The organism is Stenotrophomonas sp. Nf1 (assembly GCF_003028475.1).
Taxonomy (GTDB): Bacteria; Pseudomonadota; Gammaproteobacteria; order Xanthomonadales; family Xanthomonadaceae; genus Stenotrophomonas.
In genome coordinates this window covers 286,995-344,097 of the sequence record NZ_PYTV01000005.1, presented here as the reverse complement: position 1 = coordinate 344,097, position 57,103 = coordinate 286,995, and the positions used below count along the sequence as shown (strand labels likewise).

Below are 57,103 nucleotides of genomic sequence, written 5' to 3'. Positions count from 1 at the left end.
ATGCACGAGTACAGCGCCTTGCCCGGCACCTTCAGCTTGTCGATCGAGTTGGCCAGCAGGCGGCGCAGGAACGGCTTGACCTGCTCGCCGCGCAGGTCGACCACGGTCATGTGGCTGACGTCGAACACGCCGGCTTCGCGACGCACCAGATGATGCTCATCAAGCTGCGAACCGTAGTGGATGGGCATGTCCCACCCCCCGAAATCGACCATCTTGGCGCCGAGGGCGCGGTGGGTATCGTTGAGCAGCGTCTTCTGGGTCATGACCGGGTCCGGCAGCAGAGGAAACAAGAATCCCCATTATCCCAGATCGGTCGGCGGCAGGTGTGCCGCAGCGCAGCGGCGGAGCTGTAGCGCCGAGCCCACGCTCGGCTCCCACACGAAGAGCAGCCGAGCATGGGCTCGGCGCTACACGGGGCGGTCTGCCGCCTCGACCACCAGCGTACTGCCCTGCACCGCCACCACCCGCACCAGGCTGCCGGCCTGCAGTTCCGGGCCGCTGACCTGCCAGTACGCGTCATCGATGCTGACCTTGCCCTGCCCGCCGGCAATGCCCTGCTGCAACGGCACCACGCGCCCGACCAGCTGCTCGGCGCGGCGGTTGAGCAGGGGCTGGTCGCTGGGCCGCGCCCGTGATCTGCCCCAGCGCCGGTAACACTGGATCGACACCACGCTCAGCACCACGAAGGCCACCACCTGCCACAACAACGGAATGCCGCTGAACACGGCCACCAGAACGAACACGGCGGCCGCGCCGATGCCGATCCACAGCATGAACGCGCCCGGCGCCAGCGCCTCGGCGGCGAACAGCAGCAAGGCCAATGCGCCCCAGCCCACAACGTCCCAGCGCATGTCAGCCTCCGATCGGCGGCGGTCGCTTGCCCGCGGCCTTGTTGTTCTGGTCGCCCAGTGCCTGCTTGGCCAGTTCGGCCACGCCGGCGATCGAGCCGATCACACCGCTGGCTTCCATCGGCATCAGCACCAGCTTCTGGTTCGGCGAGCTGGCCAGCTCCTTGAACGCTTCCACGTACTTCTGCGCGATGAAGTAATTGATCGCCTGCACGTCGCCCTCGGCAATCGCCGCCGAGACCACCTGGGTGGCCTTGGCTTCTGCTTCGGCCAGCCGCTCGCGCGCCTCGGCGTCGCGGAATGCAGCCTCGCGGCGGCCTTCGGCTTCCAGCACGGTGGCCTGCTTCTCGCCATCGGCGCGCAGGATTTCCGACTGTCGCGAACCCTCGGCTTCCAGGATCTGTGCGCGCTTCTCGCGCTCGGCCTTCATCTGCCGCGCCATCGCGTCGAGCAGATCGCGCGGCGGCTGGATGTCGCGGATCTCGATGCGGTTGACCTTCACGCCCCACGGATTGGTGGCATGGTCGACCACGCTCAGCAGCTGGGCATTGATCACCTCGCGCTGGCTGAGCGATTCATCCAGGTCCATCGAACCGATCACGGTACGGATGTTGGTCTGCACCAGGGCGATCATCGCCACTTCCAGGTTGGCCACCTCGTAGGCCGCCTTGGCCGCGTCCAGCACCTGGAAGAACACCACCCCGTCCACGCGCACGGCGGCGTTGTCCTTGGTGATCACTTCCTGGCTCGGCACGTCCAGCACCTGTTCCATCATGTTCACCTTGCGGCCGACGCCGTAGACGATCGGGATCAGGAAGTGCAGGCCGGGGGTCATGGTGTGGGTGTAACGGCCGAACCGCTCGACGGTCCATTCGTAGCCCTGCGGCACCATCCGCACCGCCTTGAACAGGATCACCACGGCCACGAAGGCCAGTACCACGGTAAAGAACATGGTCGGGAACATCGCGCTTTCCTTATCTATGACGTCCAGGCCCCAGCATAGCGCGTGAATGCGGTGTGCACACAGCGCTACCAGCGCACCCGGCCGCGCAGGATGTCGGCGAACATCACCCAGTCACCGATGAATGAGTACAGCGGGTGCCGGAAGGTGGCCGGGCGGTTCTTCTCGAAGAAGAAATGGCCGACCCAGGCAAAGCCGTAGCCGCACAGCAGGGCGAGCAGCAGCAGCATCGGCTGACCGCGCAGGAGGGCGGCGGCGACCAGCAGCAGCACCATGCAGCTGCCGATGAAATGCAACCGGCGCGAGACCGGATGGCGGTGCTCACTGAGGTAGAACGGATAGAACTCGCGGAAGCTGGCGAAGCGCGACATCGGCATGCTCCGGGGCCATGGTCAGGCCCATCATGCGCCTTTCGCGGGCCCTGCGCTGCCGGTGTACATGGAACCGTCGAGCAAGCTCGACGCTACCGGGGGACTGGTCAACCTGCTCTTGTAGAGCCGAGCTTGCTCGGCTGCGGCAGGAACCGTCGAGCAAGCTCGACGCTACGGTGCGGCGGCGCGCGGGCCGAACATGATCACCGCCATGCCGGCCAGGCACAGCGCGGCGCCGACCAGATCCCAGCGGCTGGGGCGAATGCCATCGACCAGCCACAACCAGAACAGCGCGGTGCCGATGTACACGCCACCGTAGGCGGCATACACGCGGCCACTGGCGGTCGGGTGCAGGGTCAGCAGCCAGGCGAACAGGGCCAGGCTGGCCGCCGCCGGCAGCAGCAGCCAGGCGCTGCCGCCCTTGCGCAGCCACAGCCACGGCAGATAGCAGCCGACGATCTCGGCCAGCGCGGTCAGCAGGAACAGGCCGAGCGTCTTCACGCCTTTTCCGCTGCCTTGGCGTGCTGCCACAGCGCTTCCTGCGCATCCAGATCCAGTGCGGCCAACGTTCCGCCCTGCACTGCCGCCTGCGCTTCCATCGCGCGGAAGCGGCGCTCGAACTTGTGGTTGGCCCCGCGCAACGCGGCGCCCAGATCGAGGTCGGCATGCCGGGCCAGGTTGGCACAGACGAACAGCAGGTCACCCAGCTCTTCCTGCAACCGTGCCTTGTTGCCGGCAATGTCGCCGCGTTCGAATTCCTCGCGCAGTTCCTGCAGCTCCTCGGCGGCCTTGTCCAGCACCGGCAGCGGGCCCGGCCAGTCGAAGCCGACCTTGGCCGCGCGCGACTGCAGCTTCACCGCCCGCTGCCATTCCGGCAGGCCGCGCGAGATGCCGGCCAGCGCGGAGCGGTCCTGCTCGCCCTTGGCCGCACGCTCGGCACGCTTGATCGCCTCCCAGTTGCGCATCACCCCGTCGGCGTCGTCGACGCTGACATCGGCGAACACGTGCGGGTGGCGGCGCTGCATCTTGTCGCTGATCGCGCGCGCGACCTCGGCAAAGGCGAAGGCGCCCTGCTCTTCGGCCATGCGCGCATGGAACACCACCTGCAGCAGCAGGTCGCCCAGTTCGTCGCAGAGATCGTCAAGGTCGCCACGGTCGATCGCATCGGCCACCTCGTAGGCTTCCTCGATGGTGTACGGGGCGATGGTCGCGAAGGTCTGTTCCAGGTCCCACGGGCAGCCGCCCTGTGGGTCACGCAGGCGCGCCATGATCGCCAGCAGGCGTTCCAGTTCCTGGGCAGCGCTGCCGGGGGTGGGGGTGTCGTGCGCGCTCATGCGGCCTCCAGGGTCAGTCGGACAACCAGTCGCGCCAGGGCAGGCTGGTGTCACCAAGGGCAATGAAATCGCCGTTCAACAGGGTTTCGCGGCGGTTGTAGCGGAATGGCTTGCCGGTTGCCGCCGACAGTACCGCGCCACCGGCGGCATGCAGCACGCACTGGCCGGCGGCGGTATCCCATTCGGAGGTCGGGCCCAGCCGCGGATAGACGTCCAGGCCGCCTTCGGCGATCCGGCAGAACTTCAGCGACGAGCCCTGGGCGATGGTTTCGATGCGCCCCATGCGCGCCAGCAGCGCCTCGGTCTGCGGCGAGCGGTGCGAGCGGCTGGCGGCAACCCGCAGCGGAGCGGTGGCCGGTGTGCGGGTGCGCAGCACGGTGTCGTGCAGGCCCTGGCGGCGATAGGCCAGCTCGCCGCGCAGGGCGTGCCAGACGATGCCGGTGACCGGCGCCAGCACCACGCCGAACGCCGGTGCGCCCTGGTAGATCAGTGCGATGTTGACGCTGAATTCGCCGTTGCGCTTGACGAACTCGCGGGTGCCGTCGAGCGGGTCGACCAGCCAGTACGCGCCCCAGTGGCGGCGCTGCTCCCAGCCCACCTGCAGCGACTCCTCGGACAGGATCGGCAGGTCCGGGGTCAACTGGCGCAGGCCCTGCTCGATGACCTGGTTGGCGGCCAGGTCGGCGGCGGTGACCGGGCTGTCGTCGGCCTTGACCTGTACCTCGAAACCCTCGGCATACACCTGCATGATGGCCTGCCCGGCCTGCTGGGCGATGGCGATGGCGGTCTCGCGCAGGTCCGTGGTCAGCTTGATCATCGGCTTCCCTGCAGCCACTGCCGGGCGATGAACAGCGCCGCCAGCGAGCGTCCCTCGGAGAAGTCCTCGCGCAGCATCAGCTGGTCCAGCTCGGCCAGCTTCCACGGCACCACTTCCAGTTCCTCCGGCTCGTCGCCGGCCAGCTTCTCCGGATACAGATCGCGGGCCACCACCAGCCACGACTGGTGGCTCATGTAGGTCGGGGCCAGGGTCATCGCGCGCAGCACGTCGACCCGGCGCGCACCGTAACCGGCCTCTTCCTTCAGTTCGCGATCGGCGGCCTGCTCGGGGCTCTCGCCGGCGTCGATCCGGCCCTTGACCAGGCCCAGCTCGTAGCGGTGCATGCCCGCTGCGTATTCACGCACCAGCAGCACGGTCTGGTCGTCGAGCATCGGCACCACCACCACCGCGCCATGGCCGCGGCTGACCAGGCGCTCGAAGCGCCGGCGTTCGCCATTGGAGAACTCCAGGTCCAGGTGCTGGCGCTGGAAGGGGCCGTTCTCCTCGTCGGTGATCCGATGGATGATCGGCAAGCGACGGCCGCCACGGTCATCGTTCATGCGGAATCTCCGCGGCGGCCGGCGCACGCGCCGGGGCCGATAGAATGTGCAGGCAGCAACATGTTCATGAGCCCGAAATGCTAGCAGACCCAACCCCCTCCCCGCTGGCCCAGCACTGGCGGCAACGCGACCTGCAGGTGCTGTGGCACCCGTGCACGCAGATGCGCGAGCACCCGCACACCCTGCCGCTGGTGCCGATCGCCCGTGGCGAAGGCGCATGGCTGATCGATCACGATGGCAACCGCTACCTGGACGCGGTCAGCAGCTGGTGGACCAACCTGTTCGGCCATGCGGAACCGCGCATCGGCGGCGCCATCGCCGCCCAGGCCGGGCAGCTGGAACAGGTGATGCTGGCCGGCTTCGGCCACGAGCCGGCGATCACCCTGGCCGAGCGCCTGCTGGCGCTTGCGCCGCGCCAGCCCGGCCGCGCGCCGCTGGCCAAGGTGTTCTACGCCGACAACGGTTCGGCCGGCGTGGAAGTGGCATTGAAGATGGCCTTCCAGTATTTCCAGAACCGTGGCGAGTCACGGCGCACCCGCTTCGTCGCGCTGGAGAACGGCTACCACGGCGAGACCCTCGGCGCACTGGCGATGGCCGACATCCCGCTGTACCGGCGCGTGTATGCCCCGCTGCTGGCCGAAGGCCTGTTCGCCCCCTCACCCGACGCTTACCTGGCCGAGCCGGGCCAGAGTGCCGCCGACCGTGCGCGGCAGGCCGCCGATGGCCTGGCCACGCTGTTCGACCAGCATCCGGGTGAGATCTGCGCGGTGATCCTGGAGCCGCGCCTGCAATGTGCCGGTGGCATGCGCATGCACGACCCGGTGTACCTGCAGCGGGTGCGCGAGCTGTGCGATGCCCATGGCGCGTTCATGATCGCCGATGAGATCGCCACCGGTTTCGGCCGCACCGGCACCCTGTTCGCCTGCGAGCAGGCCGGGGTGATGCCGGACCTGATGTGCCTGTCCAAGGGCCTGACCGGCGGCTTCCTGCCGCTGGCCGCGGTGCTGGCCACGCAGGCGCTGTACGACGCCTTCCTTGACGATTCACGCGAGCGCGCCTTCCTGCATTCGCACAGCTACACCGGCAACCCGCTGGCCTGCGCCGCTGCGCTGGCGACGCTGGACATCTTCCGCGACGACGATGTGATTACCCGCAACCGTGGCATCGCTTCGGTGATGGGCACGCTGGCCGCGCCGTTCAATGACCACCCGCACGTGGCCGACGTGCGCCAGGCCGGGATGGTGGTGGCCTTCGAACTGTCGCGCGACGGCAACAGGCGCACGCCGTTCGACCCGGCGCTGCGGCTGGGCCTGCACGCCTACAAGGCGGCGTTGAAGCGCGGCGTGGTGCTGCGCCCGCTGGGCGACGTGCTGTACTGGATGCCACCTTACTGTGTGGATGATCAACAACTGGAGCTGCTGGCACATACCACGCTGGCCGCCATTGACGAGGCCATTGCATGCGCGTGACCCGCTGCCCCATCGACCTGCCGCTGCACAGCGGCCAGACCGTGACCCTGCCCGAAGAAGCCGCCAACCACCTGGTCCGCGTGATGCGCCTGCGCGAAGGTGACAGCTGCGTGCTGTTCAACGGCGACGGCCACGACTACAGCGCGACGCTGACCGTGGCCGGCAAGCGCGAGGTGCAGGTGCGCATCGACGCGGTGCAGGCGGTGGACAACGAATCGCCGCTGGCGATCACCCTGCTGCAGGGCATTGCCCGTGGCGAGAAGATGGACCTGATCCTGCAGAAGGCGACCGAACTGGGTGTGGCCGCGATCATTCCGGTCAATGCCGAACGCACCGAGGTGAAGCTCGACGCCGCCCGCGCAGAGAAGCGGGTTGCGCACTGGAACAACGTGGTGACCTCGGCCTGTGGCCAGTCCGGGCGCGCACGCATCCCGCAGGTCGGTTCGCCGCTGTCGCTGGCGCAGGCGGCTGCAGCGCTGCCGGCCCAGACCCTGCGGCTGACCCTGGACCCGCAGGGCGCGCATCGCCTGTCGACGCTGGATGCGGCGCCGGCCGGTGGCATCGTGATTGCGATTGGCCCGGAGGGCGGCTGGTCACCGCGCGACCGTGACCAGTTGGCGGCGGCGGGATTCCAGGGGCTGCAGCTGGGCCCGCGCATCCTGCGCACGGAAACCGCAGGCTTGGCCGCGATCGCAGCGCTGCAGGCGCGGCTGGGGGATCTGGGGTAAGGCTGATTCGTGGTGGTGCCGGCCGCTGGCCGGCATCCACGGGAATACGGGGTTGCCGGCCAGCGGCCGGCACTACCGGGAATCCGCAACGCCTGCGGTAGCGCCGGGCCATGCCCGGCGGAATTGCGATTGGCCCGGAGGGCGGCTGGTCACCGCGCGACCGTGACCAGTTGGCGGCGGCCGGGTTCCAGGGGCTGCAGCTGGGCCCGCGCATCCTGCGCACGGAAACGGCAGGCTTGGCCGCGATCGCGGCGCTGCAGGCGCGTCTGGGGGATCTGGGGTAACGCGGATTCGTGGTAGTGCCGGCCGCTGGCCGGCATCCGCGGGATCATGAGGTTGCCGGCCAGCGGCCGGCACTACCGTCTGTTGATCAGGCGGCCAGCGAATCCAGCGCCGCTTCCAGTGCGTCCAGGTTCGGCAGCAGCGCACTCTGCTCGCCCAGCAGCACGCGCATATGCACGATCTGCGGCAGGGTCTCCTCGGAGGCGTCGGCCAGCAGGCCGTCGCGCGGCACCGAGATCAGCTGCGGAAAATTCTGTGTCAGCAGTGCGTAGTACGGGCGCTGGGCGTTGCCGCTCAGGGCCTTGAGCACCACCACCTTGTTATGACCGACCACCGCCTCCTCGCCCAGCCCGGACAGGCGCGCGAACGACACCAGTGGCACCTGCCAGCCATGCCAGCCGATCTCGCCAACCAGCCAGCGCGGCGCATCGGCCACTGGCTGCACCGGCACGCGCGACATCATTTCCGCCACCGTGGCATTGGGCAGCAACACGCGTTCGTTGCCGGCCTGGATCAGGACGCCGCGGATTTCATCATTGCTGGCATAGCTCACGGTGCTTCTCCGTTGTCGTCTTCCCCGCCCCAGCGCGCAGCAATCGCCTGCGCCAGCGCCTGTGGCTCGCCGGCCACGCTGCCGGCGGCAACCACGGCCGTGGCTGCAGCCGGGTCATAGCAGCCTTCACCCACCTGCCCAGCCACCCACGCACCGGCAGCGGCCAGATCCAGCGCCGGGCCGACATGGCCCAGGTCGGCACCGCTGAGCAGCACCAGCGCGGTGTGCTCGGCCGGCAGCGCCGCGATCGCGATGCCTTCGGCATCGGTCCGGAAATGCAGGCCATCGCTGGCCACGTGTACGCCGATGTCATCGGCCAGAACGTGCACCTCGCCGGGCACGGCGCGCTGGCCGGCTTCTGCCAGCTGCACCGGCAGCGGCGACACCCGCGCCATCTGCTTGACCAGGTTGCCGTAACGGCCCCCATCAAGGCGCATATGCACCAGCACCGGCACGCTGAGCGTGGCCGGCAGCGCGCCGAGCAGGCGACGCAGCGCATCGGGGCCACCGATGCCGGCCAGCACCAGCAGCGATGCAGCGCGGGCGCCCACCGGCCCCGCCGCGTCCAGATCGACCAGGCTCAGGTGATCGGTATCGAATGCGGGCGATGCTTGTTCATCCGCCGTGTTGCGCGAGCCGTCGGCAGATGCGTGGTCGCCGGAGCTGTCCTCGACCAGCGACCACGCGGTGTGGTCGAAGGAAATCGGCGGCGCCACCGGGAGCGCGGGCGTGACCTCCGGCGGCACCGGCAGCGGCGGTGCTTCAGGCAGTTCGGGCAGCACCGGCTGCAGTGCGGACAACGCCTGCTCCAGCGCGATCGGCTCGCGCAGCTGTGCCGGTGGCGAGTACAGGCTGTCCGCGGGCACCTCGTCGGCCCAGCTTACGGCCTGGTCCAGGTGCGGCTGCAGGGCTTCTTCGCGCGGAGCCGGTGCTGGCGCCGGGTGACCCGGTTCCAGCTGCAGGCTCGGTTCTTCCTCTGCACCGGGCGGCAGCACCTGCTGGTGGCCGTGCAACTTGGCGGCCAGATGACGACCCCAGCGCTGCGCTTCCCAGCCGTCCCGGCGCGCGGCCAGTTCGGCTTCATCGAACACCAGCGTGAGGTCCGGCGCCGACAGCACCGGCTCCAGGCGCTCCAGCGCATCCTCGATGGCGGCCTCCAGGGCGATCACCACGAACTGCGGATGCGCGGCCTGCAGTGCCTGCGGTTCCAGGCCGTTCGGATCGTCTTCCAGCACCAGCTGCACATCGGCGTGCGCCAGCGCCTCACGCAGGCGCTCGCGCGCCGCGCCAGGGCGGGCCAGCAGGGCAACGGCCGGAGCCGGATGGGCTTCACTCACGGACACGGGCGATCCCCAGCAGGTCGTACACGTTACGCATCAGGTCCAACTCCTGGTACGGCTTGCCCAGGTAGCGCTGGACACCAATCTCGAAGGCGCGCTGGCGGTGCTTGTCGCCGCTGCGCGAGGTGATCATCACGATCGGCACGTCCTTGTAGCGCGGATCGGCGCGCATGGCAGTGGCCAGCTCGTAGCCGTCCATGCGCGGCATTTCGATGTCCAGCAGCATCAGGTCCGGCACGCGTTCTTCCAGCCGTTCCAGTGCTTCCACGCCATCGCGGGCGACGCTGACCTCGAAGTTGTGGCGTTCGAGGATGCGCCCGGTGACCTTGCGCATGGTCAGCGAGTCGTCCACCACCATCACCAGCGGCACCTGGCGCTCCTGGCGCGGCGCGTTGGCCAGCACCGGCAGCGTCGGGTTGGCCAGGAAACGGCGCACCAGCGGCGCCACGTCCAGGATCACCACCACACGGCCATCGCCGGTGATGGTGGCGCCGTAGATGCCCGGTACCGAGGCGATCTGCAGGCCGACCGGCTTGACCACGATTTCGCGGTTGCCGAGCACCTGGTCGATCGCCACCGCAGCGCGCAGGTCGCCGGCGCGGACCAGCAGCAGCGGCACCTGGTCCTGGCCATCGGCACGCGCCGGGGCCTGCCCGACCAGGCTGCCGAGGTCGTACAGCGGGTAGTCTTCGCCGCTGTAGCGGTAGCTGCTGTCGGCGGCTTCGAAACGCTCGCGCGACAGGCGGCCGATACCACTGACCGAGGCCACCGGCACGGCGAAGGTGGTTTCACCGATCTGCACGAACACCGCCTGGGTGACCGCCAGCGTCTGCGGCAGGCGCAGGGTGAAGCGCACGCCCTGGCCACGCACCGATTGGATGTCGACCGAGCCGCCGAGCTGGCGCACTTCGTTGCGCACCACGTCCATGCCCACGCCGCGGCCGGCCAGCTGGCTGACCTGGTCGGCGGTGCTGAAGCCGGAGGCGAAGATCAGGTTGTCCAGTTCCTGTTCGTTGGGCTGCGCGTCGGCGCCCAGCAGGCCACGGTCGATGGCACGGCGGCGGATCGCTTCGCGGTCCAGGCCGGCGCCGTCATCGGCCACTTCCAGCACGATTTCCGAGCCTTCGCGATGCAGGCGGATGGCGATCTCGCCTTCCTCCGGCTTGCCGGCGGCACGACGCTGTTCCGGCGCTTCCAGACCGTGCGCCACCGAGTTGCGCAGCATGTGTTCCAGCGGCGCGACCATGCGGTCGAGCACATTGCGGTCCAGTTCGCCGTGGGTGCCTTCCAGGGTCAGGTGCACCTGCTTGCCGGTATCCATGCCCGACTGGCGGACCACGCGGCGCAGGCGCGGCACCAGGCCATCGAACGGCACCATGCGCGCACGCATCAGGCCGTCCTGCAGTTCCGAGCTGACCCGCGACTGCTGTTGCAGCAGCGAATCGTACTGCCGCGACAGATCGTCCAGCACACCCTGCAGGCCGCCAAGGTCGGCCGCCGATTCGTTCAGCGCGCGGCTGAGCTGCTGCAGGGTGGAGAAGCGGTCCAGCTCCAGCGGATCGAACTTCTGGTCGGCCTGGTCCTGCTCGCGCTGGTAGCGGGCGACGATCTGCGCCTCGGTTTCCAGGTCGAGGCGGCGCAGCTGGTCGCGCAGTCGCGCATTGGTGCGTTCCAGCTCGCCCATCGCGCCACGGAAGGCACCCAGCTGCTGTTCCAGGCGCGAGCGGTAGATCGCCACTTCACCGGCATGGTTGACCAGGCGATCAAGCAGGTCGGCGCGCACGCGGACCTGTTCCTGCTGCGGACGCGCGAGCGGATCTTCATCGACCGTGCCCTCGACCGGCAGCGGTGCCGACAACGGCGCATCCAGCAGTGCCGGCACCGAACCTGCGACCGGTGCCGATGCGGTTTCCTCGACGCCGGTCACGATGGCTGCGCTGGCAGCCGCCACGGCTGCGGCGATATCGGTAGTGGTGCGGACCTCAAACGCCTCCACCAGGTCCTGCGCCGGCTCCACCACGCGATGGGCGCCGGTACGGGTCAACATCTGGTGCAGACGGTCGAAACCACGCTCGAGCAGCTGCACGTCGCGGCGCTCGATCTCGGTACGGCCGGCGGCCACTGCTTCCAGCAGCGATTCGATGCTGTGGCCCAGATCGCCGATGGCGTTGATGCCGGCCATGCGCGCGCCACCCTTCAGGGTGTGCAGGTCGCGCTGCAGCCCTGCCAGCGCCTCCCGGTCCTGCGGTGCGTCGCGCAGCTCGCTGATCAGGCCATCGCAGTGGTCAAGCAGATCCTTGCCTTCCTCGACGAAGATGTCGACCAGTTCGCGGTCGTACACGCTGAAGTCGAGTGCATCGGCGCTGTCGTCCAGCGCCGGGGCGGCCGTGGCGGCGATGGCCGCTGCGTCGATCTCGGCGGCGTCAGCAGACGGCAGGACCGGCACCACGGCCTCAGCGGCGGGTGCATCAGCCGTCGGATGCGGCTGGCCTGGCGCCTCTTCCAGTTCGAAGAAGCGCACCGGCGCGAGGGTGTCCTGCGGTGCGTCTGCGGCGCTGTCTTCATCCACCGTCGCCGGGGACGGCTGGTCGGCGCTCTCTCCTTCACCGACCGCCGCCTCCCCGCCGACGTCCGCATCCTCGGCAAAGGCATCTGCCTCGCCCGGCGCGAGTTCGCTGGCCTGCAGGCCGAGCACGGGCCATTGCCCGTCGTCGGCCAGGGGCTGTTCTTCGTCGATCACGTGCAGGCCGGCCTCGAGCGCGGCTTCCAGCGAGACCGGTTCGGCAAACCCCGGCGCAGCCATTTCATCCTGCAGGCTCGACAGCTCGCTGTCGAGTGGCAGTGCAGCAGCGTCGTCGTGGGCTTCGTCGTCGGCAACCTCAAGGTCGCCGGGCGAACGCCTATTCAGGCCAATTGCGTCAACTTCGTCGACCGCGACAGGCTCCTCCACATCGCGGTCATCCACCGGCAGCGCGCTGGCATCGAGATACGGCGAGAGGTCATCGATCACGGTCAGGTCGGCCGCGTCGACCAGCGGCGCCGCGGGCGCTGCTTCCAGCACGTCTTCGGCGATGCCGGCATCGCTGCCCTGCACCTGCAGTGAATCGATCTCAATCGATTCATCGACGGCCGCCGAAGGCTCACCCTCGGCAGGCACCGACGGCCATCCAGCGTCGAAGTAGCGCGAGAGATCATCGCTGCCGGTCAGTTCGACCACCTGCAGATCGCTCTCCTCGACCGGCGCGGTGGTCTGCTCCGACGAAGCATCGGCTGCAACCGGCTCCAGTTCCGGCGCGGCCTGCGCATCGACGTCGGCGTCCGCGTCCAGCGCCAGATCGCCCTCGTCCTCTTCCAAGCCGGCCATCGGCCAACGCGCTTCGGGCAGCTCGCCGGCCAGCGCCAGCAGGCGCTGCACCAGCGCCGGCTGCGGCGCGATGCGCGGCTGCTCGGCCTGCAGCGCCTCCATGGTGGCGGTGATCGCCTGCGCGGTGGCGTCCAGCGCGGACACGCCCTCGTCTCCGGGCACCACGTCTGCGGCCAAGGCACGCTTGATGTACGACTCGGCACCGCCGGTAACCGCGGTGATTTCCGGCACCTCGGTCATCGCGAAGGCGCCGTTCATGGTGTGCACCGCACGCAGCAGTGCATCGCTGACCGGCTGCGGCGCGTGCTGGGCCGAGCGCAACCAGTTCAGCAGCGTCGTCTGGTGCACTTCGACTTCGGCTTCGAGGATCTCGCGCAGCACGCTGTCGATATTGGCCGGGGTCCCCGCCGCTTCCAGCGCCGGGTCCGCCTCCGATCCGGGCTGCGTCGAAGCGATGGCTTCGGCCTCGAGCAGGCGGCTGATCTCGTCCTCGCCCTCTACCTCGGCCTCGACCTTCGGTGCGAGCGGCGCGGCCGCAACCGGCAGCGGCACGTAGAAGGTTTCCTCACCGGCGCCCACGCGGTCGGCAATGGCCTGCATCGCCTGCAGGTCGACGCTGATGCGCTGGCCATGGCGCAACGCGGCGTTCAGCTGCGGCAGCGCGGCATGGGCATGATCGACCATCGCCAGCACCGCCGGCGAGGCCGGGCGCGTACCCTCGAGCACGCGGTTGAGCATGCTCTCGATCTTCCAGGCGAACTCGCCCAGGGTGCGTGCGCCCACCAGGCGGCCACTGCCCTTGAGGGTGTGGAAGATGCGCCGGATCGGCCGCAGCCGGTCGGTGTTGTCCGGCTGCATGCGCCACGCCGGCAACAGTGCGCCGAGGTTGGCCAGCTCATCATCGAACTCTTCAAGGAACACCTCGCGGATGTCCTCGTCGATGTTTTCGGCATCGTCATCAAAACCGGCCTCGAAGCCGGCTTCGGGGGCGGCGCCGGCTCCGGCATCGGCCGGTACAGCCGCCGCCTGCGGGTCGAAGTCGGCCGCAGCCGCGCTCAGTTCGGCGAAGAACTGGGCGTCGGCTTCGCTGAAATCAATCGGGGCGATGGTGTCGATGTCGATCACCGACACCGCCGGCGCCGGCACCTCGTCGGCAGCGGCATCGGCTACCGCCGCCAGCGGCACGTCTTCGACCGGCAAGGCGGCTTCGGCATCGACCTGCTGCAGCGGCGCGTGCAGATCGGTGTCGTCCTCCAGCGCCAGCGTCTCCATCGCATGCAGCGACAGCACGTCGTCGGCATTGTCCAGCGCCTCGGCGTCGAAGCGGAACACCACCTCATCGGTCGCGGCAGCCGCGTCGTGCTCGGCCATCACCGGATCGAACACCGGTGCGGCATCGATCGCGGCGACGCTGACTGCCGGTGCGGCAACTGCGTCGTCGGCCTCCGGCATGGAGACCTCGTCCTGCACCGGCAGCGGCGCTTCGGACAGCGTCCACTGCGGCGTGGCGTCCTGCCCGGCGTCGGCCAGCTCGAAGCTGACCGGATCAAAGCTGGCGAAGGTCGGGCTGCGTTCGTCGGAAGACGGCGCGAGCGGTTCGGCATCCGGATAGAACGGCGCCAGGTCCCATTGCGGCACCTCCGGTGCGGGCGCGCTGGAGGCGGCAAACACCAGTGGCGACTCGGCATCGGTGGTGGACGCCGTCGCCATGGCCGCGGCAACGGAATGGCCGGCAGCATCGAACATCAGCGGGTTGTCCGCCACCACCGGCGGCGGATCGAAGGTGAAGTCCGGCAGCGGCAGCGGCACCGCGCCCGGGGAGGGAGCGGCCTGCTGCACGGGGATATCAACGTGCTCCGGCTGCAACGGGCTGCCGTGCAGGTCGATCGGCTCGCGCTCGACCGCCTGCAGCGCGGCGGCCGCCGGTGCGCCGTCTGTGCGCTCGGGCAGTGGCCAGTAGCGCAGTGCTTCCAGGCTGCTGCGGGTGATTTCAAGAATGTCCTCGCGGCCCGGCCGACGGTCACGCAGGGCTTCGAGGTAGTACTCCAGGCTGGCCATGGCATCGGCCAGCGTGTCCAGCTGGCGGCCACTGGGCACGCGCTGGCGGCCGATCAGCTCGGCCTCGATGTACTGCTGCACGCCGCGCAGGTAGTCGGCGGCGGTGCCCAGGTCGAGCATGCGCAGCGCACCGGCGACATCGCCGAGCAGGCGCGGCACGTCCTGCAGTTCGGCATGGTTCCAGCTGGTTTCGATGAAGGCGACGAAGTGCTCGCGCGCCGCGGCGAAATTGGCGATGGCTTCGTGCGCCAGCACCTCCACCGTACGCCGGTTTTCCACTGCGCTCGGGTCGTCCTCACCACTGCCACCGGCGCCCAGGTGGGCAACCTGGTCATCCAGAGAGGCATCAACGTAGAGCAGCGCGCCGGCGATATCCAGCAGCAGGTTTTCGTCGATCTGCTGGCGGCCCTCGACCACGCCGCGCAGCGCGTCGCGCTGCTGCACGACCACGCCACGGGCCACGCCCAGGCCCATCATGCCCAGCGTATCGGCCACCGCGCCCAGCTCGTTGGCCTGGGTCTGCAGCTGTTCCGGCGCACCACCGGTGCGCAGGTGCAGGTCCAGCGCATCCTTGATGCGCAGCAGTTCTTCCTTCACCGCGCTGCCTACGGTATCGAGCAGCTCGCGGTTGCGGCCACTCAGGCTGCCACGGGCATGGTCCAGCTCGGCTTCGGTGGCGGTGATGCTGTCCGGCGCGAAGGCCAGCAGCACGCTGTCATGCACGCCCTCTTCGCCGCGCGCGGCGCGGATCTCGTTGAGCAGCGGCATCAGCACGATCGGAATGTCGCGGTGACCGTTCTGCAGGCGCTCCAGATAGTCGGGCAGCAGCACGCTGCCGCGCATCAGGGTCGCGCACGCTTCATCGCGATCGGACACGTGACCGCCACCGATGGCGTTGGCCAGCTGTTCCAGCTCCTCGGCCACCATCGCCGGGGCGTACAGCTCGACCATGCGCAGGGTGCCCTGCACCTGGTGCAGATAGCCGGCGCAGATGCGCATGCGGCTGGCATCGGTCGGATCTTCCGCGTAGTACTCGACCTCGTTGCGCACCTGGCGCAGGGTCTCGTCCAGCTCGGGCTTGACCCAGCCCAGCGCTGCGTGGCTCATCGCATCGCGCAGACTGCTCATGGACGCGCTCCGTTCGCCGCCGCGCGGAGGCCGCGCGAGTTCTGGCGTGGGGAATGGAAATGCTTCATCGACTGGTTCCTTGCTCGCCGCCCTGCCCGCGTCACGCCGGCAGCTTGAAGTCGGCGACCGAACGACGCAGGTCCGCCGCCAGCTGCGCGAGGTGGCCGATCGATTCGGCGGTCTGCCCGGCACCCTGCGAGGTCTGGCCGGTGATCTGCCGGATCACGCCCATGGTGCGGGTGATGTCCGAGGCCGCGGCGGACTGCTGCTGGGCGGCGATGGAGATGTTCTTGATGAGGGTGTTCAGGGCGTTGGACACGCGCTCGATCTCGGTCAGCGCGGTGCCGGCGTCCTCGGCCAGGCGCGCACCGGACACCACTTCGGCGGTGGTCTGTTCCATCGACGTCACCGCTTCATTGGTATCGGCCTGAATGGCCTGCACCAGGTTCTCGATGCGTCGGGTCGCACCCGAGGTACGTTCTGCCAGGCGCTGCACTTCGTCGGCCACGACCGCGAAACCGCGGCCGGCTTCACCTGCCGAGGCCGCCTGCACGGCGGCGTTCAACGCCAGGATGTTGGTCTGCTCGGAAATGTCGTTGATCAGTTCCACGATCGAGCCGATTTCCTGCGACGACTCGCCCAGGCGCTTGATGCGCTTGGAGGTTTCCTGGATCTGGTCGCGGATCTGGTCCATGCCTTGGATGGTCTCGCGCACCACGCCGGCACCCTCGGCGGCGATCACCACCGAACGCTGTGCCACGTCGGCCGACTCGGCCGAGTTGCGCGATACCTGTTCGATGCTCGCCGCGATTTCGCCGATGCGGTCCGAGGCCGAGGTGATCTGGTTGGCCTGGTGGCCGGCGGCCTCTGCCAGCTGCATGGCCGTGGCCTGGGTTTCCTGGGTGGACACGGCGACCTTGGCCGAGGTGTCGTTGATGGTGGTCACCAGGTGACGCAGTTCATCGACAGCGTAGTTGATCGCGTCGGCAATGGCGCCGGTCATGTCCTCGGTCACCGAGGCCTTGACGGTCAGGTCGCCCTCACCCAGCGAGGAGATTTCGTCCAGCAGCCGCATGATCGCCTGCTGGTTGCGGCTGTTGAACTCCACCTGGGTCTGGTAGCGCAGTTCCTGCTCGCGTGAGCGGCTGCGCACGTTGGTGGAGACGAAGCCGATGATCGCGATCAGCGACAGCGCACCGGACACCACGCCGATCCAGAAGTTCGGGAACAGGCGGGTGTCGGACACCGAGCCGAACGAGGAGAAGGCGTCGAACAGCTTGCGGCTGTCATCGAGCATATGCGCCGAGCCCTGGCCCAGCGCGGTGGCCGCCGACTGCGCCGCAAACAGCTGGCGCGAGCTGGCCAGGATCGCATCGGCGTCCTGCTTCATCGCTTCCCACTTCTGCTGCGACTGCTCCAGCGCGGCCACGGCGGCGGCACCGCGCACAGCGGTGATGCCCAGTTCTTCGTTGCCGTTGCGCAGGCCATCGAGCACCTGCGAGAACACGGTGATATCACGCGCCAGTGCATCACCGGAGGTCGCCGCGGCGCTGCCGCCGGCACGCATTTCGGTCACGCGGCGGGCCATCGAACCGGCCACCACCACCTGCTGCAGTGCGCTGTACACCTGCGCCGACGGCGCACCGGAGGCGGACATCGCGCGCACCAGCTCGTTCAGCTGGGCCTGCAGGCCCGGCACCGCGCCGGTGAAGTTGTTGGCGTTGCCGGCCAGGGCCAGCACCGCCGGCTCGCTGGCCACCAGCTGGCCGGCCTGCTTGCCCAGCGGCGCCCAGGTTTCGCCCAGCTTGGCGATGGCCCCGGACACGCCCGGTTCCTTGCCGTAACGGCCCTGCAGCGTCGACACATTCTGTTCGATCGCGTTGCGGGTGGCCTTGAAGGCGGTAAAGGCCTGGGCGTTGCCGCCGACGGCATCACGGCCCTGGTTGGCCAGCTGTTGCGACAGCACCTGCAGATCGGCGGCCTTGGAGCCGGCGTCGGCCAGGCGGCTGCCCTGCCAGGTGGCGACGCCGGTATTGACGCCGAACAGGATCATCGATGCCAGCAGCAGGAACAACCAGAGGTTGCTGCCGCCCAGCCGCAGCTTGCCGGTCTTGGTGGCGTCCGAAGCAGTACTCATCGTTCAACCTCGATCTTCAATGCAGGGGGCGATGCCCGGCCTCAGGCCGCGGCTTGCCGGAATTCAGGGGTGCGCGACAGCAGCGAGAGCGAGAACACGCCCCAGTCATGGCCGTCGGCATGGAAGGCACGATCGACGAAGTGGCCATAACGCCCTTCGGCCAGCGTGCCGGCCGCAATCTGCTGGTCCTGTTCGAAGCTGCGCTGGCCGAACAGTTCGTCGATGGTCAGTGCAACGTCGCCACCGGCCTGGCGCATGATCAGCACGCGCTGGCCTTCCTGCTGCACGGTGCGCGTGCCTTCCAGGAAGTACTTCAGGTCCACCACCGGAAACAGGTTGCCGCGCAGGTTGCCCACGCCCAGCAGCCAGGGCTGGGCACAGGGCACCGCGGTGACCGGCGGCATCGGCACGATTTCCACCACTTCGCGGAAATCGGACACCAGCCGGCGCTGGCCGACGCGGTAGCCCACGCCACGCCACAGGTCCTGGGCGAACTGGCGTTCGGGCAGCTGCACCGCATGGGCCAGGCTGCGCCGTTCGTAGGCTTCCAGGATGTCGAAGGGCGAGCGCATCAGGTCACCAGTTCGTTGATCCGCGCGATCAGTTCATCCTCGCGCGGCGGCTTGACGATGTAATCGGCCGCGCCCTGGCGCAGCCCCCAGGCCTTGTCGGTTTCCATCGCCTTGGTGCTGACGATGATCACCGGGATGTGCTTGATCGCCGCGTCACGGGCCATCGCCCGCGTCGCCTGGAAACCACTCATGCCGGGCAGCACCACGTCCATCAGCACCAGCTGCGGCACCTGGTCACGCACCAGCTGCAGGCCGTCCTCGGCGTTGTCCGCTTCCAGCACTTCGTGGCCGGCACGGCGCAGCCACTGGCTGAACACCGCGCGGTCGGTCGGTGAATCCTCGATCAGGACGATACGAGCCATTGTGCCTTTCCCCCCTGGTCAGGCGTTGACGTATGTGCGGATGGCACCCAGCAGTTCTTCGCGCGTGAAAGGCTTGGTCAGGTACTGCTCCGAGCCGACGATGCGTCCCCGCGCCTTGTCGAACAGACCATCCTTGGACGACAGCATGATCACCGGGGTCGCCTTGAACAGCTGGTTGCCCTTGATCAGCGCGCAGGTCTGATACCCGTCCAGGCGCGGCATCATGATGTCGACGAAGATGATCTGCGGTTGCTGGTCTGCGATCTTCGCAAGCGCCTCGAAGCCGTCGGTGGCGGTGACCACCTCGCAGCCTTCGCGCTTGAGCAGCGTTTCCGCAGTCCTGCGGATGGTCTTCGAATCATCGATGACCATCACCCGGAGTCCTGCGAGTTCCCCGCCCGCAGTCGTGTTTTCAGTCATTGCCTATCCCCAAGCGAACGGCCCGATCTTTGGCGGGGGCCGCTACGAAAGCGTATCTATATCGCACTTTCCGCGCCCGCTTCAAGGCCGCCCCACCACGCGGGGCGTGGCGCCCTGCTGAACGTGACCGGGTTCGCAATGACTGCGCTGCCGCCAGGCGGACGCTGCGTTGCGGTGCGGCAGGCAGGCACGCGGGCGGCGTTGCCGCTACCATCAACGCCTTGCCTGACAGGTGCGCCCATGCCGTTGAACGTCATCGTGGTGATGGACCCCATCGCCCACATCAAGATCGCCAAGGACACCACCTTCGCCATGCTGCTGGAAGCCCAGCGCCGCGGCCATGCCCTGCACTACGTGCGGCCGGGCGGACTGGCCCTGGAAGGCGGCGTGGCGGTGGCCCAGACCGCGCCGTTGCAGGTGCGCGACGACCCGGCCGGCTGGTATGAGCTGGGCGCATTCAGCCGTACCGAATTCGGCCCGGGCCAGATCGTGCTGATGCGCAAGGATCCGCCGGTCGACGCCGAGTACGTCTACGACACCCAGGTGCTGGACGTGGCCGCCGCCGCCGGCGCCTGCGTGGTCAACAACCCGCAGGGCCTGCGCGACTACAACGAGAAGCTGGCCGCCCTGCTGTTCCCGCAATGCTGCCCGCCGACCCTGGTCAGCCGCGACGCCAAGGCGCTGAAGGCCTTCGCCCTGGAACACGGCCAGGCCGTGCTGAAGCCGCTGGACGGGATGGGCGGGCGCTCGATCTTCCGCAGCGGCCAGGGCGATCCGAACCTGAACGTGATCCTGGAAACGCTGACCGACGGCGGCCGCAAGCTGGCGCTGGCGCAGAAGTTCATTCCCGATATCAGCGCCGGCGACAAGCGCATCCTGCTGGTCGATGGCGAACCGGTGGACTACTGCCTGGCGCGCATCCCGCAGGGTGACGAGTTCCGCGGCAACCTGGCCGCCGGCGGTCGCGGCGAAGGCCGCCCGCTGAGCGAGCGCGACCGCTGGATCGCCGCCCAGGTCGGCCCGGAAATGAAGCGCCGTGGCATGCGCTTCGTCGGCCTGGACGTGATCGGCGATTACCTGACCGAGGTCAACGTGACCAGCCCGACCTGCGTGCGCGAGCTGGATGCACAGTACGGCCTGAACATTGCCGGCACCCTGTTCGACGCACTCGAGGCCGGCCTGCGCTGATGCACGCCGCGTCTGCCGTCCTGCCCCCGCCGCCACGCGAAGCGCAGCGGCTGGGGGCGACCATCGCGCTGTCGGTGCTGGTCCACGCGCTGCTGATCCTGGGCGTGGGATTTGCAGTGAAGGGCGATGCGCCGCTGGTGCCGACGCTGGAGGTGATCTTCAGCCAGACCCGCACCGCGCTGACCCCGAAGCAGGCCGATTTCCTGGCCGCGGCCAACCAGGAGGGCGGTGGCGAGCACGACCGCGCGCAGCGACCGCGTGACAACCAGGCCGGCATCGTGCCGCAGGCGCAGGCGGGTCTGAGCCCGGTACCGCAGCAGCAACAGGCGGCCGCGCCCGTCCCGCCGCCGCAGGCGCGCGTGGTCAGCAGCCGCAATGGCGAGGAAACGGTGGCCCAGGCCCAGGCCCGGCCGACACCTGACCAGCCCGAACCGGATGCGCCGCTGACCGCGCGCGAGCAACGCGATGCGGAGATGGCACGGCTGGCGGCCGAGGTGCATCTGCGCTCGGCACAGTACGCCAAGCGCCCGAACCGCAAGTTCGTGTCGGCCAGCACGCGCGAATATGCGTATGCCAACTACCTGCGGGCGTGGGTGGACCGTGCCGAGCGGGTGGGCAACCTGAACTATCCGGACGAGGCGCGGCAACGCCGGCTGGGCGGCCAGGTGGTGATCAGCGTGGGCGTGCGCCGGGATGGCAGCGTGGAGAGCAGCCGCATCCTGCGTTCAAGCGGGACGCCACTGCTGGATGAAGCGGCGCTGCGGGTGGTGAAGCTGGCCCAGCCGTTCCCGCCGTTGCCGAAGACCGACGATGCGATCGACATCCTGCAGGTCACGCGTACCTGGGTATTCCTGCCCGGCGGCGAACTGCGCGACGATCGGTAGGGGTTTGTTGCCCGGGCCTGCGGCCCGGGACCCGCTGCGGAGCCAGAGCAACGGCAAAAGCGGCGGTCGGGATGTTGGGCTTGGCGGGGCGGTGCGGGCTTGCAGGACACGCCGTAAACCCATCCATGGGGGCTCGATGGCGCCATCCATGGCGCCAACGGTCCTGCAAGCCCACACCGCCCCACCTCCGACAGTTCGCGGCGCCTCATTGCTGTTGGTGGGTGTCGACCTTGGTCGACACATCCACGCCATGCGTGGATGCGAGCGAAGCGATCGGCGTTTGACTTTGACTTTCTTCTTGATTTTCCGTGGTGGACGCACACGGAAACTGTCCGTGGCCGGGCGGGTGGGCTGCGCAGGGGCGTGAGCGCCATGGATGGCGCGACCGAGCCTACAGGGACGTACTTGCGGCGTCCCCTGCGCAGCCCACCCGCCCGGCCAAACCACGGCATTTGATTTACGCGACGAACCGCCCGCCACGAGGGGCTCAGCCGTTGGCCTTCGCCTTGGCCTCGCGCGCCGCCTGCTGCTCGATCAGGGTCAGCGCCACGTTGTCGCGCAGATAGGCCGGCTCGACCCTCTCCGGTGCAATGGCCTCGCCACGCGCGAATGCCGGCACCGCCAGCGCCAGCACATCCGATGCCCGCGGCAACGCCGTAGCGTCGAAACCGCGCAGGCCATCACCCAACTGCGCCACCAGCGCGCCGTCGCCCGCGCCAAAGCCGGTGCCGACGCCATAGGCCGAAAGGCCATCGGGCAGCGCCACCGCCGCCGGTGCACACACGCGCTCGGCATCGCGCGCCACCGGCAGGCCCGCCACGCGCTCGAAGCGCGCCACGTACAGTTCGCCCATCCGCGCGTCGATCGCCGACAGGATCTGTGTCTGCTCGGCCGGCGCGCGCAAGGCCAGCACCTGTAGCGTCGAGACCGGCAGCAGCGGTCGGTCCAGCGCCAGTGCGATGCCCTGCGCAATGGCGATGGCCAGGCGCACACCGGTGAAGGCGCCCGGACCACGACTGAGCGCGATGCCGTCAAGCTGGCGGCGGCTGATACCGGCCTCGGCCAGCAGCGCCTCAGCCCACGGCAGGCTCAGCTCGGCGTGCCGGCGCGGCGCGATCTCGAAACGTTCCAGGACCTGCCCATCGACATGCAGGGCAACGGAACAGGCTTCGGTGGCGGTTTCAAAGGCGAGCAGTTTCATCGGATCAGGTCAGAACAGGGGGAACGTGGCACCGGGCGCCGGGTCCGCCGCAGGGGCGGCCGGTACGGCATCATCGGCCACGGGGGCCCATTGTGGCGCAAAGAAGGCCTGCACATCGGCCAGCGCACGGGTGCGGCGGAACGGTGGCAGCGAATCGAGGAAAACCCGGCCGTAGCCGCGGTTGAGCAGGCGCGGGTCGCACAACACCAGCACGCCGCGGTCGCTCTCGCTGCGGATCAGGCGACCGACGCCCTGTTTCAGCGCGATCACCGCCTGCGGCAGCTGTTCGTCGCGGAAGGGATTGCCACCCTGGCCGCGGATCGCCTCCAGCCGCGCCTCGTACACCGGGTCGTCCGGTGCGGCGAAGGGCAGCTTGTCGATCATCACCACACTCAGCGCCTCGCCGACCACATCCACGCCCTCGCGGAAGCTGGCCGAGCCCAGCAGCACGCCATTGCCCGATTCGCGGAAGCGCTGCAGCAGGGTGGCGCGCGGCGCCTCGCCCTGCACGAACAGCGGCCAGGGTCCGTCACGCAACGCTTCGGCCGCTTCGCGCAGCGCACGGTGCGAGGCGAACAGCAGGAACGCCCTGCCCTGCGAGGCCTGCAGGACCGGCCGCAGGGTCTGGATCAGCGCGGTGCCGAAGCCGCGCGCCGCCGGATCGGGCAGGCCTTCGGGCAGGTAGCACAATGCCTGCTCGGGCCAATTGAACGGACTCGGCTGCACCAGCGTATGCGGATCGTCCAGGCCCAGGCGGGTGGCGATATGGTCGAAGCCACCGCCCACGGTCAGCGTCGCCGAGGTGAAGATCCATGCCGCGCGGCTGCGCTGGCGATGCTCGCGCAACGGGCCGGACACATCCATCGGCGTGCGCTGGCAGCGGAAACCACGCGGCGTCAGCTCGTACCAGAGCACATCGGCCGCACCTGACACTTCGCTGGGATCGGTGTCGAAATCCAGTGTGGGCTCGTCATCGCCCAGCCATCGGCTCAATCGCGAAACCGCCTCGCGTGCCCGTGCATGGCAGGCATCGAGGCCCGCCGCCGCTTCGCGCAGTGGCTGCAGCGCCTGCTCCAGTGCCACCAGGCCGGCCATCACGGTATCGAAGCCCTCGCGCACCTGCGGCATCGCCAGCGCACGCCATTGCGTGCCGCGCGGCGGCAGGCCTTCCATCGCCGAACGCAATGCAAGCAGCGCCTGCTGCAGCTGATCGACCGGCGCCTGCAGGGCCGACTGCGCGCCGCCCACGCCACGTGCCTCGGCCAGGCAGTCGCGACCCAGTTCCTGCCAGGGCCGCATGCCGAAGCCCTCGCCGAAGAACTGCGCGGCCAGTTCCGGCAATTGGTGCGCCTCGTCGATGACGAAGGCCTGCGCGCCCGGCAGCAGCTCGCCGAAACCGTCCTGCTTCAGTGCCAGGTCGGCCAGCAGCAGGTGATGGTTGACCACCACCACGTCGGCGGCCTGCGCACGTTGGCGGGCGCGCACCACGAAGCAGTCGTCCCAGAACGGGCAGTCGGTGCCCAGGCAGTTGTCGACGGTGGAGGTGACCATCGGCAGCAGCGGCGAATCATCGGCCAGCCCGTCCAGCTCGGCGATGTCGCCAAACTCCGAACGCCCGGACCAGGCCAGGATGCGCTGGAACTGCGCGGCCTGTTCGGGGCTGGAAAAGCGCGGTTCGCCGCGCGCCTGCTGCAGGCGATAGCGGCACAGGTAGTTCGCGCGCCCCTTCAGCAGCGCACTGCGCAGGCCGACCCCCAGTGCCTGCCGCACACGCGGCAGATCGCGGTGGTAGAGCTGGTCCTGCAGCGCCCGGGTGCCGGTGGAGATGATGGTGCGCAGGCCGGACAACAGCACCGGCACCAGATAGGCGAAGGTCTTGCCGGTGCCGGTACCGGCCTCGGCCAAAAGCAGATCGCGCTGCTGCAGCGCATCGGCGATGGCTTCGGTGAGGCGCAGCTGGGCCGGGCGCGGAACGAACGCGTCCAGGTGCGAGGCGAGCGCGCCGCCGTCGCTGAGGGCTTCGCGGCTGGCATGGACAAGGTCGGACATCAGGCGGAAAGGATACCGGGCCGGGCGTTGCCCGGCACCCGTTTCAAGACAGGGCACCAGCAAAAGCAACGGCAACAGCGTGGTTCATGGCTCTGGGTTTCTACGTGCTGGGCGAGTCGGGAGGGGCAGGCAGGACACGCCGTAAACCCATCCATGGGGGCTCGATGGCGCCATCCATGGCGCCAACGGTCCTGCCTGCCCCTCCCGACCCGCCTTCGACAGTTTCCCGGTGACGGAGGGACGCGCTTCGTAGCGTCGAGCCTGCTCTACTGAAACAGAAAGGGTCAGAGCCGTTTTCCTGCGGAAAACGGATCCGACCCTGTGGCGAGCGCGCGACCCGCTCTTGATCTTCTTTTTCTTTTCCGTGGCTGGCAGCACACGGAAACTGTCAGAGGCCGGGCGGGGTGGGTTCGCGGGGGTGTCCGCGGCATGGATGCCGCGGCCAAGCCCCCATGGACGGGTTCACGGCGTCCCCCGCGAACCCACCCCGCCCGGCCAAGCGCAGCTTTTGCTTTCGCCGGCCAAGCAGCCAGCCACGAGGGGCTGCGCCGTTGGCTGGAAATTCAGTACCGCTTGATCCCCGGCACCGTGCAACCTTCAATCTGCGCATGCGCCGACACCGCGTTCTCCTTCTCGCCGCGCGCCAGGCGCGACTGCTCGATCGTCGCCCAGTGCCGGCGGCACAACGGACCGGTCTTCGAACCCAGATCGACCGCCTTGCGCGCGAATGTCTCCGCCTGCGCCCACTGGCCCTGCAGCAGCGCCAGCTCGGCCCGTTCCTGCAGCACTGCCGGGTCGTCGGCCACGATCTGCAACGCGTGGTCCAGGCTGCTGGCCGCGCCGGCCAGATCGCTCGCCTGACGCTGCGCCTGTGCGGTCAAGCGCAGATCCTCCACCTGCGAATCACGCAGTGGTTGCACCGACAACTCCTTGTCATCCGGACCCGCCGCCGCCTCGACCGCCGCCAGTCGCTGCGCCGGGGTGGTGGTGGCGACCGGCTTGACCACCGGAGGCGCGCTGCTCACGCAGGCGGCCAGGGCCAGGCTGAGTCCAGCCACGGACAGCGGGTGCAGCAGGTTTCGGATGTTCATCGGTTTCATCGGCTCGGAGGGGGAGTGGCCGCAGCCGGGGCTGCGGCAGGTTCTGCGGGCGGGTCCGGCTTGCGATCCAGGCCGAACCAGCTGCGCCAGCCCCCGCCCTCACCTTCGGCACCCTCCTGGGCCTCGGGCGAAACGGCGGGCGCACACGGCGCATAGGCGGGCGCATAGCCCACCACGAACGGGAAGCGGCGTGCGCCGGGGCAGCCGTCGTCGGTGCTGTTGATGCCCGTGGCCGCCACCGGCTGCCAGTCCAGCCCCTTGTTGCTGACCCGCAACGGCGCGCTCGGCAGGCGCTGGAAGATGCCCGACCACACCCGCATCGCGCCGGTGGCGCCATACAGCCCGGCCTGCTCGTTCTGGTCGTTGCCGATCCAGATCACCGCCAGATGATCGCCGGTGTAGCCGGCATACCAGCTGTCGCGGCCATCGTTGGTGGTACCGGTCTTGCCGGCCGGTTGCAGCCGGCCCAGCCCGTCGGCATTCAGGCGCTGCGCGGTACCGCTGGACACCACCTGCTGCAGGCCGACGCTGATCAGGTTGGCGGCGATCGAGTCGCCTTCCTGCGCCGGCGCCGGGGTCTTGTCATAACGCTTGAGCAGCTTGCCCTGCGGATCGAGCACGCCACGCACCGCATGCAGCGGCTGGATCTCGCCGCCGGACGCCAGGAACTGGTACAGCTGCGCCATCGCGTACGGGCTCTGGTCGGTCGAGCCGAGGATCACCGCGGGGTTCGCCTCGGCCTTGATGCCGGCCAGCACGTGGATCAGCTGGGTCACGCGCTCGGGGCCGACCTGCATGCCCACCCGTACCGTGGCCTGGTTGTAGGAATGGGCCAGCGCATCGATCAGGCGCACGGTGCCATGGCTGCGGTTGTCCGCGTTGCCCGGGCTCCAGTTACGGCCACGGCCGAGCTGCACCGTCACCGGCGAATCGTCGACCCAGCTGGCCAGCGAGTAGCGGTCCGGCTGTGCCAGCGCCAGCAGGTACACGAACGGCTTGAGCAGCGAACCCACCGGACGCTGCGCTTCGATCGCGCGGTTGAAGCCGACCTCGGAGACCTCACGGCTGCCGATCACCGCCAGCACATCACCGTTGTGCACGTCGGTCAGTACCATGCCGGCCTGCAGTTCGGGCCGACGCTTGCTCTCCAGCGATTTGACGGTACGGGTCACCGCACCTTCGGCATAGGCCTGGGCAGACGGTGACATGCCGCTCATCACGCTCAGGCCGGCGCCCTGCAGCGCCGATTCCGGATAGTCATGACCCAGCTGGCGGCGGACCAGATCCACGTAGGCCGGGAAGCGGTTGGCCGCCACCAGGCCCGGTGTCTTGGGCACGCCCAGCGGCGCCTTCAGGGCGCGCTGGTACTCGGCATCGTCAATCAGCGTCGCCTCGTGCAGCTTGCCCAGCACGAAATTGCGGCGGTCCAGCGCACGTTCGGGGTTGCGTCGCGGATCGTAGAACGACGGCCCCTTCACCAGACCGATCAGCAGTGCGATCTGTTCGGTTTCCAGTGACTGCAGGTCACGACCGAACCAGAACTCGGCGCCGGAGGACATGCCGTGGATGGCTTGGCTGCCGCGCTGGCCCAGGTACACCTGGTTGAGATAGGCCTCGAAAATGGTGCGCTTGTCGTAGCGCGCTTCCATGATCAGCGCGTACAGCACTTCATTGAACTTGCGGGTGACGGTCTGTTCCTTGCCGATGCCGAGCAGGCCGCTGCGGGCCAGCTGCTGGGTCAGCGTGGACGCGCCCTGGCGGCTCTGGCCGCCGGAGCGCACGGTCACCCACACCGCGCGCGCGATGCCGGACAGGTCGATGCCGTGGTGGCGGTTGAAGTCCTTGTCTTCCACTGCCTGCAGGCCGGTCACCAGCAGGTCCGGCGCCTCGTCCATGCGGATCAGGCGGCGTTCTTCCTGCTTCTGGCCATACAGCGTGGCAATGCGCGCCGGGTCCAGCCGCGCGGCCTTCAGGGCCTTGCGGCTGTCGGCATCGCGCAGCGAGGCCACGCCACCGTCGGCCAGCGACAGTTCCACCCGGCGCGGGGCCACCCGGCCATCGACATCGTTGTAGCCGCGGCTGGAGATGACGAAGCGCCCGCCGTTCACCGCATAGGTGGCCGGCTCCTTGCCCTGCCCGTCATCGCGGTAGGCCGAGGCCGCCAGTTCGGTCTTCAGCGTGGCCGCATCCATCGCCTTGCCGGGCGTGAGGACCAGCGGGCGCGCGTAGACCCGTGTCGGGATCTGCCAGCGCAGCTCGCCGAAGCGCTGTGTCACCTGTTGGTTCAGGTACAGCGTGTATGGAATCAGGAAGCCCAATCCCAGCGCGACCGCCGCCATGCTCCAGGTGATCAGCCGGCGCCGCCACAGCGGGCCACCGTCCTGCGGGTCGTCGTCGAAATCGTCGATGTCGTCGGAATCGTAGCGTCGGGGCACGGGAATGCGAGAATGTAAGGTCTGGCGAGTCTACCCCAGCCACTGCGGCTGGCGGATTCCCGCCGATTCCCCTGCTTAAGCTGGAGTTGCAACCGGATGGCGATGTCCCTGGCCGAGATCCGATACCTGATCAACCGCCTGAGCGGCCTGGCCCGGCGCAGTCTGGCCAGCCTGCGCACCCGTGGCTGGCGGGCGACCTGGCAACGCATCCGCGTCCATACCCAGCGCGCCGTCCCCGCCCCGCGCACGCCGCTGTACCTGCCACCGGCCCAGGCGTTCGCGCCGTTCGCGGTGCCGTTCAGCGAAACACCGGTGGTGAGCATCATCATCCCGGTCTACAACCACGTCGAGCACACCCTGGCCTGCCTGCGCGCGCTGGCGGCGCATCCGCCGGCCGCCGCGTGCGAGATCCTGGTCGTGGATGACGGCAGCAGCGATGCCACCACGCACTGGATGCCGCAGGTGACCGGGCTGCGCTACGAGGTGCGCGCACACAACGGCGGCTTCATCGACGCCTGCAACGACGGTGTGTCGCGCGCACGCGGCCGCTACGTGGTGCTGCTCAACAACGATACGGTGCCGCAGCCGGGCTGGCTGGATGCCCTGCTGGACACCTTCGGCAGCGTGCCCGACGCCGGCCTGGTCGGCAGCCAACTGCTGTACCCGGACGGCCGCCTGCAGGAGTCGGGCGGGGTGATCTTCGCAGACGGCAGCGGCTGGAGCTACGGGCGCTTCGAGGCCGCCGACGACCCGCGCTTTGCCAGCCTGCGCGACGTCGATTACTGCTCCGGTGCCGCCGTGATGCTGCCGCGTGCGCTCTGGCAACAGCTGGGCGGCCTCGATACCCGCTACCGGCCGGCCTACTATGAAGACACCGATCTGGCCTTCAGCGTGCGCGCACAGGGCCTGCGGGTGCTGGTGCAGCCGGCCAGCCGGGTGATCCACGACGAAGGCACCAGCAATGGCACCGACACCGGCAGCGGGGTAAAGGCCTACCAGGTGCGCAACCAGGCCATCTTCGCGGCCAAGTGGGCGGCCGAACTGGCCCGCCATCCGGCGGTCGGTGAAGTGCCCTCGCCGGCACTGCTGCTGCGTGGCCGCCGCCAGGTACTGATCCTGGATGAAGAAATCCCGCAGCCGGACCGCGATTCCGGCTCGCTGCGCCAGGTCAATCTGATCCGCCTGCTGCTGCAGGGCGGTGCCCATGTGGTGTTCGTGCCGACCCGGCGCGAGCATGCCGGTGCCGCCACCGAAGCGCTGCAGCGGATGGGCGTGGAGGTGTGGTACGCCCCCTTCCTGGACGGTGTGGCCGGCTGGCTGCGCAACCACGGCGCGCGCTTTGATGTGGCCCTGCTGGTGCGCCATCACGTGGCCCACGAGTGCCTGCCGCTGCTCAAGCGATACGCCCCGCAGGCACGCACCGTGTTCGATACCGTCGACCTGCATTACCTGCGCGAACGCCGCGGCGCTGAAGTCGCTGGCGATGCAACCCTGCTGCGTGCGGCCGAGCGCACGCGCAGCAGCGAGCTTGCGGTCATGGAACAGTGCGACATCACCGTACTGGTCAGCGCCGCCGAGCGTGAGCAGCTGCAGGCCGATGCACCCGGCGTGCGCGTGGAACTGATCTCCAACCTGCACGAAGTGGCCGGCGCTGGCGCACCTTACAACCAGCGCCATGACCTGGTCTTTGTCGGCGGTTTCCGCCACCCGCCGAACCTGGACGGCATGACCTGGTTCATCGGCGAGGTGTTCGGGCGCATCCGCGAGCGCCTGCCGGAGGTACGCCTGCACTGCATCGGCGCAGCCGCACCGGAGGCATTGCGGGCGCTGGCCGAGCGCCAGCCGGGCGTGCAGATGCACGGGTTCGTCGAGGACATCACGCCCTACATGGACGGCGCGCGCATCGCCATCGCGCCGCTGCGTTTCGGTGCCGGCGTAAAGGGCAAGATCAATCTGAGCATGGCCCACGGCCAACCGGTGGTGGGCACCACCTGCGCGGTCGAAGGCATGCACCTGCATCCCGGCCAGGATGTTCTGGTGGCCGACGATGCCGCCGGCTTCGCCGAGGCGGTGGTGCGCCTGTACCAGGACCCGCAGCTGTGGCAGCAGCTGTCCGATGCCGGCCTGGCCAACGTGGCCGAGCATTTCTCGCTCGATGCGGCCCGGGCGACCGTACAGCGGGTGTTCTTGGCCTAATCGGCGCGTGCGCCGGCACGGCGCAGGCGGTCTTCGAACGCGGGCAGCTCGGCCAGGTCCGGTTGCAGCTGGCGGGCCTGTTCGGCGGCGTGGCTCGCGAACGCCACATCACCGCTGCCCAGCCGCTCGCTGCCGATTGCCAGCCAGCGCTGGGCCAGCCGCAGGCGCGCGGACGGCAGACCGGAGGCGGTCGGCGACAAGGTCTGCCAGGCCTGCAGGCAGGCCCCGGCGGCCTGCACGCGGTTCTGCCGCAGGTTGTCGTCATAGCAGCGGCGGCTGGCGGGCAGCAGCCGCGCGGCGGCGGCCTTCACCCGTGCGTCCCGCGGTGCCAGCGACTGCGCCTCGCGCAGCGCATCGAATGCACTGTGGCCGGGAGGACTGATCCACTGACCGGCGGCCTCGGCGCGCTCGATCCTGCGCAGGTGGTCGCGCAGCTGGCGCTCGCGCTGCGCAGTGCCCAGGCGCGGCTGCTGCAATGCGTGCTGGGCCTGCTGCGCGCGCGACAGCCGCTGCGCCAGCTGCTGCTGTGCCGCCGAGGACGCACCCAGTGCCGCCGCCAGCGCCGCATCGCGCTGCGCGGCCTCGAACTGGAAGTCATTGGCCAGCGTCTGGCTGCGCGCCAGCACCGCCTGCAGCGTCTGCTCGCGGCCGCGCTGGGCGTTGGCATCGTCCGGTGCCGCCGCCAGCACGGCCAGGAACCCCTCGCCCGCCGCGTCCAGCTGCTGCCGCCGCAGTGCGCGATGTGCCTGCTGCAGCCGCTGGTCCACGGCCCGTGCCAGCGCTTCCTGGCTGGCCGGCAGATCGGCATGCCCGGCATCGAACTGGCGTGCGCGCAGCAGCATCGCCGCCGACTCGGCCAGCGCGCCACGCGCAGCGCGCGCGCGCGCCTGCTGCAGCAGATCGCTCAGTGCGTCCTCGCGCCCTTCCAGCGCCGGCAGGTTGTCCGGTTGCAGGGCCAGGATGCGCTGGAACAAGGGCAGCGCACTGCTGTCGCCGTCATCCAGCCGGCCCGCCGCGAAGGCGTTGCGTGCCTGCGCCAGCAATGCGCCGATACCAACGCCTGCACTGCGCCGCGCCTGCAGCTGGCGCGCCACGTCGTCGCCCTCTGCCTGCGGAACCTGCAGTTCGCGGGCCAACGCCAGTGCCTGCGCGCTGCCTTCCAGGTCGTCGCGCAGCAGGCGGTCACGCGCCTGCTGCAGCGCCGCCGCACCGGTACGCGCCAGGCCCTGGCGTGCCTGCAGGCGGTCACCATCAAGCGCCAGTGCGGCCTGGTAACGCTCGCGTGCACCACTGCCATCAGCCTCGCTCAGGCGCCCTGCGGCCAGCGCACGGTCGGCCTCGGCCAGCAGTTGTTCAATCTGCGGCTCATCCCAGAACCAGTCGGCCAGCGGTCCACGCAGCAGCACCAGCAACACGAACACCGCCAGCGCCGCGACCAGCGCCCAGCGCCAGACCCGGCGCGCATGGCGTGCCTGCAGCCACCACCAACGGCCTTCGCGGCGGACGCGGTCCAGCGCCGGATGTTCAGCGCCATGCGGGCGATGCGGAGGCTCGCGTTCCATGCGTGCAGGGTAGCCGGGGCAGCGTGAAGCTCAGCCGAGGCGACGCGCCTCGCTCACGCCCGGCAGCGCATCCAGCTTGCCCAGCAGGGTCGACAACTGGCCGTAGTCGCTCACCTTCAGGCGCAGCCGAAGATGGGCCCGGCCGCTGTTGCGCACGTTGTCGCTGTGGATATCGAGCACGTAGGCGTCTTCCTGGGCGATCAGGTTGGTGATGTCCTTCAGCAGCCAGCGGCGGTCGACCGCATCGACCACCACGTCCACCTCGTAGCCACCGCCGGCCTGGCCCCACTCCACCGGCAGGATGCGCTGCGGGCTGGTGGCCGCCAGGCGGGCCAGCGCGGCACAGTCTGCACGGTGCACGGTGACACCCCGGCTACGGGTCAGGTAGCCGACGATCGGTTCGCCGGCCACCGGCTGGCAGCAGCGCGCCAGCTGCACCAGCAGATTGCCCACGCCCTGCACGGTGAACTTGGACTTGCCCAGGTTCTCGCGGCGCGCGGTCGGGCGCGGCAGGGTCGGTGCGGGCGCCGGTTGGCTGGCCGCACGCTCTGCTTCCAGCAGCGCCCGGCTGACCTGGTTGGGGCCGGTATCGCCCAGCGCCACCTGGATGTACAGATCATCGACGCTGTCGGCATGGAATTTCTTCGCCGCCAACGCCAGGTCCGAGTGCTGCAGCCCCAACCGCTTGAGTTCGCGTTCCAGCAGCTCGCGTCCGGCCTGCACGTTGCGCGCGCGGTCCAGCTTGTGGAACCAGCTGCGTACCTTCTCGCGCGAGCGGTTGCTGGCCAGAAAGCCCAGCGCCGGCATCAGCCAGTCGCGGCGCGGGTCGGCCTCCTTGCCGGTCAGGATCTCCACGCGGTCACCGCTGCGCAGGCGATAGGTCAGCGGCACGATGCGGCCATTGACCTTGGCCCCGCGGCAACGATGGCCGACCATGGTGTGCACCTGGTAGGCGAAATCGAGCGGGGTGGCGCCCTGCGGCAGATCCAGCACCTCATCCTTCGGGCTCAGCGCATAGACGCGGTCTTCGGTCAGCTCGGCATCGAGCGCCCCGGCCAGTTCGTTGCCCTGCCCGTCCTGGGCCTGCTCCAGCAGCTGGCGCATCCAGGTGATCTTGCGATCGAAGGACTTCTCCGCGCCCTTGCCGCCTTCCTTGTACTTCCAGTGCGCGGCCACGCCCAGCTCGGCCTGCGAGTGCATCTCGTGGGTGCGGATCTGCACTTCGATGGTGCGCCCTTCCGGGCCGACCACGGCGGTATGCAGCGAACGGTAGTCATTGGCCTTGGGCCGCGCGATGTAGTCGTCGAACTCGCTCGGCACCGGCGCCCACAGCGCATGCACCACGCCCAGCGCGGCATAGCAGGACGCAACGTCGTCCACCATCACCCGCACCGCGCGGATGTCATACAGCTGGTCGAAGGCCAGCCGCTTCTTCTGCATCTTCCGCCAGATGCTGTAGATGTGCTTCGGGCGGCCACTGACTTCGGCCTTGATGCCCTGTGCGACCAGCTCGCGCGACAGCACCTTCTTGACGTTCTCGACGTAGCGCTCGCGGGCGATTCGGGTTTCGTCCACCTCGCGCGCGATGCGCCGGTAGGTCTCCGGCTCCAGATGGCGGAAGGCCAGGTCTTCCAGTTCCCACTTCAGCTGCCAGATGCCCAGCCGGTTGGCCAGTGGCGCGTGGATGTCGCGGGTGAGCTGGGCCAGCGCCCGGCGCTGTTCCTCGTCCAGCTTGTCGGCCGCACGCATGCGCGCCAGCTGCCGGGCCAGCAGAATCGGCACCACGCGCAGGTCGCGGATGATCGCCAGCAACAGCCGGCGCAGGCCTTCGCTGTTGCGTCCCGCTTCGCGCCCGGCGTGCAGCGCCCACACCGGATCGGCCGCATCCTGGCCATCGAGCAGGCCCACCACGGCGGCCTTGTGTGCGCCCAGCGGCAACTGCTCCAGGCTGGCGCGCAGGCCGGGCAGATCGAACAGCAGTGCGGCCACCACCGCGCCTTCGTCGGCCGACAACATCGCCAGCGCATCGAGGGTGTCACCCAGCACCGACCAGCTGGCACGCATCTGCGGGTCGCATTCCGGTGCTTCCCAGTGCTCGCGCAGGGCCTGGCGCAGCGGAGCAGGCAGCACCGCTGCCGAGGGACGGTTCAACAAGGCATCCAGGCCGGGGACGGAAGCGCGGTTCACAGCATCGAGCAGGTAAGACAGAGACCCCTACACTAGCGCCGGCGCCGTTCAGGGACAATCACCGCGGCCACCATCACCCGGCATGAAGACATGCCGCTACACTCGCCCACACACCCAGGAGAGACCCGCCATGCCTTCGATTGCCCCGCGCGTCCGCCCACGGCTGCTGGCCTGTGCCGCCGTGTTGCTGTCCCTGTCCGCACCGGCACTGGCCCAGCGCACGGTGGATGGCGACCTGCAGCAGCAGATGTCGCCGGCCGAGTTCCAGGCCGCCGGCCTGGACAAGCTCAGTGCCGCCGAACTGGCCTCGCTCAACCGCTGGCTGCAGGGCAAGGTGCAGGCCGCCACGACCCAGGCCGTCGCCACCGCACGTGAGGAAGGCCGCCAGGAAGTGATCAAGAAGAACCGCGGCTTCTTCGACTTCGGCAGCGACGAGCCGATCGAAAGCACGCTGCAGGGCGAGTTCCGCGGCTTCGCCAAGGGCCGCCGCTACGTGCTGCAGAACGGGCAGGAATGGGAGCAGGTGGACGCCACCCAGTTCTCCGGCAGCGCCAGGCAGACGCCGAAGGTGAGCATGCGCCCGGGCCTGATCGGCGTGTGGTACATGAAAGTGGACGGGGTGAACGTGCAGCCGAAGGTGCGCCGCGCCAAGTAACGCCGTCGCTTTCCGGTAGCGCCGGGCATGGGCCCGGCGCTACCCCCCCGGAATCACGCCTGGCGCAGTGCCGCCACCCGCTGCGCCAGTTTCTTCGCCGAGATGCCGGTACGCGCACCCAGCTCCTGGGCGAACAGCGAAACGCGCAGTTCTTCCAGGTCCCAGCGCAGCGCCTGCCACTGCGGCCGCTCGCGCAACCCCTGCTGTTCGCCTGCCTGCAGCGCCTCCAGGAACGGATGCAGTTCCAGCATGCGCGCCTGGTCGCGCGGCGGATCGCGCTTGGCGCGTTCGGTGCGCAGGATCATCGCCTTCAGATAGCGCGGGTACTGCGCCAACGCGTCGGCCGGGGTGTCACGCAGGAAGCCTGGGTGGATCAACCCGGCTAGCTGCGCTTCCATGTCGTCCAGGTTGCCTCGCGCCCAGCCCATCAACGGCGCTTCCAGCATCGGCTTGAGTTCGGCCACCAGTGCCAGGATGCTCTCGGCCAGCTTCAGCCGCGACATCGCTTCGCCGAACAGGGCCTTGGCGGCATGCTCGCGACGCTGCTCGAAGGCGGCCGCCTCGCGGATGTCTTCCAGCCCCTCGGCCAGCACGGCGTTCATGGCCGCATCGACCAGGTCACCGCGCAGGCGTTCCTGCGATTCGATCGCCGCGTACAACAGGCCGGTCTTGGCGCCGACCGGCAACTGCTTGCGCGCCTGCTTGACCTTCTCGGCCAGGGCGATTTCCAGCAGGCGGCGCACGCCCAATGGATGAGCCTCCTGCGCCTGCTGGCGGTCGGCGAAGATGCGCAGCGCCACGCTGTCGCCCTCGTCCAGCAAGGCCGGATAGGCCGGCACGCCCGCTTCGCCAGGTACCTGCAACGGAATCGGCGTGGCCGGGAAGCTGCGCAGCCCATCGGCCGCCATCTCGCGCCCGGCACGTGCGGCGAAGGCATCGCCGGCACGGCCACCGAACTTCGCGCGCAGGGCGTCGAGGTCGCGCGAGGTCGCCAGCACCTTGCCCTGTTCGTCGCGCAGGCGCAGGTTCATGTGCAGGTGCGGTTCGATCGACTCCGGCTCGAAGTCGGTGGCCGCCACAGTGGCGCCGGTGGCCCGTGACAGGAAGCGCGCCAGTTCGCCGGTGATGGCATCGGCGCTGGGCTGCGGGAACGCTTCGAAGAAGGCTCGCGCGAAGTCCGGCGCCGGCACGTAGTTGCGGCGCATCGCCTTGGGCAGGCTGCGGATCAGGGCCGAGGCCTTGTCGGCCACGAAGCCCGGCGCCAGCCAGCCCAGCTGCACCGGGTCCAACGCGTTGAGCAGGTGCAGCGGCACATCCAGGGTCACGCCATCGTCGTCGGCGCCCGGCTCGAAACGGTAGTGCAGCGGCAACCGCGCCTGGCCCAGCGCCAGGTACTTCGGGTAGCGCTCCTGCTCGCTGCCCTCGCCGGGCAGCAGATCGGCCAGGCTCCAGTGCAGGGCCTTGCGCTGTTCCGGTGCCAGTGCCTTCCACCACGTATCCAGGCCTGCGGCCGAATGGATCTGCGGCGGCACCCGGTCCAGGTACCAGCGGGCCTGCCAGTTGTCATCGGCGACGATACCGGCCCGGCGCAGCTTGGCTTCTTCCTCGCGTGCGACCTCCAGCACCTTCTGGTTGTCGACCACGAAGCTGGCGCGGGTATTGATCTCGCCGGTTACCAGGGCCTGGCGCACGAAGATGTCGTGGGCCTCCACCGGCTCGATGCGGCCGTAGTGCACCGGCTTCTTCGGCGCCAGTACCAGCCCGAACAGGCTGATCTGCTCCGACGCCAGCACCTGGCCCTGCGCGCGCGACCAGTGCGGATCGAAGTGCTTGCGCAGCAGCAGGTGCGGCAGTTCGGCAATCACCCAGTCCGGCTCGATCGCGGCCAGGGTCATGCCCCACACCTTCTGCGTATCCAGCAGATTGGCCGCCAGCAGCCACGGCGGCGGCCGCTTGGACAGCGCCGAACCCGGGAACGGCAGGAAGCGACGCTGGCGTGGCGCCTGGAAATCGCCCTTTTCGGTGCGGTGACCAATCTGCGTCGGCAGGCCCGCCACCAGCGCCCGGTGCAGGGTCTGGTAGGCGGCAGCGCGCACGCGCTCGCTGAAACCGCCGCCGGCAGGCGCCTGTTCCTTCTGTGCACGCACGGCCAGCGGGGCCGGTGCGGCCTCGGCCTTGCCTTCGCGGGCCAGGCGTGCCGCGCGATGCAACTGGCCACGAGTGGCCTTCACTGCGGCCGCATCATCACGCGCCACGGCCGGCGCACTGCTGCCGGCCAGCAACGGCGCCATCGACGCCTCGTTGGCCTCTTCCTTCCAGCCCAGTTCCTCGCACAGCAGGCGCAGCTGGCGATGCAGCTCGCGCCACTCGCGCATGCGCAGGAAACCGAGGAAATGGCGGCCGCACCAGTCACGCAGCTTGGACTGGGTCAGCTCTTCATGGGCCTGCCGATAGGCATCCCACAGGCGCAGCACGCCGACGAACTCGGAGCGGCCATCGGCGAACTGCGCATGCGCGCTGTCGGCTGCACCGCGTGCTTCGGGCGGGCGTTCGCGCGGGTCCTGGATGCCCAGGAACGAGGCGATCACCAGCATCGGCCGCAGGCAGCCGGCGGCCTGCGCGGCCACCAGCATGCGCGCCAGCTTCACGTCCACCGGCAGGCGTGCCATCTGCTTGCCGATGGTGGTCATGCGCCGCTCGGCGTCGATCGCGCCCAGCTCGGTCAGCTGCTGCCAGCCATCGGCCACGGCACGTTCGTCCGGTGCTTCCAGGAACGGGAACTCTTCGATGCGGCCCAGGCCCAGCTGCAGCATGCGCAGGATCACCCCGGCCAGGCTGGAGCGGCGGATTTCCGGATCGGTGAACTCCGGCCGCGCCTGGAAATCGGCCTCGGCGTACAGGCGGTAGCAGATGCCCTCGGCGATACGGCCGCAGCGGCCCTTGCGCTGGTTGGCGCTGGCCTGCGAGATCGGCTCGATGTGCAGGCGGTCCAGCTTGTTGCGCGGGCTGTAGCGCTTGACGCGGGCGAAACCCGGATCGACCACATAGCGGATGCGCGGCACCGTCAGCGAGGTTTCGGCCACGTTGGTGGCCAGCACGATGCGCCGGTTCGGGCCCGGATTGAACACCCGGTCCTGGTCCTGGTTGGACAACCGCGCGTACAGCGGCAGCACCTCGGTGTTGCGGTACTTGCGCCGTTCCAGCGACTGGTGCGCATCGCGGATCTCGCGCTCGCCGGGCAGGAAGATCAGCACGTCGCCGCGCGAATCCAGGCGGGTGATCTCGTCGATGGCCGACACGATGGCATCGTTCACCGTGCGCTCGCCCTCCTGCTCACCCTCGCCTTCCAGCGCGCGGTAACGCACCTCCACCGGGAAGGTGCGGCCTTCGACGCTGATCACCGGTGCATTGTCGAAATGCTGGGCAAAGCGTTCGGTGTCGATGGTGGCCGAGGTGACGATCAGCTTCAGGTCTGGGCGCTTGCGCAGCAGCTGCTTCAGGTAGCCCAGCAGGAAGTCGATGTTGAGGCTGCGTTCGTGCGCCTCGTCAACGATGATCGTGTCGTAGTTCGACAGCCAGCGGTCACTGGCGATCTCCGCCAGCAGGATGCCGTCGGTCATGAACTTGATGCGGCTGTCGTCGCTGACCTTGTCGTTGAAGCGCACCTGGTAGCCCACCAGCTGGCCCAGTTCGCTGTGCAGTTCCTGCGCGACGCGGCTGGCCACGGCGCGTGCGGCAATCCGTCGCGGCTGGGTGCAGCCGATCATGCCGGCCTGGCCACGGCCGGCGGCCAGGCACAGTTTCGGCAGCTGGGTGGTCTTGCCCGAGCCGGTCTCACCGGCAATCACCACCACCTGGTGGTCGCGGATCAGCTCGATGATGGCGTCGGCTTCACGCGCAATCGGCAGCTGCGGGTCCAGAGTAATGGACGGCTGTTGCTGCGCCCGCGCCTGCCGGCGCTGCACCGACGCCTGCAAGGCCTGCTCGAAGGTGGCGGCCAGCGCCGCATCCTGTGGCTTGGCCTGGCACCGCGAGAGCATTCCCAGCAAACGGCCCCGGTCGCGGCTCATGGCGCCGTCGATGGCGGCGCGCTGTTGGCGCAGGCGGGGCGATGGATTTTTATCGATAGAGTTCATCAATCGGTTCGTTCAAAACTTTGAAAGCGACCAGTCATCACGACCGGTTTATTGTGAAGGCCAACGATTCCACAAGGAGGAACCCCATGGCGAAGACCAAGAGCACGACCAAGGCCAAGACCGGCAAGCAGAAGCTTGCAGCGGCGGCACCGTCGGCGCCGAACATCGATATCGGGATCACCCAGGGCGACCGCAAGAAGATCGCCGACGGTCTGTCGCGCTTCCAGGCCGATGCGTTCACGCTCTACCTGAAGACGCACAACTTCCACTGGAACGTGACCGGGTCGATGTTCAACTCGCTGCACACCATGTTCGAAACGCAGTACACCGAGCAGTGGGCGGCACTGGACGACGTGGCCGAGCGCATCCGCGCGCTGGGCTTCAATGCCCCGGGCTCCTACCGGGAATTCGCTGCGCTGACCTCGATCGCCGAGGAACCGGGCCTGACCGACAGTGCGGACTGGCGGGAAATGGTACGCCAGTTGGTGGTCGCCAACGAAGCGGTCTGCCGTACGGCCCGTGAAGTGCTGGACGTGGCCGCCAAGGGCGACGACGCCCCGACCGAGGATCTGATGACCCAGCGCCTGCAGACCCACGAGAAGTACGCCTGGATGCTGCGTTCCCTGCTGCAGTAAGGGCTGGGAGTGGTTCGGCAGGGCTGCGCCCTGCACCCGCCGAATCAACGGCAACGGCAACGGCAACGACCGGAGCAAAAGCGGGTTTCCTGAGGGTTGGCGGGGTGGGTCCGGTTGCGGGGGACGCCGTAAATACGTCCTTGTAGGCTCGGTCGCGCCATCCATGGCGCTCACGCCCCCGCAACCGGACCCACCCCGCCTTCGACAGTTTTCCGCGATCTGCCGGCAAAGCCTGGGGTCAGATCCGTTTTCCGCAGGAAAACGGATCTGACCCCATCTTGTTCATTCGATATCTGACAGAGGTGTCGACCAAGGTCGACACCTACCCACAGCCGCGTGAACCTGTCAGAGGCGGGGCGGTGTCGGATTGCGGGGTGTCCGCGGCATGGATGCCGCGGCCAAGCCTACACGGACGTACTTGCGGCGTCCCCGCAATTCGACACCGCCCCGCCAACCCACGGATAGCCCGCTTTTGACGTTGACGTTGCTCCAAGCAGGTGCAGGGCGCAGCCCTGCCGAACCCCTGCCCCCCCCCCCCCCCCGGGGTAAACTAGCGCGATGGCTTCCCGTCCCGCGCACGACCTGCTCCAACGCGTCTTTGGTTACGACGATTTCCGTGGTCCCCAGCAGGACATCGTGGAGCATGTGGCTGCCGGTCACGATGCCCTGGTGCTGATGCCCACCGGCGGCGGCAAGTCGCTTTGCTACCAGGTGCCGGCCCTGCTGCGTGACGGTTGCGGCATTGTCATCTCGCCACTGATCGCCTTGATGCAGGACCAGGTCGAGGCCCTGCGCCAGCTCGGCGTGCGTGCCGAGTACCTGAACTCGACGCTGGATGCCGAGACCGCCGGCCGCGTCGAGCGCGAACTGCTCGCCGGCGAGCTGGACATGCTCTATGTCGCGCCCGAGCGGCTGCTGACCGGTCGCTTCCTGTCGCTGCTGTCGCGCAGCCACATCGCCCTGTTCGCCATCGACGAAGCGCACTGCGTGTCGCAATGGGGCCACGATTTCCGCCCCGAGTACCGCCAGCTGACCGTGCTGCACGAGCGCTGGCCGGATATTCCGCGCATCGCCCTGACCGCCACCGCCGACCCGCCGACCCAGCGCGAGATCGCCGAGCGGCTGGACCTGCAGGACGCGCGTCACTTCGTCAGTTCCTTCGACCGCCCCAACATCCGCTACACCGTGGTGCAGAAAGACAACGCGCGCAAGCAGCTGACCGACTTCCTGCGCGGCCATCGTGGCGAGGCCGGCATCGTCTACTGCATGTCGCGGCGCAAGGTGGAGGAGACCGCCGAGTTCCTGTGCGGCCAGGGCTTCAACGCCCTGCCCTACCACGCCGGCCTGCCACCGGAAGTGCGCGCCAACAACCAGCGCCGCTTCCTGCGCGAAGACGGCATCGTGATGTGCGCCACCATCGCCTTCGGCATGGGCATCGACAAGCCGGACGTGCGCTTCGTTGCGCATACCGACCTGCCCAAGTCGATGGAAGGCTACTACCAGGAGACCGGCCGCGCCGGCCGTGATGGCGAAGCCGCCGAAGCCTGGCTGTGCTACGGTCTGGGCGATGTGGTGCTGCTCAAGCAGATGATCGAGCAGTCCGAGGCCGGCGAAGAACGCAAGCAGCTGGAGCGGGCCAAGCTCGACCACCTGCTGGGCTACTGCGAATCCATGCAGTGCCGTCGCCAGGTGTTGCTGGCCGGCTTCGGCGAGACCTATCCCCAGCCCTGCGGCAACTGCGACAACTGCCTGACCCCGCCAGCTTCGTGGGATGCCACCATTGCGGCGCAGAAGGCGCTGAGCTGCGTCTACCGCAGTGGCCAGCGCTTCGGCGTCGGCCACCTGATCGACATCCTGCGCGGCAGCGAGAACGAGAAGATCAAGCAGCAGGGCCACGACAAGCTGAGCACCTATGCCATCGGCCGCGACCTGGATGCACGCACCTGGCGCAGCGTGTTCCGCCAGCTGGTGGCCGCCAGCCTGCTGGAAGTGGACAGCGAGGGCCACGGTGGCCTGCGTCTGACCGATGCCAGCCGCGCCGTGCTCACCGGCCGCCGCCAGATCAGCATGCGCCGCGATCCGGCCAGCAGCAGCACCGGGCGCGAGCGCAGTGCGCAGCGCACCGGCCTGTCGGTGCTGCCGCAGGACCTGGCCTTGTTCAACGCCCTGCGCGGCCTGCGCGCCGAGCTGGCACGCGAGCAGAACGTCCCGGCGTTCGTGATCTTCCACGACAGCACCCTGCGCAACATCGCCGAACAGCGCCCGACCAGCCTGGACGAACTGGCCCGGGTCGGTGGCATCGGCGGCACCAAGCTGAGCCGCTACGGCCCGCGCCTGGTGGAGATTGTGCGCGAAGAGGGGTAGCCCCGGGCCAACCTGGCGATGCCCGCCGGCCCGCTGACCGGCCGCGCTGCGCGCTCGTGGCGATGCTCTTCGTAGAGTCGAGCTTGCTCGACTGCTTCGCGCATCCAGTCGAGCAAGCTCGACTCTACAGACCCCACCCTGGTGCCGCTCCAACCTTGAACACGCCATTCAGCAAGAAGTGCATCCGCGCCCACTTGCGGCTAAATTGACGCCATGTCCCTCGCCTCGACCCTGCTCCGCGTCGTGCTCATGCTCAGCCTGTTGCTCAACGGGCTGAACGCGGCCATGGCTAGTGGTCATGAGGAAATGGGGCGCATGGCCCATGCCATGGCCGCCACGGCTGAAGGCAGCGACGCCGACTGCCACCACCACGCCGGCATGCAGGCCGAGGAAGCGCCGCAGGCCAAGGCCCCGGCCCACGACGCCCACTGCCAGATCAAGGACTGCGTGCGTAGTTGCGCCCAGCACCCGCTGCTGGTGGTGCAGCCGTTGCCGTACCTGGCCGGTCCCGGCCTGTCGCTGGCACCGCAGCCGATGCCGGCCAATGGCCGCCCGGCGCCGCCGCTGCCGCCGATCTCGCGCCCTCCCATCGGCTGATTCCCCACGCAGCGTGCGCGCTGCGCACCGGAGCCGGCGGCCTGCCGGCGTCTTTCCGTGTCTGGAGTCATCCTCATGAATACCCGTAATCCCCCCGGCCCGGGCGCCCTGCCCATGCCGTCGCGCCGCCTGTTCGTGCAGGGCCTGGCCGCCGGTGGCGTGGTCGCCGGCATCGCCGCCGTCGGCGTGCCGCAGCGCGCGCTTGCCGCGGCCAGCGCCACCCCACGCTTGGCCGGCGCCCCGGCCGTACTCAGCGATACCCGCATCGAACTGGCCATCGGCGAATCGCTGGCCAACTTCACCGGCCGCACCCGTCCGGCGATCACCGTCAACGGCTCGCTGCCCGCACCGATCCTGCGCTGGCGCGAAGGCCAGACGGTGGATCTGTTCGTGCGCAACACGCTGGACCGCCACCCGACCTCGATCCACTGGCACGGCATCCTGCTGCCGGCCAACATGGACGGCGTGCCTGGCCTGAGTTTCAACGGCATCGGCCCCGGCGAGACCTACCACTACCACTTCGACCTCAAGCAGTCGGGTACCTACTGGTACCACAGCCACTCGATGTTCCAGGAGCAGGCCGGCCTGTACGGCGCGCTGATCATCGACCCGGCCGAACCGGCGCCGTACCACCACGACCGCGAGCACGTGATCATGCTGTCCGACTGGACCGACATGGACCCGGGCGCGCTGTTCCGGCGCATGAAGAAGCTCGCCGAGCACGACAACTACTACAAGCGCACCCTGCCCGACTTCCTGCGTGACGTGAGGCGCGACGGCTGGTCGGCCGCGCTGTCCGACCGTGGCATGTGGGGCCGGATGCGGATGACGCCGACCGATATCTCCGACATCAACGCGCACACCTACACCTACCTGATGAACGGCACCGCCCCGGCCGGCAACTGGACCGGGCTGTTCCGCAGCGGCGAGAAGGTGCTGCTGCGCTTCATCAACGGCGCCTCGATGACCTACTTCGACGTGCGCATCCCTGGTCTGAAGATGACCGTGGTGGCCGCCGACGGCCAGTACATCCATCCGGTCAGCATCGACGAATTCCGCATCGCCCCGGCCGAAACCTACGACGTGCTGGTCGAACCCAGCGGCCAGGACGCGTTCACCATTTTCTGCCAGGACATGGGCCGCACCGGCTTTGCCGCCGGCACGCTGGCGGTACGCCACGGGCTGCAGGCTCCGATTCCTGCGCGCGACCCGCGCCCGCTGCTGACGATGAGCGACATGGGCCACGACATGGGGGGCGGCGGTCATGGCGGCCACGACATGGCCGCGATGAAAGGCATGGAAGGCGGCTGCGGCGCCAGCATGGGCCACGGTGCGCACGGTGGTGGCGATGCCGCCAGCAAGGCACCAAAGCATCCGGCCAGCGAGCGCAACAACCCGCTGGTGGACATGCAGAGCTCGGCCACCGAACCGAAGCTGGACGACCCCGGCATCGGCCTGCGCGACAACGGCCGCCAGGTGCTGACCTACGGCGCGATGCGCAGCCTGTTCGAAGACCCGGATGGTCGTGAGCCCAGCCGCGAAGTCGAGCTGCACCTGACCGGGCACATGGAGAAATTCTCCTGGTCGTTCGACGGCATTCCGTTTGCCAGCGCCGAACCACTACGGCTGAACTACGGCGAGCGCATGCGCATCGTGCTGGTCAACGACACCATGATGCAGCACCCGATCCACCTGCACGGCGTGTGGAGCGATCTGGAAAACGCACAGGAGCAATTCCAGGTCCGCAAGCACACCATCGACATGCCGCCCGGCACTCGCCGCAGCTACCGCGTGCGCGCCGATGCACTCGGCCGTTGGGCTTACCACTGCCATCTGCTGTACCACATGGAAGCGGGCATGATGCGCGAAGTGAGGATCGAAGAATGAGCCGCTCACTGCTTTCCCCCAGCCTGCTGGCGCTGGGCCTGGCCACCGCACTGCCGGTGTTCGCGCAATCGCATGCCGGGCATGACATGGGCACGATGGACGCGCCGGCGAAGACCGCTACGACGCCGGCCGAACCGGTCGATCATTCGAAGATGGATCATTCGAAGATGGACCACTCGACCATGGATCATTCGACCATGGACCACTCGAAGATGGACCATGGCGCGATGCAGCCGGCGAAGATGGACCATTCCACGATGGACAACGCCGCCATGGGACACGGCGCGCCCGCGCCGACCGAACCGCGCGAGCCGATCCCGGTGCCCACCGATGCCGACCGCGCCGCCGCCTTCCCGCCTATCGCCCACGGTGCGATGGAGCACGCGCCGGAGATCAACAGCCTGTTGCTGATCGACCGCCTCGAACACTGGGATGGCAAGAGCAGCAACGGCCAGGCCTGGGAAGCCACCGGCTGGATCGGCGGCAACATCAACCGCCTGTGGCTGCGCACCGATGGCGAACGCAGCAAGGGCCGCACCGAGTCATCGGCGGTTGAAGCCCTGTATGGCCGCAGTGTGTCGCCATGGTGGGACGTGCTGGTCGGTGTACGCCAGGACTTCCGCCCCGCCGACTCACGCACCTGGGCGGCGGTCGGCATCCAGGGCCTGGCGCCGTACAAGTTCGAAAGCTCGGCCACGCTGTACCTGGGCTCCGGTGGCCAGGTGCTGGCCAAGGCCGAGGTCGAGTACGACGTACTGCTGACCAACCGGCTGATCCTGCAACCGTTGCTGGAAGCGACGGTGGCGGCCAAGGATGAACCGGAGTACGGCATCGGCCGCGGCCTGAACAAGGTCGAAGCCGGGCTGCGCCTGCGCTATGAGTTCAGCCGCCGCTTCGCGCCGTACATCGGCATCAGCCACGAACGCAGTTTCGGCGACACCGCCGACTATGCCGGTGACCACGCCCGCGACACGCGCTGGGTGGCCGGCGTGCGGATGTGGTTCTGAGCAGCGGATCGTGAGCAACCGCCAGCCCCGGCAAACGCCGGGGCCGGCTACACTGCGCCTCGTTCCATTGCAGGCCCCGCCATGTCGCTGCAGATCCGCCGCGCCACCCTTGCCGACGTCGACGCGTTGTCGGCCACCGCCATCGCCACCTACAACGAAACCTGGGGCGACTCGTATCCGCCGCAGGAACTGCACGATTTCCTGCAGGCGCACTACAGCCGCGAACCGCAGCGCGCGGAACTGTCCGACCCGCGCAGTGCGATCTGGCTGCTGATGGACGGCGACAACGTGGTCGGCTACCTGGCCGCCGGCGCCAACACCCTGCCGCATGCCGAGGCACGCGAGGGCGACATCGAACTGAAGCGTTTCTACATCCTGGCCGACTACCAGAACGGCGGCCACGGCGCGCGCTTGATGCAGGCGTTCATGGACTGGCTGGACCAACCGCAGCGCCGCACCCTGTGGGTGGGCGTGTGGGAAGAAAACTTCGGCGCGCAGCGCTTCTACGCGCGCTATGGCTGCAGCAAGGTGGGCGAGTACGACTTCATCGTCGGCGACACCCACGATCGTGAGTTCATCCTGCGCCGCCCGTAATCGCGCCGTAGAGTCGAGCTTGCTCGACTTGCTTTCCCGCCCTTGTAGAGTCGAGCCATGCTCGACTGTGGGCAACAGCCAGTCGAGCAAGCTCGACTCTACAAAAGCGACGCGCCTAGAAATCAAACAGCTCGGACAGGAAGCTGTCCTTCTTCTTTTTCTTGTACCCATGGCCGTACTGCTGGCCACGGTTGTCCTCGTAGCGCTGGCCCAGGTGGCGGGTATCGCGATGCATCACCGGCGGCGGCGCAGCGGCCGGCTGTGCCTGCACAGGGGCAGGCGGCGGCACCGCAGCACCGGCGCCGGCGCGTTCGATGATCTTGTCCAGCTCGCCACGGTCCAGCCACACGCCACGGCAGCCGGGGCAGTAATCGATCTCGATGCCATGGCGCTCGGCCATCTGCAGGGTCTGGGTCTTGCACACGGGGCACAGCATGGGCATGGCTCCTGAAGGTCTGGCAACGACTCTACCTGCCCACGGATGACTGTGCGGCAACACATGACCGATGGCACAGGGACTTCCGGCGCGTGCCAGCGTCCCCGGCGCCTTCCACACTGCACGCTGGTTCCGCAGGGAGTGCGTGCATGACCGTCCTGTCCCGCCTGCCCAACGCCGCGCGCCTGCTGCTGGTGCTGCTCGGCGTCGGCCTGGGCCTGAATCTGCGCGATGTCGCTGCGGCCGCCGGCGCGCCGATTCCCGCCTTGCCCATGCCCTACGGCGGCAGCCTGCTGGACAACGCACTGGCCGTGCTGCTGGCGCTGCTGCTGGCCGCACTGCTGCGCCCCCGTGGGATGGGCCTGATGGCCAGCCTGGGGCTGCGCGGAAACGGCTGGCGCGGCCCGATGTGGGTGCTGCTGGCCAGCCTGCCCTGCTGGCTGGGCCTGGCGCTGCTGGGCACGCCCAACACCGCACTGACCACCCTGGATGCAACGATGCTCGCCGTGCTGTTCCCGCTGGCCGAGGAAGTGCTGTTCCGCGGCCTCGGCTTCGTGCTGCTGGTGAAGCTCATGCGTGGCCCGTGGCCGCTGCTGGCGCTGCCGCAGGCGCTGCTGTTCGGTTGGGTGCACTGGCTGGGATTCGGCGGCTTCGACGGCGGCGGTACCGCGCTGTTCGTCGGCGCGGTGATCGCACTGGGGGGATTCATCTTCGCCTGGCTCGACCACCTGGACGACGACACCCTGTGGTGCGGCCTGGTGCTGCACGTATCGATGAACCTGGCGTGGAATGTATTCAGCCTCGATGATGCCGTCGCGCTCGGTTGGCAGGCCACCAGCCTGCGTATCGGCACCGCCCTGCTGGCAGTGGCGGTGCTGGCCTGGCAGGTGCGCCGCCGGCGCCTGCGTCGGCTGTAACGCCCACTTAGCCTGGCGTGCACGCCGGGATCACCCCCGGCTTGCGCATACTTGCGCGCCTTTTCATTGCTGCTTTCCGGAGCTGTAGCGTCATGTTGCTGTCCAAGCGCCACGTTGAACCCCGCGTCCTGCTGATCGAGGATGCCGAGGAAACCCGCGAGCTGAGCCGTCTTGCGCTGGAAAGCCAGGCCTGCCACGTGGTGGGCGTGAGCTCGGCCGAAGCGGCACTGGGCCTGCTGGCAGCCGGTGAGCGTTTCGACCTGCTGTTCACCGACGTCAATCTGGGCGCGATCAGTGGCATTGAAGCTGCCAACCAGGTGCGCGGGCTGTACCCGCACCTGCCGATCCTGGTCACCTCGGGCATGGACCAGCACCAGGTGCTGCCGCAGCTGCGCGATGGCATCCATTTCCTGCCCAAACCGTACAACATGAGCGAGCTGCTCGACGCCATCCGGCTGTGCTTCCGGCACGCCGATGTGGGCGTGTTGACCGGGCCGGACGCACAGGCGGCCTGAGGCAGTCATCCACGCATGGCGTGGATCTACCGATTCCGCCTCTCGTCGGCGTGGATGCAGCCGACGATGACCCGCCTGCATCACGCCATAGGTGAATTGAAGCAGTAGATCCACGCCATGCGTGGATGCAACCGCCCATCACCCGCCGGTATCAGGCCATACGTGAACTGAAGCAGTAGATCCACGCCATGCGTGGATGCAACCGCCATCACCCGCCGGTATCAGGCCATACGTGAACTGAAGCAGTAGATCCACGCCATGCGTGGATGCAACCGCCATCACCCGCCGGTATACGGCCCCTCACCGGGCATTACGTCCAGCAGCGCACGGGTGATCACTCTCGGGTAGACGGTCAAGTGGTCCTCACCGTCGATCACCACGTTGTCCACCTTCAGCCTGCGGCCACTGCGCTCAAGCTGGGCGGTAAAGTCGGCGGTCTGCCGCAGCATGTCGTTGCCGGTTGAATAGCGCGGCCCCGGCTTGTCCGTTTCATAGCTGCCCACCGACAGCAGCACGCGGGTCGGCTGCGCCGGAATGACGGCGGCGTCCTGCATGCGCGGCAGCAGCAGCTGGTCGAACCACAGCGACGGACTGGACAGGATGTAGGTGCTGAACATGTCCGGCTGGGTGGTCAGCACATAGGCGCCGAACAAAGCACCATAGGAATGGCCGGCGAACATGCGGCGGGTGGGATCAGTGCGGTAGCGCGCGTCGATCATCGGCAGCACCTGCTCGGCGAGGAAATCGCGGTAGTGCGCCGCGCCGCCGTAGGTGACGTCATCACTGTAGTAGCCATCGGCCGTACGCGCCGGGTTGCTCGGCGTGTAGTCGCGCGAGCGGCTCTGCTTGGAGGTCAGCCCTTCCTGCGGCGGCAGGCCGACCAGGATGAAGCTCTCGATGTTGACGCCTTGCTGCCCCACCAGGTTGCGCACGCTGCGCACCAACGGGAAGCTGTACAACGCATCGGTGACGTACAGCACCGGGTAGCGCTTTTCCGGATGTGCGGCGTAGTCGGCCGGCAGTGCCACCCAGATCGGGTAATTGCGCCCTGCCGGGTCATGCACGCGCAGCGCTTCGGTATCTGGCAGCACCACGCCCGACACAGCGGCAGCCGGGCTCGCCTTCGCTTCACTCTGCGCTGCCGGCGGCGCCACCGACATCGCACAGCCGCTCACGGCCAGGCAGGCCGCCACACTCCATCCACGCACACGCTGCATCCACACTCTCCCGTTGCGGGCGGCGCACCGGATGGCGCCGCTGCCGCATCCTTGCATGGTGTGCAGCCGGGTACCAGTGCGGTCAGGGCGAGGTCGGCGGCGGCGCCGGGAACAGCGTGCGCAGCGCCTGCAATGCGGCCGGGTGATAGATCGTGGCGTGGGTTTCCTCCGGCAGCGGCAGGTACTTCACCAGCGGCGACGGCGACGCCTGTTGCAGCACGGCCGCCAACTGCGCGGCAGCAGCAGCCAGCTGAGGCTGCCCGCTGCTGGCCAGGAACACGCGCGGCTGCGCACGCGTCACCGCCGGCAGTTGCTTGGCCGCAGCGCCCAGCATCGTGCCCCGGTTCCACCACAGGCTCGGGTCCAGCGCGATGTAGCTGTTGAACAGCGTCGGCTCCTGCAGCAGCGTTTCCACCACGAACAGGCCGGCCAGCGATTCACCGATCAGCGCGCGCTCGTCGGTGGTCGGGTAGCGCTGGCGCACCTGTGGCATCAGTTCATCGCGCAGGAAGGTGCGGTAGGCCGCCGAGCCGCCGATGCGCGGCGCGACCTTCTGGTCCTGCGGGTCCTTGCTGGGGCCGGTCATGTCGCGGCGGCGCTCGGTGTTCTCGATGCCGACCAGCAGGAACGGGCGCATGCTGCCATTGCCACTCAGCACCTGCACCAGCCCGGCCACGTGCAGGAAGTCCTCGCCGATGCCGCCGTCGGGCATGTAGAGCACCGGCAGCGGCGCCTTCGGGTCCAGGCCCCACGGCTGCGGGCGGTAGACATTGATGCGGCGGGTCTCGCCCAGCGCCTTCGACTGCACGGTGAAGGTCTCGCCGATGACCAGCGGCGTGGCCGGCGTTGTCTGCGCGGACGGCGCCGGTTCGGCGGCCATCAACGGCGAAGCGGAGACGGCGGACAACAACAGCGACAGCATGATCAAGCGCATGGGATGGCCCCTCCCGGGAAAGAGGCCGAGCATAGCGCCCTGCCCCGGGTGTTGGCGGCTTCGGCACGCTCAACATCCCTGCCAGATGCGTAGATCCACGCCATGCGTGGATGGATCACGGTAGAGCCGAGCCCACGCTCGGCTCGGCCGACCGCGCAAACCGCAGCCGAGCATGGCTCGGCTCTACAACACCTCGGCTGTCGCAGATGCGTGGACGGATCACTGTAGAGCCGAGCCCACGCTCGGCTCGGCCGACCGCGCAAACCGCAGCCGAGCATGGCTCGGCTCTACAACACCCCGGCCGTCGCAGATGCGTGGACGGATCACTGTAGAGCCGAGCCCACGCTCGGCTTGGCCGACCGCGCAAACCGCAGCCGAGCATGGCTCGGCTCTACAGCACCTTGGCCGTCGCAGATGCACCGATTCTTGAAGGCATGACCCGCTGTTCCGTGCCACCACGGCTGGTGAACGTGGCGCCCACTTTCCACGTACCACATCACGACAAACTCACCGCTACCGGCAGTTACCGACATTCTCCAACGCGATTAGCCAAGCGCCTGAGCACATGCGTCGCGCCCTGTCGCTTGCTGCGTCGGCGTGGCCTGCGCCACCATCGCCACGCGCCTGGATTCCGCATCGTTCTTCGGAAAATCCTCATTGAGCTCCAGGCGCAGGCGTAAACACCATGCAGCGCCACCGACAACGGGTGGCACCGGGCCTGCAAGCCCGTGATGATTCTTGAGCCGTTGTTTACGCTTGCCTTCCGGCACCGTCAGTCGATGGTGCCGGAGGGCAATCCGTCGGCCTCCATGGCGGGCGGTGCGTGGGGGTCTTCTGGCCCGCCGGTAAATGGCTCTAATCATCCCGGCTTGCAGCCACGCATCGCCCGCCACCCGTCCTGCGCGGTGGCACGCCCACTCCAGAGCCGAGGAAGCCGAGATGACCGACCGTCCGCCCTATGCTTCATACGCCGCCAGCATCAACGATGACGACGACAACCCTTCGCCCGAACTGAGCACCTTTCTGGGCTGCCTCAAGCGCATCCGCGTGGGCGAAGGCGCCGATGGCCTGCCCTGGCCTGAAACCAGCCTATCTGCAGGGCGCGGCGTTGCCCTGTCGCGGGTGGAACGGGCTGCCATCGGCATGCTGACCGTGGCGGAAATGCTGCACGCCGCCGACCGCTGCCGGGCCATGGCCACGCCGGACCGGCATCTGGATGCCGGCGTGGTTGAAGGGCTGTTCTTCGCCTGCCGCAGCCTGGCCGAGCTGGTGTGCCGGGATGTGCGGCCGGAGTAAGTGCACCGGCAGTGGCGCCAGCCCCAGTGGATTGCCCGGGATATGTACAAATTTATGTACACATTGGTACACTCATTCCGTTGCTGCCAAGCCAGCAACGCGAGGTGAGCAGGTATGCGCATGGAAGCGATCCTGAATGTGAAGTTCTACCGCTCATCCGCGGCCGATGAGCCGGTCCGGGCCTGGCTGAAGGAGGAGGTTTCCGCCGACGCTCGCAAAGCTATCGGCGGAGACATCAAGACCGTTCAGCTGGGTTGGCCCTTGGGTATGCCACTGGTGCGAAAGATGGATGACCGGTTGTGGGAGATTCGAAGTTCGATCCCTGAGGGCATCGCACGCGTCATGTTCACTACCGTACAGCGGGACATGGTGCTGTTGCACGGGTTCGTGAAGAAGTCACAGAAGACGCCCACGTCAGACCTGGAACTGGCCAGGAAGCGCCGGAATGAGGTAATCAGATGAGCAAGAACAAACACGTTGGATCAAGCTTTGATGACTTCCTTGAGTCTGAAGGCCTGCTGCAGGAGTCGGCATCATTGGCGGTCAAGCGCGTGATTGCCTGGCAGGTTGCCGAAGCGATGAAGGCCGTCAACATCAGCAAGGCAACATTGGCCAAGCGCATGCATACCAGTCGCTCGCAGCTGGATCGAGTATTGGATGAAGCCGATACCGGTCTCACGCTCGATACGCTCAGCCGGACGGCTACGGCGTTGGGTTATCGAATCAAAGTGGATCTGGTGGCGCCCAAGGCCGCAGGGCCCTCGACGCGAAAGAAGAAGAGCGCCGGGCCAAAGAACCACGAGGCGTGAATGCTGCGCCCCTGCGCTTCACCCGGTTGCGTTGCATTGCGCAGCAACCGGTGGTCTGCGGAGCAAAAAAAAGCGCCCAATGGGCGCTGGTGTCATTGAGTGCAATGGTGGGCCGTGAAGGATTCGAACCTTCGACCAAAAGATTAAAAGTCTTCTGCTCTACCGACTGAGCTAACGGCCCATTGCACTGCCCCAGCCTTTCGGCGGGGTGGGCATTCTACCCTACTTTGGCCGGTCGCGCGAAACCCCGGTGCGTCGAGGTTGCCGGCCAGCGGCCGGCACGACCAGTGGGGGCTTAAACCTTTCGCGCCACTGGCGCATCCCATCTGTGATCCTTCCCCGGAGCCATGGATGCGTCTGATCGTCAGCCTGCTTGCCGCCCTACTACCCTGCGCCGCCCTGGCCGCCCCGTCCCAGGTCGTCACCGACGACATCACCCGATTCTGGGCCACCTACGATGCGGTGCGCGCCGAACCCGATGCCGAGCGCCGGGTGGCGCTGGTCCAGCAGCGCTACATCGATCCGGGCAGCCCCGGCCTGCATGCACTGATGCAGGTGCGCCGCTACACCGCCCGCGAATACGCCGAAGCCATGCAGTCCTGGCCGCGCTTCTGGACCTCGGTGCGGCCGCTGACGGCCAACGCGCAGCAGGCCAGTGCCACGCTGGAGCGCGATCTGGTCGCGTTCCGTGCGCTCTACCCTGCCCTGCGCCCGGCCACCATCACCTATGCGGTGGGCGTGCTGCGCACCGGTGGCACTACGCTGGGCGACAAAGTGCTGATCGGCGCGGAGATGGCGCTGGGCGATGAGCGCGTGGACGTGAGCGAGCTGCCGGAGAAGATGCGCGATCGCCTGCGGATCTTCTACGACAGCCGCCCGGGCGCGAACAACGCGCAGAACAATCTGCATGAGTACGTGCACACGCAGCAGCGCGAGACCACCGGCAGCCTGGCGCAGTACGTGGTACGCGAGGGTGTGGCCGAGTACGTGGCCGAACGGCTGAGCGGGCGTCGGCCAGCGCTGCCGCTGTACGCCTACGGGCCGGCGCACGAGGCGGAAATCCGCGCGCGCTTCATTGCCGAGAGGGACGGGGACAACCTCGACAACTGGCTGTACAACAGCGCCCGCAATGCGTTCGGGGTGAGTGATGTGGGGTACTACGCCGGGTATCGCATCGCGCAGGAATACATGCGGCAGCAGAAGGATGAGAAGGCTGGGATCGCGCGGATGATCGAGCTGGATTACACCGATCCGGCCGCAGTGCGGGCGTTTATCGAGGTGTCGGGGTGGTTGCCTGATGAGGCTGCCGACCAGCGGCCGGCACTACCAGACTCCAGCCGCCGGTAGCGGCGGGACAGAGAGTGCGAACCAACGGTTCGCACCCACCATTAGGGGCATCAGCCCCATCACCTCAGGCGTACAGCGTGGGGTCGGCCACGCCGGCTTCGGTGAAGCCCTGCGCACGCAGGCGGCAGGCGTCGCAGTGGCCGCAGGCGGCACCGTTGGCGTCGGCGTTGTAGCAGGACACGGTCAGGCCAAAGTCCACGCCCAGGCGCACGCCTTCGCTGACGATCTGGCCCTTGCTGAGGAACTGCAGCGGGGCATGCACCTTGATGCCCGCCCCTTCCACGCCCGACTTGGTGGCCAGGTTGGCCAGCGCCTGGAACGCGGCCACGAACTCGGGGCGGCAGTCCGGGTAGCCGGAGTAGTCCACGGCGTTGACGCCGCAGAAGATGTCGTTGGCGCCGAGCACTTCGGCCCAGCCCAGCGCCAGCGACAGCATGATGGTGTTGCGCGCCGGCACGTAGGTGACCGGGATGCCGGCACCGCCGGCCTCGGGCACGTCGATGTCGTCGGTCAGCGCCGAGCCGCCGATGCTGCGCAGGTCCACGTCCACGGTCTTGTGCGCGACCACGCCCTGGGCCTTGGCCACGCGGGCGGCGGCATCCAGTTCGGAGGTGTGGCGCTGGCCATAGCGCACGCTCAGGGCATGCACGGCGAAGCCCTGTTCCTGGGCCATGGCAATGACGGCGGCTGAATCCATGCCGCCGGAGAGAAGCACGACTGCCTTCTTCATGGGTAAAACATCCGGTTGGGAGGGGAAAGCCAGCACGCTGTCCCGCGCCGGAACTACATCAGGGAACGCTGCGCCGGCTCATCGGCCGGGCTCGTCGTTCCACAGGATTTTATGCAACTGCATCTGGAAGCGCACCGGCACCCGGTCTTCGACGATCCAGTCGGCCAGCTGGCGCGCGGTGATCTCGCCCTTGCTGGGCGAGAAGAACACGGTGCAGCGCTTGACCAGATCGTGCTCGGCCAGCAGGGCCTTGGCCCAGTCGTAGTCTTCGCGGCTGCAGATGACGAACTTGATCTGGTCGCGGGCGGTCAGCAGCGGCAGGTTGTCCCAGCGGTTGCGCGCCACTTCGGCCGAACCCGGGGTCTTGATGTCGACCACGCGAGATACGCGCGGATCGACCGCGCTGACGTCCAGTGCACCGGAAGTCTCCAGCGAGACGTCCATGCCGGCATCGCACAGCTTCTGCAGCAGCACCAGGCAGCGCTTCTGCGCCAGTGGCTCGCCACCGGTCACGCAGACGTGGCGTACGCCCTGGGCCAGCACCTCGGCCACGATGTCGTCGATATCCCACCAGGTGCCGCCGTGGAAGGCATAGGCGGTGTCGCAGTACTGGCAGCGCAGCGGGCAGCCAGTCAGGCGCACGAACACGGTCGGCCAGCCGGCGGTATCGGCTTCGCCCTGCAGCGAGGTGAAGATCTCGGTGATCTTCAGGCGCGGCAGCGGCGATTGCACGATGTCGCTGGGGGTGGCGACGGCGTTGGACGGGGTAACGGCGGTCATGGCGGGCACTTCTTGGTGGGACACGTGGCGGGTGGGCTACCGTGGCCGGTAACGAACGCAGCCGAGCATGGCTCGGCTCTACAACAGCAACCGGACGGGCATGGCCCGGCGCTACCGGATCCGGGCGGGTTTGCCGTTCCGGAAACGAAAGCAGCCGAGCGTGGGCTCGGCTCTACAGGACACGTATTGTACGCCGGGTCAGGGGATCAGCGGATCTGCTTGCCCAGCCGGATCGACTGCAGGCGGTCCTGGGCGGTGCGCGCGGCGTCCGAGCCCGGGTACTGCGCCACGACGGTCTCCAGCGTCTGCTGGGCCTGGTCGACCTTGCCCTCGCCATACTGCGACAGGCCGATCTTGAGCAGGCCGCCAGCGGCCTTGTCGTGGGTTGGATAGCGCGAGAGCAGTTCACGGAACTGGGTCTCGGCCATCGGGAAATTGCGGGTGGCGTAGTAGCTCTCGCCCAGCCAGTACAGCGCGTTCGGCGCGTAGACGCCGTTCGGGTACAGCTGCAGGAAGCTCAGGAACAGCTGCGCCGAGTCATCGTACTTGCCGGCCTTCAGCGAATCGAAGGCGACGTTGTAGGAGGTGCGCTCGTCGCCGGTGGCGGCCAGGCTGCCGGCATCACCATGGACCGAAGGCGGCCGCTCGGAAGTGGCCGCCGCTGCGGGTTTGGCCGGGGCCGGGGCGGCCTTCGGCGCGCTCGCCGGAACGGGCGGCAGGGCCGGGGCGGCATTGCCCCCTTCCAACCGGTTCAGGCGGCTGTCCAGATCCAGGTACTGGTCCTGGGCGGACTGCTTGAGCTGGGCGTTGTCGTGCTGCAACTGCTCGATCGAGGCCTGCAGGCTGGTGACCTGCTGCCGCAGCTGGTTGATCTGGTTCAACAGGTCCTGGTTGGCACTGTTGTTGTACATCTGCTGCTCGAGCGCGCCGACACGATCGGCCAGGCTCTGTCGCTGTGCATGCGCCGGTGCGGCAGCCACGAGGGCTGCCGCAACGACCAGCATCAATGTGATGCCAATGCGCATGGATTACTGCGCGGTGTAGACGATTTCGACGCGACGGTTCTGCGACCAGCAGGACTCGTTCGACTCGGTGCAGACCGGACGCTCTTCACCGTAGGACACGACGGTCAGCTGCGAAGCCGAGCCACCGTTGGCCTGCAGGGCCGAGTTGACGCCGTTGCCACGACGCTCACCCAGGGCCTGGTTGTACGCGCGCGAACCGCGCTCGTCGGTGTGGCCCTGCAGGGTGATGCGCGAGGACGGACGGTCACGCAGGTACTTGGCGTGGCAAGCCATGATGGCCTGGAATTCCGGCTTCACGTCTTCCTTGTCCAGGTCGAAGTAGACAACGCGCTGACGCAGGCAGGCGTCGGTGTCCAGGTCGCCCGGGCCGTACAGGCCGGAGGTCGACGGACCGGTCGGGGTGGTGGTCGAGGTGCCGGTGTCGACCGGAGCCTGCGGCTCTTCCTTCACCTTCTTCGAGCAACCGGCCAGGACGGCCACAGACAGCAGGGAAACAAGCAGAACGCGGGTGGACTTGTTCATGGCGATACCTTTGTGGCTCCTAGGCCGATGAGGGGTTCAAGACAGCGAAAATGTTAACACTCTTTTAGCGCTGAGTACGGTATGGGGACCATGCCGGCTCGCGCACATCACCATCGGCCAGGACCAGGCGCTGGCGAACCCGCGCATCGGCCGAAACGGCATACAACACACCACGGCCACCTTCGCGGGCGGCGTACAGCACCATGCTTGCGTTGGGCGCAAAGCTGGGCGATTCATCCAGCGAACCCGGGGACAGCGTGCTCCAGCGCGGCGAGCCCAGCGAGCTGTCCATCATCGCGATCTTGTAGCTGTTGCCCGAGCCCTGCGCCACGGCAATCTTCTTGCCGTCGTAGGACACCGAGGGCTTGGCGTTGTAGTTGCCCTGGAAGGTCACGCGCTCGGCGCTGCCGCCGCCGGCACCGACCTTGTAGACCTGCGGACGGCCGCCGCGGTCGGAGGTGAAGTACACCGCGCTGCCGTCCGGCGCCCAGGTCGGCTCGGTATCGATGGCGAAGTGGTTGGTCAGCTGGGTCAGCTGCTTGCTGCCCAGGTCCATCACGTAGATTTCCGGGTTGCCCGAACGCGACAGGGTCA

General features: G+C 68.3%; 49 protein-coding genes, 1 tRNA gene and 1 pseudogene (2 of these 51 only partly in view). 19 read left to right on the top strand and 32 right to left on the bottom strand.

Annotated features, from left to right (window positions below; genetic code table 11):
* The 8 genes from gcvT to nudE form a co-directional block, all read right to left on the bottom strand.
* Positions 1–263, bottom strand: the start of a protein-coding gene (gcvT, locus tag C9412_RS12000; protein ID WP_107231821.1) for a glycine cleavage system aminomethyltransferase GcvT. Its footprint begins 850 nt before the window's first position; the window shows 263 of its 1,113 coding nt (coding positions 1–263); its start codon is at positions 261–263; its stop codon lies beyond the left edge, outside the window.
* Positions 264–407: 144 nt separating this feature from the next.
* Positions 408–851, bottom strand: coding sequence for an NfeD family protein (locus C9412_RS11995; protein WP_107231820.1), 444 nt, complete (start codon positions 849–851; stop codon positions 408–410).
* Position 852: 1 nt separating this feature from the next.
* The gene (locus tag C9412_RS11990) at positions 853–1,812 is read right to left on the bottom strand and encodes an SPFH domain-containing protein (protein ID WP_107231819.1); all 960 of its coding nucleotides are present in this window, start codon (positions 1,810–1,812) and stop codon (positions 853–855) included.
* Positions 1,813–1,877: 65 nt separating this feature from the next.
* Complete coding sequence (locus C9412_RS11985) at positions 1,878–2,180, bottom strand: DUF962 domain-containing protein (protein WP_107231830.1); 303 nt, start codon at positions 2,178–2,180, stop codon at positions 1,878–1,880.
* A gap of 171 nt (positions 2,181–2,351) precedes the next feature.
* The gene (locus tag C9412_RS11980; RefSeq protein ID WP_107231818.1) at positions 2,352–2,681 is read right to left on the bottom strand and encodes a YnfA family protein; all 330 of its coding nucleotides are present in this window, start codon (positions 2,679–2,681) and stop codon (positions 2,352–2,354) included.
* A complete protein-coding gene (gene mazG / locus C9412_RS11975; protein WP_107231817.1) occupies positions 2,678–3,514 on the bottom strand; it encodes a nucleoside triphosphate pyrophosphohydrolase in 837 nt (278 codons plus the stop codon). The genes C9412_RS11980 and mazG overlap by 4 nt, the downstream gene beginning before the upstream one ends.
* A 13-nt stretch (positions 3,515–3,527) precedes the next feature.
* Entirely contained in the window at positions 3,528–4,331 is an 804-nt protein-coding gene (cysQ, locus tag C9412_RS11970) for a 3'(2'),5'-bisphosphate nucleotidase CysQ (RefSeq protein WP_107231816.1), read from the bottom strand.
* Positions 4,328–4,891: an ADP compounds hydrolase NudE gene (gene nudE / locus C9412_RS11965; protein WP_107231815.1), complete on the bottom strand. Its 564-nt coding sequence runs from the start codon at positions 4,889–4,891 to the stop codon at positions 4,328–4,330. The genes cysQ and nudE overlap by 4 nt, the downstream gene beginning before the upstream one ends.
* 77 nt (positions 4,892–4,968) lie before the next feature.
* Here nudE and bioA point away from each other — a divergent pair, with 77 nt between their 5' ends.
* The 3 genes and pseudogenes from bioA to C9412_RS11950 all read left to right on the top strand — a co-directional run.
* Positions 4,969–6,360 carry an adenosylmethionine--8-amino-7-oxononanoate transaminase gene (gene bioA / locus C9412_RS11960; protein WP_219906200.1) on the top strand — a complete coding sequence of 464 codons (1,392 nt, stop codon included), beginning with the start codon at positions 4,969–4,971 and terminating at the stop codon, positions 6,358–6,360.
* Positions 6,351–7,088: a 16S rRNA (uracil(1498)-N(3))-methyltransferase gene (locus tag C9412_RS11955; protein WP_107231813.1), complete on the top strand. Its 738-nt coding sequence runs from the start codon at positions 6,351–6,353 to the stop codon at positions 7,086–7,088. Before bioA ends, C9412_RS11955 begins: the two co-directional genes overlap by 10 nt.
* Before the next feature lie 125 nt (positions 7,089–7,213).
* A pseudogene (locus C9412_RS11950) lies at positions 7,214–7,372 on the top strand (RsmE family RNA methyltransferase); the annotation flags it as partial.
* Between the two features lie 86 nt (positions 7,373–7,458).
* On the opposite strand, the gene C9412_RS11945 reads toward C9412_RS11950, so the two are convergent.
* The 7 genes from C9412_RS11945 to pilG form a co-directional block, all read right to left on the bottom strand.
* A complete protein-coding gene (locus C9412_RS11945; protein WP_107231812.1) occupies positions 7,459–7,923 on the bottom strand; it encodes a chemotaxis protein CheW in 465 nt (154 codons plus the stop codon).
* On the bottom strand, positions 7,920–9,266 hold the full coding sequence (locus C9412_RS11940; RefSeq protein ID WP_107231811.1) for a chemotaxis protein CheB: 1,347 nt from the start codon (positions 9,264–9,266) through the stop codon (positions 7,920–7,922). Before C9412_RS11940 ends, C9412_RS11945 begins: the two co-directional genes overlap by 4 nt.
* Positions 9,253–15,813 (bottom strand): Hpt domain-containing protein, encoded by a 6,561-nt coding sequence (locus C9412_RS11935; RefSeq protein ID WP_107231810.1) that lies wholly within the window; start codon positions 15,811–15,813, stop codon positions 9,253–9,255. Before C9412_RS11935 ends, C9412_RS11940 begins: the two co-directional genes overlap by 14 nt.
* A 100-nt stretch (positions 15,814–15,913) precedes the next feature.
* Positions 15,914–17,950, bottom strand: coding sequence for a methyl-accepting chemotaxis protein (locus C9412_RS11930; RefSeq protein WP_107231809.1), 2,037 nt, complete (start codon positions 17,948–17,950; stop codon positions 15,914–15,916).
* A gap of 41 nt (positions 17,951–17,991) precedes the next feature.
* On the bottom strand, positions 17,992–18,522 hold the full coding sequence (locus C9412_RS11925; protein WP_107231808.1) for a chemotaxis protein CheW: 531 nt from the start codon (positions 18,520–18,522) through the stop codon (positions 17,992–17,994).
* Complete coding sequence (locus C9412_RS11920; RefSeq protein ID WP_057498588.1) at positions 18,522–18,884, bottom strand: response regulator; 363 nt, start codon at positions 18,882–18,884, stop codon at positions 18,522–18,524. The genes C9412_RS11925 and C9412_RS11920 overlap by 1 nt, the downstream gene beginning before the upstream one ends.
* An 18-nt stretch (positions 18,885–18,902) precedes the next feature.
* A complete protein-coding gene (gene pilG / locus C9412_RS11915) occupies positions 18,903–19,304 on the bottom strand; it encodes a twitching motility response regulator PilG (protein WP_005418455.1) in 402 nt (133 codons plus the stop codon).
* Positions 19,305–19,544: 240 nt separating this feature from the next.
* Between pilG and gshB the strand changes: the two genes are divergently transcribed.
* Together gshB and C9412_RS11905 are read left to right on the top strand one after the other, a co-directional pair.
* The gene (gene gshB / locus C9412_RS11910; protein ID WP_107231807.1) at positions 19,545–20,492 is read left to right on the top strand and encodes a glutathione synthase; all 948 of its coding nucleotides are present in this window, start codon (positions 19,545–19,547) and stop codon (positions 20,490–20,492) included.
* A complete protein-coding gene (locus C9412_RS11905) occupies positions 20,492–21,376 on the top strand; it encodes an energy transducer TonB (RefSeq protein ID WP_107231806.1) in 885 nt (294 codons plus the stop codon). Before gshB ends, C9412_RS11905 begins: the two co-directional genes overlap by 1 nt.
* A gap of 487 nt (positions 21,377–21,863) precedes the next feature.
* On the opposite strand, the gene tsaB is transcribed toward C9412_RS11905, so the two are convergent.
* The 4 genes from tsaB to mrcB form a co-directional block, all read right to left on the bottom strand.
* On the bottom strand, positions 21,864–22,577 hold the full coding sequence (gene tsaB / locus C9412_RS11900) for a tRNA (adenosine(37)-N6)-threonylcarbamoyltransferase complex dimerization subunit type 1 TsaB (protein ID WP_107231805.1): 714 nt from the start codon (positions 22,575–22,577) through the stop codon (positions 21,864–21,866).
* A 9-nt stretch (positions 22,578–22,586) separates the two neighbouring features.
* Positions 22,587–24,626: an ATP-dependent DNA helicase gene (locus tag C9412_RS11895; RefSeq protein ID WP_107231804.1), complete on the bottom strand. Its 2,040-nt coding sequence runs from the start codon at positions 24,624–24,626 to the stop codon at positions 22,587–22,589.
* Between the two features lie 563 nt (positions 24,627–25,189).
* On the bottom strand, positions 25,190–25,726 hold the full coding sequence (locus C9412_RS11890; protein ID WP_107231803.1) for a hypothetical protein: 537 nt from the start codon (positions 25,724–25,726) through the stop codon (positions 25,190–25,192).
* Complete coding sequence (mrcB, locus tag C9412_RS11885; RefSeq protein WP_107231802.1) at positions 25,723–28,161, bottom strand: penicillin-binding protein 1B; 2,439 nt, start codon at positions 28,159–28,161, stop codon at positions 25,723–25,725. Before mrcB ends, C9412_RS11890 begins: the two co-directional genes overlap by 4 nt.
* Before the next feature lie 96 nt (positions 28,162–28,257).
* Here mrcB and C9412_RS11880 point away from each other — a divergent pair, with 96 nt between their 5' ends.
* Complete coding sequence (locus C9412_RS11880) at positions 28,258–30,357, top strand: glycosyltransferase (RefSeq protein ID WP_107231801.1); 2,100 nt, start codon at positions 28,258–28,260, stop codon at positions 30,355–30,357.
* On the opposite strand, the gene C9412_RS11875 is transcribed toward C9412_RS11880, so the two are convergent.
* Both C9412_RS11875 and C9412_RS11870 read right to left on the bottom strand, forming a co-directional pair.
* The gene (locus C9412_RS11875) at positions 30,354–31,919 is read right to left on the bottom strand and encodes a hypothetical protein (RefSeq protein WP_107231800.1); all 1,566 of its coding nucleotides are present in this window, start codon (positions 31,917–31,919) and stop codon (positions 30,354–30,356) included. The two genes, C9412_RS11880 and C9412_RS11875, sit on opposite strands and share 4 nt — an antisense overlap.
* A gap of 30 nt (positions 31,920–31,949) precedes the next feature.
* Positions 31,950–34,106 (bottom strand): bifunctional (p)ppGpp synthetase/guanosine-3',5'-bis(diphosphate) 3'-pyrophosphohydrolase, encoded by a 2,157-nt coding sequence (locus tag C9412_RS11870; protein WP_107231799.1) that lies wholly within the window; start codon positions 34,104–34,106, stop codon positions 31,950–31,952.
* A gap of 130 nt (positions 34,107–34,236) precedes the next feature.
* On the opposite strand from C9412_RS11870, the gene C9412_RS11865 reads away from it, so the two are divergent.
* Positions 34,237–34,761 carry a hypothetical protein gene (locus C9412_RS11865; RefSeq protein WP_107231798.1) on the top strand — a complete coding sequence of 175 codons (525 nt, stop codon included), beginning with the start codon at positions 34,237–34,239 and terminating at the stop codon, positions 34,759–34,761.
* Positions 34,762–34,814: 53 nt separating this feature from the next.
* Here the strand turns inward: C9412_RS11865 and hrpA are convergent, their stop codons facing one another.
* Complete coding sequence (gene hrpA / locus C9412_RS11860; RefSeq protein WP_107231797.1) at positions 34,815–38,897, bottom strand: ATP-dependent RNA helicase HrpA; 4,083 nt, start codon at positions 38,895–38,897, stop codon at positions 34,815–34,817.
* 86 nt (positions 38,898–38,983) lie between these two features.
* Here hrpA and C9412_RS11855 point away from each other — a divergent pair, with 86 nt between their 5' ends.
* From C9412_RS11855 to C9412_RS11830, 6 genes are all read left to right on the top strand, one after another.
* On the top strand, positions 38,984–39,532 hold the full coding sequence (locus C9412_RS11855; protein ID WP_006439098.1) for a Dps family protein: 549 nt from the start codon (positions 38,984–38,986) through the stop codon (positions 39,530–39,532).
* Positions 39,533–40,090: 558 nt separating this feature from the next.
* Positions 40,091–41,896 carry a DNA helicase RecQ gene (gene recQ / locus C9412_RS11850; RefSeq protein WP_107231796.1) on the top strand — a complete coding sequence of 602 codons (1,806 nt, stop codon included), beginning with the start codon at positions 40,091–40,093 and terminating at the stop codon, positions 41,894–41,896.
* Positions 41,897–42,109: 213 nt separating this feature from the next.
* Entirely contained in the window at positions 42,110–42,493 is a 384-nt protein-coding gene (locus tag C9412_RS11845; RefSeq protein ID WP_107231795.1) for a CopL family metal-binding regulatory protein, read from the top strand.
* A 75-nt stretch (positions 42,494–42,568) separates the two neighbouring features.
* Positions 42,569–44,380, top strand: coding sequence for a copper resistance system multicopper oxidase (locus tag C9412_RS11840; protein ID WP_107231794.1), 1,812 nt, complete (start codon positions 42,569–42,571; stop codon positions 44,378–44,380).
* On the top strand, positions 44,377–45,387 hold the full coding sequence (locus C9412_RS11835) for a copper resistance protein B (RefSeq protein WP_107231793.1): 1,011 nt from the start codon (positions 44,377–44,379) through the stop codon (positions 45,385–45,387). The genes C9412_RS11840 and C9412_RS11835 overlap by 4 nt, the downstream gene beginning before the upstream one ends.
* 81 nt (positions 45,388–45,468) lie before the next feature.
* Positions 45,469–45,981 carry a GNAT family N-acetyltransferase gene (locus tag C9412_RS11830; RefSeq protein WP_107231792.1) on the top strand — a complete coding sequence of 171 codons (513 nt, stop codon included), beginning with the start codon at positions 45,469–45,471 and terminating at the stop codon, positions 45,979–45,981.
* 115 nt (positions 45,982–46,096) lie between these two features.
* Here C9412_RS11830 and C9412_RS11825 read toward each other — a convergent pair whose 3' ends face one another.
* Positions 46,097–46,417 (bottom strand): zf-TFIIB domain-containing protein, encoded by a 321-nt coding sequence (locus C9412_RS11825; protein WP_061480338.1) that lies wholly within the window; start codon positions 46,415–46,417, stop codon positions 46,097–46,099.
* 149 nt (positions 46,418–46,566) lie between these two features.
* Here C9412_RS11825 and C9412_RS11820 point away from each other — a divergent pair, with 149 nt between their 5' ends.
* Positions 46,567–47,334, top strand: a complete 768-nt coding sequence (locus C9412_RS11820) for a CPBP family glutamic-type intramembrane protease (RefSeq protein ID WP_107231791.1) — start codon at positions 46,567–46,569, stop codon at positions 47,332–47,334.
* A gap of 92 nt (positions 47,335–47,426) precedes the next feature.
* Positions 47,427–47,849, top strand: coding sequence for a response regulator (locus C9412_RS11815; RefSeq protein ID WP_057496965.1), 423 nt, complete (start codon positions 47,427–47,429; stop codon positions 47,847–47,849).
* Between the two features lie 278 nt (positions 47,850–48,127).
* Here C9412_RS11815 and C9412_RS11810 read toward each other — a convergent pair whose 3' ends face one another.
* From C9412_RS11810 to C9412_RS20560, 3 genes are all read right to left on the bottom strand, one after another.
* On the bottom strand, positions 48,128–49,066 hold the full coding sequence (locus C9412_RS11810; RefSeq protein ID WP_107231790.1) for an alpha/beta hydrolase-fold protein: 939 nt from the start codon (positions 49,064–49,066) through the stop codon (positions 48,128–48,130).
* Between the two features lie 82 nt (positions 49,067–49,148).
* A complete protein-coding gene (locus tag C9412_RS11805) occupies positions 49,149–50,000 on the bottom strand; it encodes an alpha/beta hydrolase-fold protein (RefSeq protein WP_107231789.1) in 852 nt (283 codons plus the stop codon).
* Between the two features lie 545 nt (positions 50,001–50,545).
* Positions 50,546–50,770, bottom strand: coding sequence for a hypothetical protein (locus C9412_RS20560; protein WP_146160166.1), 225 nt, complete (start codon positions 50,768–50,770; stop codon positions 50,546–50,548).
* Between the two features lie 169 nt (positions 50,771–50,939).
* Between C9412_RS20560 and C9412_RS11800 the strand changes: the two genes are divergently transcribed.
* From C9412_RS11800 to C9412_RS11790, 3 genes are all read left to right on the top strand, one after another.
* The gene (locus C9412_RS11800) at positions 50,940–51,296 is read left to right on the top strand and encodes a hypothetical protein (RefSeq protein ID WP_107231788.1); all 357 of its coding nucleotides are present in this window, start codon (positions 50,940–50,942) and stop codon (positions 51,294–51,296) included.
* Positions 51,297–51,416: 120 nt separating this feature from the next.
* Positions 51,417–51,758, top strand: a complete 342-nt coding sequence (locus tag C9412_RS11795; RefSeq protein ID WP_107231829.1) for a type II toxin-antitoxin system RelE/ParE family toxin — start codon at positions 51,417–51,419, stop codon at positions 51,756–51,758.
* Complete coding sequence (locus tag C9412_RS11790) at positions 51,755–52,105, top strand: helix-turn-helix transcriptional regulator (protein WP_107231787.1); 351 nt, start codon at positions 51,755–51,757, stop codon at positions 52,103–52,105. Before C9412_RS11795 ends, C9412_RS11790 begins: the two co-directional genes overlap by 4 nt.
* Positions 52,106–52,210: 105 nt before the next feature.
* Here C9412_RS11790 and C9412_RS11785 read toward each other — a convergent pair.
* A tRNA-Lys gene (locus C9412_RS11785) sits at positions 52,211–52,286 on the bottom strand.
* A gap of 170 nt (positions 52,287–52,456) precedes the next feature.
* Here C9412_RS11785 and C9412_RS11780 point away from each other — a divergent pair.
* A complete protein-coding gene (locus C9412_RS11780) occupies positions 52,457–53,452 on the top strand; it encodes a DUF2268 domain-containing putative Zn-dependent protease (RefSeq protein WP_107231786.1) in 996 nt (331 codons plus the stop codon).
* A 64-nt stretch (positions 53,453–53,516) separates the two neighbouring features.
* Here C9412_RS11780 and queC read toward each other — a convergent pair whose 3' ends face one another.
* From queC to tolB, 5 genes are all read right to left on the bottom strand, one after another.
* The gene (queC, locus tag C9412_RS11775; RefSeq protein WP_107231785.1) at positions 53,517–54,182 is read right to left on the bottom strand and encodes a 7-cyano-7-deazaguanine synthase QueC; all 666 of its coding nucleotides are present in this window, start codon (positions 54,180–54,182) and stop codon (positions 53,517–53,519) included.
* Positions 54,183–54,260: 78 nt separating this feature from the next.
* Positions 54,261–54,962, bottom strand: coding sequence for a 7-carboxy-7-deazaguanine synthase QueE (gene queE, locus C9412_RS11770; protein ID WP_107231784.1), 702 nt, complete (start codon positions 54,960–54,962; stop codon positions 54,261–54,263).
* 206 nt (positions 54,963–55,168) lie between these two features.
* Positions 55,169–55,987 carry a tol-pal system protein YbgF gene (gene ybgF / locus C9412_RS11765; RefSeq protein ID WP_107231783.1) on the bottom strand — a complete coding sequence of 273 codons (819 nt, stop codon included), beginning with the start codon at positions 55,985–55,987 and terminating at the stop codon, positions 55,169–55,171.
* A gap of 3 nt (positions 55,988–55,990) precedes the next feature.
* Entirely contained in the window at positions 55,991–56,509 is a 519-nt protein-coding gene (gene pal / locus C9412_RS11760; RefSeq protein ID WP_006386160.1) for a peptidoglycan-associated lipoprotein Pal, read from the bottom strand.
* 64 nt (positions 56,510–56,573) lie between these two features.
* Positions 56,574–57,103, bottom strand: partial view of a Tol-Pal system beta propeller repeat protein TolB gene (gene tolB / locus C9412_RS11755; RefSeq protein WP_057496973.1) — the end only. Its footprint extends 790 nt past the window's final position; 530 of the gene's 1,320 nt are visible here — the last part of the coding sequence; the start codon falls outside the window, past its right edge; it ends in the stop codon at positions 56,574–56,576.

Excerpts from the sequence above, each read along its gene's own strand:
- C9412_RS11995 (WP_107231820.1), bottom strand. The coding sequence starts at position 851 with ATGCGCTGGGACGTTGTGGGCTGGGGCGCATTGGCCTTGCTGCTGTTC.
- C9412_RS11990 (WP_107231819.1), bottom strand. The coding sequence starts at position 1,812 with ATGTTCCCGACCATGTTCTTTACCGTGGTACTGGCCTTCGTGGCCGTG.
- C9412_RS11985 (WP_107231830.1), bottom strand. The coding sequence starts at position 2,180 with ATGTCGCGCTTCGCCAGCTTCCGCGAGTTCTATCCGTTCTACCTCAGT.
- mazG (WP_107231817.1), bottom strand. The coding sequence starts at position 3,514 with ATGAGCGCGCACGACACCCCCACCCCCGGCAGCGCTGCCCAGGAACTG.
- cysQ (WP_107231816.1), bottom strand. The coding sequence starts at position 4,331 with ATGATCAAGCTGACCACGGACCTGCGCGAGACCGCCATCGCCATCGCC.
- nudE (WP_107231815.1), bottom strand. The coding sequence starts at position 4,891 with ATGAACGATGACCGTGGCGGCCGTCGCTTGCCGATCATCCATCGGATC.
- bioA (WP_219906200.1), top strand. The coding sequence starts at position 4,969 with ATGCTAGCAGACCCAACCCCCTCCCCGCTGGCCCAGCACTGGCGGCAA.
- C9412_RS11955 (WP_107231813.1), top strand. The coding sequence starts at position 6,351 with ATGCGCGTGACCCGCTGCCCCATCGACCTGCCGCTGCACAGCGGCCAG.
- C9412_RS11935 (WP_107231810.1), bottom strand. The coding sequence starts at position 15,813 with ATGAGCAGTCTGCGCGATGCGATGAGCCACGCAGCGCTGGGCTGGGTC.
- C9412_RS11930 (WP_107231809.1), bottom strand. The coding sequence starts at position 17,950 with ATGAGTACTGCTTCGGACGCCACCAAGACCGGCAAGCTGCGGCTGGGC.
- C9412_RS11925 (WP_107231808.1), bottom strand. The coding sequence starts at position 18,522 with ATGCGCTCGCCCTTCGACATCCTGGAAGCCTACGAACGGCGCAGCCTG.
- C9412_RS11920 (WP_057498588.1), bottom strand. The coding sequence starts at position 18,884 with ATGGCTCGTATCGTCCTGATCGAGGATTCACCGACCGACCGCGCGGTG.
- pilG (WP_005418455.1), bottom strand. The coding sequence starts at position 19,304 with ATGACTGAAAACACGACTGCGGGCGGGGAACTCGCAGGACTCCGGGTG.
- gshB (WP_107231807.1), top strand. The coding sequence starts at position 19,545 with ATGCCGTTGAACGTCATCGTGGTGATGGACCCCATCGCCCACATCAAG.
- C9412_RS11905 (WP_107231806.1), top strand. The coding sequence starts at position 20,492 with ATGCACGCCGCGTCTGCCGTCCTGCCCCCGCCGCCACGCGAAGCGCAG.
- tsaB (WP_107231805.1), bottom strand. The coding sequence starts at position 22,577 with ATGAAACTGCTCGCCTTTGAAACCGCCACCGAAGCCTGTTCCGTTGCC.
- C9412_RS11895 (WP_107231804.1), bottom strand. The coding sequence starts at position 24,626 with ATGTCCGACCTTGTCCATGCCAGCCGCGAAGCCCTCAGCGACGGCGGC.
- C9412_RS11890 (WP_107231803.1), bottom strand. The coding sequence starts at position 25,726 with ATGAAACCGATGAACATCCGAAACCTGCTGCACCCGCTGTCCGTGGCT.
- C9412_RS11880 (WP_107231801.1), top strand. The coding sequence starts at position 28,258 with ATGGCGATGTCCCTGGCCGAGATCCGATACCTGATCAACCGCCTGAGC.
- C9412_RS11875 (WP_107231800.1), bottom strand. The coding sequence starts at position 31,919 with ATGGAACGCGAGCCTCCGCATCGCCCGCATGGCGCTGAACATCCGGCG.
- C9412_RS11865 (WP_107231798.1), top strand. The coding sequence starts at position 34,237 with ATGCCTTCGATTGCCCCGCGCGTCCGCCCACGGCTGCTGGCCTGTGCC.
- hrpA (WP_107231797.1), bottom strand. The coding sequence starts at position 38,897 with ATGAACTCTATCGATAAAAATCCATCGCCCCGCCTGCGCCAACAGCGC.
- C9412_RS11855 (WP_006439098.1), top strand. The coding sequence starts at position 38,984 with ATGGCGAAGACCAAGAGCACGACCAAGGCCAAGACCGGCAAGCAGAAG.
- recQ (WP_107231796.1), top strand. The coding sequence starts at position 40,091 with ATGGCTTCCCGTCCCGCGCACGACCTGCTCCAACGCGTCTTTGGTTAC.
- C9412_RS11845 (WP_107231795.1), top strand. The coding sequence starts at position 42,110 with ATGTCCCTCGCCTCGACCCTGCTCCGCGTCGTGCTCATGCTCAGCCTG.
- C9412_RS11840 (WP_107231794.1), top strand. The coding sequence starts at position 42,569 with ATGAATACCCGTAATCCCCCCGGCCCGGGCGCCCTGCCCATGCCGTCG.
- C9412_RS11835 (WP_107231793.1), top strand. The coding sequence starts at position 44,377 with ATGAGCCGCTCACTGCTTTCCCCCAGCCTGCTGGCGCTGGGCCTGGCC.
- C9412_RS11830 (WP_107231792.1), top strand. The coding sequence starts at position 45,469 with ATGTCGCTGCAGATCCGCCGCGCCACCCTTGCCGACGTCGACGCGTTG.
- C9412_RS11825 (WP_061480338.1), bottom strand. The coding sequence starts at position 46,417 with ATGCTGTGCCCCGTGTGCAAGACCCAGACCCTGCAGATGGCCGAGCGC.
- C9412_RS11820 (WP_107231791.1), top strand. The coding sequence starts at position 46,567 with ATGACCGTCCTGTCCCGCCTGCCCAACGCCGCGCGCCTGCTGCTGGTG.
- C9412_RS11815 (WP_057496965.1), top strand. The coding sequence starts at position 47,427 with ATGTTGCTGTCCAAGCGCCACGTTGAACCCCGCGTCCTGCTGATCGAG.
- C9412_RS11810 (WP_107231790.1), bottom strand. The coding sequence starts at position 49,066 with ATGCAGCGTGTGCGTGGATGGAGTGTGGCGGCCTGCCTGGCCGTGAGC.
- C9412_RS11805 (WP_107231789.1), bottom strand. The coding sequence starts at position 50,000 with ATGCGCTTGATCATGCTGTCGCTGTTGTTGTCCGCCGTCTCCGCTTCG.
- C9412_RS11800 (WP_107231788.1), top strand. The coding sequence starts at position 50,940 with ATGACCGACCGTCCGCCCTATGCTTCATACGCCGCCAGCATCAACGAT.
- C9412_RS11795 (WP_107231829.1), top strand. The coding sequence starts at position 51,417 with ATGGAAGCGATCCTGAATGTGAAGTTCTACCGCTCATCCGCGGCCGAT.
- C9412_RS11790 (WP_107231787.1), top strand. The coding sequence starts at position 51,755 with ATGAGCAAGAACAAACACGTTGGATCAAGCTTTGATGACTTCCTTGAG.
- C9412_RS11780 (WP_107231786.1), top strand. The coding sequence starts at position 52,457 with ATGCGTCTGATCGTCAGCCTGCTTGCCGCCCTACTACCCTGCGCCGCC.
- queC (WP_107231785.1), bottom strand. The coding sequence starts at position 54,182 with ATGAAGAAGGCAGTCGTGCTTCTCTCCGGCGGCATGGATTCAGCCGCC.
- queE (WP_107231784.1), bottom strand. The coding sequence starts at position 54,962 with ATGACCGCCGTTACCCCGTCCAACGCCGTCGCCACCCCCAGCGACATC.
- ybgF (WP_107231783.1), bottom strand. The coding sequence starts at position 55,987 with ATGCGCATTGGCATCACATTGATGCTGGTCGTTGCGGCAGCCCTCGTG.
- pal (WP_006386160.1), bottom strand. The coding sequence starts at position 56,509 with ATGAACAAGTCCACCCGCGTTCTGCTTGTTTCCCTGCTGTCTGTGGCC.